Below are 57,671 nucleotides of genomic sequence, written 5' to 3' on the forward strand. Positions count from 1 at the left end.
GTCGCCGAGGGCGTCGAGTCCGCCGCCGACCTCGAGGCCCTCGTCGACCTCGGCGTGCCACGCGTGCAGGGCAACTTCGTCGGCCGGCCCGCGCCCGGCATCCCCGTCCGCGGCGCGCGTCCCGTCCCCCGGCCGGTGGCACGTCCCCGCCCGCTGCGACGACGCACCGGCACCGGTGACGTGGTCCCCCGGCCGCTGCGCGTGGTCGCCGACGACACGGTCGCCCCCGAGCTGCTCTGACCCGACGGGCGCACGACGCCCGCCCCCGACCGCGGCACCTGCCGCACCTCGCGCCGGACGGCGCCGCGCACGGGTCGGTGCGCGACGCGCAGGCGTCCGGCGCAGCACGAGGGGCGCACCACCTCCGGGCGGTGCGCCCCTCGTCGACGTCGCCCCCTCACCCGTCCGGGCGGGGCGCGGCCCGGTCGCTCAGGCCAGCAGCGTCGGCTTCAGCTCCACGATCCGTCCGAGCAGGCCGTTGACGAACGACGGCGAGTCGTCGGTCGACAGCGCACGCGCCAGGTCCACCGCCTCGTCGACGGCGACGGCGTCGGGGACGTCGTCGTTGAACAGGACCTCCCACGTGCCGATCCGCAGCAGCGCCCGGTCGACGGCGGGCATCCGCGCGATCGTCCAGCCGTGCGCGTGCGTGGCCAGGACCTCGTCGATGCGCTCGCGGTGGTCGAGCACGCCCTCGACGAGGTCGACGGCGTACTGCGGCAGCGCCGCCTCGGTGCCCGGCTCGACGATCCGTCGGGCGAGCAGCTCGGCGGGGTCGATGCCGCGCTGGTCGGCCTCGAAGAGCACGTCGAGCGCGCGCTTGCGGGCCTTGCTCCGGGCTCCCACGTCAGTCGTTCACACGGCCCAGGTAGCTGCCGTCACGGGTGTCCACCTTGACCTTGGTACCGGCCTCGAGGAACAGCGGCACCTGGATCTCGTAGCCCGTCTCGAGCGTGGCCGGCTTGGTGCCGCCGGTCGAGCGGTCGCCCTGCAGGCCCGGCTCGGTGTACGTCAGCTCGAGGACGACCGACGGGGGGAGCTCGACGTACAGCGGGACGCCGTCGTTGGTGGCGACGAGCGCGTTCTGGTTCTCGAGCAGGAAGTTGGCGACGTCGCCGACCGTGGCCTCGGGCACGTTGAGCTGGTCGAACGTGTCCGTGTCCATGAACACGTAGTCCGTGCCGTCCTTGTACAGGTACTGCATGTCGCGCTTGTCGACGTTGGCCGTCTCGACCTTGATGCCGGCGTTGAACGTCTTGTCGACGACCTTGCCGGACAGGACGTTCTTGAGCTTGGTGCGCACGAAGGCGCCGCCCTTGCCGGGCTTGACGTGCTGGAACTCCACGACGGTCCACAGCTGGCCGTCGATGCGCAGCACGGTGCCGTTCTTGAGGTCGTTGGTGGTCGCCACGGGCGTCGTTCTCCAAGTCACGGATCGGGTGCGGTGGTCGGGCCTCGGCGCCGGCACGTCGTGCCGGGCGGGCGGGTGAACGGCCGCAGGCCGTCGACCATCCTAGCGCGGCGCACGGTGCGGGCCCGTCCGGGGCACCCGTCCCGGCGCCCACGCACCGCGGGGGCCGGCCCGCTCAGGTGAGCAGGGCGTGCCCCACGAGCCCGACGCCCGCCGACCACGCCAGCGACGCGAGCGTGCCGATGACGAAGCGCTCGGACGCGCCGGGGTTCTCCCGCAGCTCCGGGTAGCGCCCCAGGCCCTTGACCGCCACGACCACCGCGACGCCCTCGGGCTGCCCGGCCAGCAGCGCGCCGGTGACGAGCAGCCGCTCCAGCAGGCCGATCCACGTGCCGCCGCGCAGGACGAGCTGCGCGCCCTCGCCCTCGGGACCGTCGCTCTGCGCGAGGGGCTCGAGCAGCACCGGTCCGCGCGTGCGCGAGCGTCCCCGCCCGGCGTCGGTCGACCGGGACGCGAGCCGCAGCACGAGGAGCACGGCCAGCCATCCCCCGCCCGCGGACACGACGAGTGCTGCCGACCAGACGAGGACCTGCAGCGCCGGGTGCACGGCCCCGACCCTCCCGTCAGCCGGCGGCCTGCGTCAACAGGCGCGCCGCGAGGGGGTGCAGGGCGACCTCCTCGGCGCGCAGCGCGGCGCGCAGCCGCTGGCTGACGGCCTGCTGGCTGATCCCGAAGGTCTGCGCGAGGTCCTCCTGCACGGGGGCGGCGACGGACGGGCGCGGCCGGGCGAGGACGGCGGGCGCGTCGGGCGCCGTGCCGTCGGGCAGGCCGTCGAGCGCGTCGACGACCGCCCACCCGGCCGGGGTCCGGCGGGCACGGACGGCGGCGAGGAGGGTCAGGAGCGCCTCGGCGTCGGCCGCAGCCCCCGGCTCGGCGCCCCGCACGGCGAGGCTGACCGGGCGGGCCCGGGACTTCGCGGCCTCGACGGCCTCGCGGGCGAGGACGAAGGCGGCGCCGGAGCCCGCGCGCGGCGACGCCGGCAGCGGCTCGTCGACGGGTCCGGCGCCGACGCCCACCGACCAGCCGCCGGCGCGCAGCACGCCCAGCACGAGCCGGACGACGTCGTCGGCGTCGTCGAGGACGCCCTGGACCTCGTCACCGACGGTGCGCTCGAACCCGCGCAGGGCGGGCACGGCACGCAGACGGTCGAGCAGGGCGGGGACCTGGTCGGTGCCGCGTCTGCTGCCGCGCTGGTCGAGGTCGACGACGAACATGGCACAAGTGCAGCACCTTGTTCATGGACGCACAAGCCCAGAGGCTTGATCGGTCACACGAACGTCGGCGCGGGCCCCGCCGCCACGCTGATCTCCGCGTAGGCCGCCGCGAGCAGCGTCGGGTCGGGACCCTCGAGCCGCGACGGACGGCCCAGGCCGTCGAGGACCACGAACCGCAGCAGGTCGCCCCGGGTCTTCTTGTCCCGCCGCATCGCGGTGAGCAGCTGCTCCCACCGGTCGCCCCGGTACGTCACCGGCAGGCCCAGGGACGTGAGCACCGACCGGTGCCGGGCGACCACGTCGTCGTCGAGCCGCCCCGCCAGCCGCGCGAGCTCGGCGACGAACACCATGCCGACCGAGACCGCCGCGCCGTGCCGCCACCGGTACCGCTCGACCAGCTCGACGGCGTGCCCGAAGGTGTGCCCGTAGTTGAGGATCTCGCGCAGCCCGGCCTCGCGCAGGTCCTCCCCCACGACCCGGGCCTTGACGCGCACGGCGCGCTCGAGGAGCTCGGCCAGCACCGGCGATCCCGCCGCGGCCGGCGGGTCCGTCAGCAGGTCGGTGTGCGCCTCGACCAGCTCGAGGATCCGGGGGTCGGCGATGAACCCGGCCTTGACGACCTCGGCGAGCCCGGCGACGAAGTCGTGCCGCTGCATCGACCCGAGCGCCGCCACGTCGCACAGCACGCCCGCCGGCGGGTGGAACGCACCGACGAGGTTCTTGCCCTCGGTGGTGTTGATGCCGGTCTTTCCGCCGACGGCCGCGTCGACCATGGCCAGCACGGTGGTGGGCACGTGCACCACGCGGATGCCGCGCAGCCAGGTGGCGGCCACGAACCCGGCCAGGTCCGTGGTCGCGCCCCCGCCCACCGACACGATCGCGTCGGAGCGCGTGAAGTCCGCCTGCCCGAGGACGCCCCACAGGAAGGCCGCGACCTGCGCGGTCTTGGCCTCCTCGGCGTCGGGCACCTGGGCCAGGAACGCCTCGTACCCCTCGGCGACCAGGTCCTCGCGGACGGTCTCGGCGGTCGTGGCGAGCGCCGCCGGGTGCACGACGAGAACGCGGCGCACCCGTTCCCCGAGCATCCCCGGCAGGTGGCCGAGCAGGTGCCGGCCGATGACGACGTCGTACGGCTGCTCGCCGTCGACCCGGACCGTGACCGCGTCGTGCGACGTCGGGCCGGTGGTGCTCACGCGTCCTCCTCGAGGGGCTGCTGATCGGCGGGGTGCTGCTCGGTGGGCTGCTGCTCGGTGGGCTGCTGCTCGGCCGCGCGCCGCTGCGCGAGGGCCTCCTCGATCGCCTCGGCGACCTCCTGCGGCCGACGCCCGTCGGTGCCGACCACGAGCGAGGACACCGCCTCGTAGACCGGGCGCCGGGCGTCCATGAGCTGCTGCCACCGGGCGCGGGGGTTCCCGAGCAGCAGGGGTCGGGCCTGGTTGAGGCCGACGCGGGGCGCGGCGTGCGCGAGCGAGACCTCGAGGTAGACGACGACCCCGCCGGCGCGCACGTAGCGGGCCAGGGCGTCCTGCGTGCCGGCGTCCAGCACGGCGCCGCCGCCCAGCGCGAGGACCCCGTCGTGCCCGTCGAGCGCGGCGAGGACCGCCGCCCGCTCCAGGTCGCGGAAGGCCGGCTCGCCCTCCTCGACGAAGATGTCGGCCACCGACCGGCCCGCGAGCGCCTCGACGTCGGCGTCGGTGTCGCGGACCTGCAGGTGCCAGCGCTCGGCGAGGGCGGCGGCGACGGTGCTCTTGCCGGCGCCCGGCGGGCCGACCAGGACGATGCGGGGGCGCGGGGGCGTCGTCGGGCGGGGCACGGACGGCAGCGTAACGCCGCGGTCGGCGTCCGCGGGTGGGGGTCCACCCGCGGGCGCCGACCGGTGGAGGGTCCCGGCGGTGCCGGGCCGTGGTCCCCGCCCGACGTCAGGCCTGCGGGTCGGTGAGGTCGGGCGGGGTGAGGTCGGTGACGCCGAGGCCGTGGCCGGTGAAGGCGATCAGGTCGGGCATCGTGAAGTCGTCCCCGGTGCCGAGGAAGGGACGCCAGGTGGGGTCGTTGCGCAGCCAGGAGGACGGGTCGGCGGCCAGGAGGCCGAGGAAGACCTCGCCGACGATCCGGCCGCCGACCTGGCCGAGGTGCTCGCCGTCGGCCTGGACCTGGGCCTCGCGCAGGACGTAGTACCACAGGGGTGCCGGGGCGCCGCCGAGGCCGAGCTCGTCGTCGGTGAGGACGCGCGCGCACATGCGGGCGGCGACGGCCTGGCCGGACGGGAGCAGCAGCCGGGCCCCGCGGGTGAGGTTGCGCTGCGCGAGGCTGGGCATGTCGCGGGCGATCTCGGGCGGGAGCTGGGCCAGCGGGTTGGCCAGCAGCGTGTCGATCCTGCGGGCGGGCTGGCGCTGGTCGGCACCGGCGCCGTCGACCTCGAAGAACCGGGCCCACTCGATGGTCCAGAGCTGCGGCAGCGGTCGGAAGCCGCCGAAGTGCCCGAGGGGGTCGGCGTGCACGGACGGTGCGGTGAAGGTCGGCAGCCCGGGAGGGGCTCCGTCGCGCGGTGCGCCGACCAGGGTGTTGAGGCGGTACCGGCCGCGGATCTGGGAGTGCCCGAACCGGTAGGCGGCGACGGAGAACTCCACGGGCATGTACGGGGAGGTCTTGGGGGTGTAGTGCCGCAGCGCCGGGTAGGGGGCGCCGTCGCGCGCGGGCAGCAGCTCGGCGAGCATGTCGGCGCCGATCGTGCGGCGCAGGAAGTCGTGCACGACGACCCACTGGTAGTGCCAGCGCACGATCCGCTGGGCGGTCTCGAAGGGCGTCTCCGAGCCGTGCGCGAGGTGCGGGTCGTCCAGGACGAGGTCCATGACGGCGTTGTGGAACTTGAGCATCGTCAGCTGCAGCTGGCTGACGAAGGTGTTCTCGTCGTTGCGCGGGTCCCCGGTCAGCGCGATGCCCTGGGCGTTGCGCGGCAGGTCGTCGTCGCGGCCGTTGGTGCCGACCAGGAGCTTGGCGGCCCCGGCGACGAGGGAGTCCTGGTCGTACATGAACGGCTCGTCGGCCGGCCCGGACCCGTAGAGGCTGTCCAGGTCGAACCGTGGGGTGCGGAAGTTCGTCAGCGCGTCCGGGTCGTTCTCCCGCGTCAGGCTGGAGACGGGGTCGAACGTCAGGTCGTGGTCGATGAACTGGCCGAGGTAGGTGTAGCCCGACGGGATCGTCGTGCTGTTCAGCGCGGGGTCGCCCCCGGCCGGGCCCTCCTGCATGAGGTCGGCCACGCGCTGGATCTCGGTGTCCGACGGCACGTAGGGCGGCAGCCGGAACATCCGGCCGAACCGCCCCTCGTGCAGCCGCGACAGCGGCAGGTACTGCAGGCCCCGGGTCTCGTACCCGTGCCCGCGCGCGGGCCGGCCCGCGTAGGTCAGCCCGTGCGACGCGGTGGTCACCGCCGCGAGCTGCTCGGTCGGACGTGGCGCGTTGTGCACCCCGCCGCCGTCGTGCGCCTGCTTCGACATGACTCCCCCCCGATCCTGACGGGTCGCTGCGGACGCAGCGGCTCCAGGAGCGAGGAGCGGGTGGAGGGGGCACCGGATACATCCGACTGTGATCTGGATCACATCCAGATCACCGTCGGGTCGGTCAGCGCTGGAGCTCGGGGACCGCCGCCAGGTACGCGTCGAGGTTGCGCCGGACCTCGTCGACCGAGTCGCCGCCGGTCTTCTCCAGCAGCGTCTGCGCCACGACCAGCGCGACCATCGCCTCGGCGACCACCGCCGCGGGCGGCACCGCGCACACGTCGGAGCGCTGGTGCTGGGCCTTGGCCGCCTCGCCCGTCGACGTGTCGACCGTGTCCAGCGCGCGCGGGACCGTCGAGATCGGCTTCATCGCCGCGCGCACCCGCACGACCTCGCCGTTCGACATGCCCCCCTCGATGCCGCCCGCCCGGTTCGTGCGCCGCACGATCCGCCCGTCGGCGTCACGCTCGATCTCGTCGTGCGCCCGCGAGCCGCGGCGGGTGGCCGTGCGGAAGCCGTCGCCGACCTCGACGCCCTTGATCGCCTGGATGCCCATGAGCGCCGCGGCCAGGCGCGCGTCGAGCCGGCCGTCCGCCTGCACGTACGTCCCGACGCCCGACGGCAGCCCGTGCACCAGCACCTCGACGACGCCGCCGAGGGTGTCGCCGTCCTTGTGGCACGCGTCGATCTCGGCGACCATCGCCGCCGACGTCGGCCCGTGGAAGCAGCGCACCGGGTCCGCGTCGAGCGCGGCGACGTCGTCGGGCGTCGGCGCCGTGGCGTCGTCGGGCACCTGCACCGGCCCGATGCCCACCACGTGCGAGACCAGCCGCACCCCGGCGGCCTGCTCGAGGAAGCGCGCCGCCACGGTGCCCAGCGCCACCCGCGTGGCGGTCTCGCGGGCGCTCGCCCGCTCCAGCACCGGGCGGGCGTCGTCGAAGCCGTACTTGCGCATGCCCACCAGGTCCGCGTGGCCCGGCCGCGGGCGCGTCAGCGGGGCGTTGCGCGCCCGGGTCAGGACCGCCGGGTCCTCGACCGGGTCGGCGGACATCACCTCGACCCACTTGGGCCACTCGGTGTTCGCGACCTCGATCGCGAGCGGGCCGCCCTGGGTCAGGCCGTGCCGCACGCCCGCGAGCAGGCGCACCTCGTCCTGCTCGAACTTCATCCGCGCACCGCGCCCGTACCCCAGGCGCCGGCGCGCGAGCGCCTCCTGCACGTCCGCCGTGCGCACCTGCACACCGGCGGGCAGGCCGTCGAGGATGCCGACGAGCGCAGGACCGTGCGACTCGCCCGAGGTCAACCAACGCAGCATGGGCCGATCCTGCCACGAGCGCACCGGTGGCCCGGGCGGGCATCCGCGACGTGGGCGCGGGGTCGGCGTTCACCCACCGTCCGCGCGGCGGTCTCGACCCGGACACCGCCCGGCCCTAGGGTCCGGGCGTGAGCCCCGACGCGCCCGCCGCCCGCCCCGGTGGCACGACCGCCCCGCCCCGCCCCCGCGACGTGGCCTCCTGGGCCTCCTGGGACTGGGGCTCGGCCGCGTTCAACGCGGTCGTCACCACCTTCGTGTTCACCGTGTGGCTCACCTCCGAGGCCTTCGTCGCCCCGGGCGAGGACCCCGTGACCGCCGTCGCACGGCACACGGCGTGGCTCGGCTGGGGCATGACCGCCGCCGGCGTCGTCGTGGCCGTGCTCGCCCCCGCCCTCGGCGCGCTCGCCGACACCCCCGGACGCCGGCGCCGCCAGCTCGCGGTGGCCACCGCGGTCGTCGTCTCCCTCACCGCGGCCATGGCGCTCGTCGACCCGGGCACGCCCGACCCCGGCCGGCAGGTGCTGCTCGGCATCGGGCTGCTCGCCCTGGGCACCGTGGCGTTCGAGATCGCGTCCGTCGCGTACAACGCCCAGCTCCTGGAGGTCTCCACGCCCGGCACCGTCGGGCGCGTCTCCGGCCTCGGCTGGGGCGCGGGGTACCTCGGTGGGATCGTGCTCCTGCTCGCCGTCTACACCGGGCTCATCGCACCCGAGGTGGGCTGGTTCGGCGTCACCTCCGAGGACGGCGCCGACATCCGCGCGACCGTGCTGCTGGCCGCGGCGTGGACGGCCGTGTTCTCCCTGCCGGCGCTCCTGCGCCGACCGCGGTCGACCCTGGTCGCCCCGCCCGAGCTCGCCGCCGCCGACCTCGCCGCCGCCCCGACCCGCCGCACGCTCCTCGAGGCCTACCGCCAGGTCGGGCGCGACGTGCGGGCCCTGTGGCGCACCCGGCGCGCCACCGTGTGGTTCCTGGCCGCCAGCGCCGTCTACCGCGACGGTCTGGCCGGCGTCTTCACCTTCGGCGCCGTGCTGGCCCAGGGCACGTTCGGGTTCGACGCCGCCCAGGTGCTCGTGTTCGCCGTCGCCGCCAACGTCGTCGCCGGAGTCAGCACGCTCGTCGCCGGCTGGTTCGACGACCGGGCCGGTCCCCGCCGGGTCGTCCTCGTCTCGCTCGTCGTGCTCGTCGTCGCCGGGACGGCCCTGCTCGTGCTGCACGACCGCGGGCAGACCGCCTTCTGGGTCTGCGGCCTGCTGCTGACCGCCGGCGTCGGCCCGGCGCAGTCGTCGTCGCGCACCCTGCTCGCCCGGCTCGCCCCGCCCGCCCGCGAGGCCGAGCTGTTCGGCCTCTACGCCACGAGCGGGCGCGCGGCCAGCTTCCTCGCCCCCGCCGCGTTCTCCGTGGCCGTGACTCTCGGCGGCGCCCAGCACTGGGGCGTCCTCGGCATCGTCGCGGTCCTGGCCACCGGCCTCGGGCTGCTGCTGGCGGTGCGCCTGCCCGCGAGCGCCGCCGGCGGAGCCGCGGCCCGGGGTGCCGTGCCCGCGGGAACCGCCTCCGCAGGGCCCGTCTCCCCCGGCGGGACCACGCAGCCGTGACGGCCTGGACCCCGGACGTGCTGCCCGGCTTCGTGCAGCGCACCCTGCCCGCCCCGCCCGCCCCGCCGGCGCCGACGCACCGGACGGTGCCCACCGCACCCGACCCGGTGGTGACGCTGGTGCGCCCGGCCGTCGCGCCGGACCGCGTGCACGGGACCCTGGTGCACCTGCACGGCTACAACGACTACTTCTTCCAGGTGCACCTCGCCGACGCCGCGCACGGGGCCGGGTGGGACCTGCTGGCCGTCGACGCGCGCCGCGCGGGGCGGTCGCTGCGCCCCGGGGACGTGCCGCACCTGCAGCACGACCTGCGCGAGCAGGCGTCCGACCTGGCGCTGGCCGTCGCGCACGCACGGGCCGAGCGCCCGGGGCTGCCCGTGGTGGTGCACGCGCACTCCACGGGTGGCCTGGTCGCGGCCCTGTGGACGCACGCCGCCCGCGCGGGCGGAGGACCGGACGCGCTCGTGCTGGACAGCCCGTGGCTCGACGGGGGCACGCCGCTGCCGCGCCCCCTGGGGGACGCGCTCGTCGCCCGGCTCGGACGCGTCCGGCCGGAGCTGGTCCTCGCGCAGGGGCCGTCGCACTACGCGGCGGCCCAGCACGTGGACGCGGGCGGGCGGTGGGCGTTCGACACCACGCTCAAGCGCCCCGAGGGGGTACCCGTGCGGGCCGCGTGGCTGCGGGCCGTCCTCGCCGGGCAGCGTCGCGTGGCGGTCGGCCTGCAGATCGCGTGCGACGTCCACGTGCTGCACTCCGCCCGGTCGGGCCCGGACCGACCGGGCCACCCGGACCTGGACCGCACCGACACCGTGCTCGACGTGCGGGCCATCGCCCGGCGCGCCCCCGGGCTGGGCGAGCGCGTGCACGTGCACGCGGTCGAGGGCGGCGTGCACGACCTGCTGCTGTCGGCGCGGGGGCCGCGCGAGGAGTACCTGGCGCACGTCGTCGAGGTGCTAGACCGGGCGGCCGTGCGCGACGGGGTCGTCCGCGGCTGAGGGCCCGCGCGCACGCCCGCTGACGTGCGGCCGACCGGGTGACCGTGGCAAGCACCGGGGCGGTTCGTCTCACCTCGCGCGGATCGCGTGCCGATGACCGACGCGGACCGGTCTCGTCATCACTCTGGAGGCACCCGTGCGGCTGCGTCGCACCCTCGCCCTGCTCACCGCGTCGTTCGTGTCGACGGCGCTCGTCGTGGGCGGCGCCGCACCCGCGCTCGCCGATCTCGCCCCGCCGGAGGTCGGGACGGTGGAGGACGTCGACGGCGCACCGCTGCTGACCTGGCCGCCCGTGGACGGCGCCGGCGGCTACGCCGTGCAGGTCGCCGTCGAGCCGTCGGACGCCGCGTCGGGCGTCGTGGCGCAGGGCACGACCGCGGTCCCGGCGTGGGTGCCGACGACCGCCACGGCGACGGCCGACGGCGCGGCCCTGTACTGGCGCGTGGCCGCCCAGTCGGGGCCGACCGGGACGACGGGCCGCGGCGCGTGGTCGGACTGGCAGACGCTCGAGCGCCCCGCGCTCGCGACGCCCGTGCCGGTCGCCCCCGCCGACGGCGCCGAGGTCCGGTACCCCGAGCCGGCGACCTTCCGGTGGGAGCCCGTGCCCGGTGCGGTGTCGTACACCCTGGAGCACTCCTCGGACGGCACGTTCCCGGCCGGGAGCCTGACGACGAGCACCACGACCACCGCGACCGCGTTCACACCGTCGGCGCCCCTGGCGCGCGAGGCCGGCGGTGCGCCCATCACGTGGTCGTGGCGGGTCCGTGCGAACTTCGCGCCGGCGTCCGGCACCACGACCCGGCCCGGCCCGTGGGGCGTGGCCCGCTCCTTCCAGGTGACGTGGTCCGCCGAACGGTCGGCGCCGACGCCGCTGCGCCCCCTCGGCGGGCGCCTGCACTCCGACCTGCTGTTCGAGTGGTCCCCGGTCGACGGTGCGTCCGCGTACCGCCTGGTCGTGGGCAAGTCCGCGCCCGGCGGCGTGGTCGTCGCCGACGTCGTCGACGTGACGACCACCGCCACGGCGTACGTGCCGACGGGCACGCTGCCCGACACCGGGTACTACTGGCAGGTCACCGCCCTCGACATCGCCGGTGTGCCCGGTGCCCCGTCCGAGGTCGTCGCGTTCACCAAGCAGTGGAACGCGACCAGCGAGGCGTCCGCGACGGGCGTCGCCAAGGCCTACCCGGTGCCCCTGACGGGCAGCGCCGACGTCGGCGCCCCCGAGGAGGTCAGCCTGTCCGACCTCGAGCTGGCGTGGGAGCCCGTCGCCCGGGCGACGCTCTACGCCGTCGAGCTGTACGCGCTCGACGGGGCCCCGGTGCTGACGTGCCGCACGGCGAGCACCTCGGTGACCGTGGTCGGCCGGGTCGGCAGCGGCCGCACCGACCCCGACCGGCTCAAGGCCTCCTCGACCTGCTTGTGGAGCTCGTCCGCCGACCGCCGGGTCCGTGCGGGCGTCGACTACCGGTGGCGCGTGCAGGCCGTCGACTACGCGGGCGAGCAGACCACGGCGCTCAACGCCGCGAACCCCGTCGGCACGCTCGTGTCGCAGTGGTCCGACGACGTCGTCGGGCCGCGCTACCTGCGCGTGACCGCGCCCCGGACGTCGACCGCCGGGTCGGTGGACGTCGACGTCGCCGCGTGGGAGGCCGAATGGGCCACCCAGGCGACCGCCCCGCCGGCGCCCGTGATGGCGTGGGAGCCGATGGACGGCGTCAACGCCTACGAGGTCGAGGTGTACACCGACGTCAGCATGACCACGCACGTCGCGACGCTCTACACCCCGTCGACGCGGCTCCGGCCGACCGGCGTGTTCGGCGACTCGACGTCCGACGCCTACTACTGGCGCGTGCGCGGCATCGTGTTCGACGACGGCTGGTCGACGTACACCTTCCCCGAGCCGCAGCCCTGGTCCCCCGTCGCGACGTGGCGCAAGACGTCGACCCCGGTCGACTTCGACGTCGCGACGCCCGTGCGGACCACCGCCGACGGCACCGTCGTGCTGTCGTGGCGGCCGCAGTCGGCGTCCGCGCCCCTCGACGGCGGGTCCCGCGGCTACCAGGTCACGGTCGTCAGCAGCAGCGGGACGACCGTGGGCACCCAGAAGGTCGAGCACCCGTTCTTCGTCGCGCACGTCCCCTCGGCGACGCCCACGTCCCGCAAGCCGCTCGGCCCCGGGTCCTACACCGCGACCGTCGCCGCGCTCGACGCCAACGGCAACCCCGGCACGCGCTCGACCCCGCTGGCGTTCACCGTCGCGACGCCCGCGCCCGACGGTCTGACCGCCGCCCCGGCGTCCGGGTCGGTCCGGCTGTCCTGGGACGCCGGGGCAGCCGCCGCCCGGTACGTCGTGCGGTACTGGAGCACGGCGACACCGGGCACCGTCAAGGTCGTCCCCGCCACGGGGACCCTGCGCGAGCGGGAGGTCGTCGTCCCCGACCTCGCCCCCGGCACCTACGCGTGGCAGGTCGAGTCCCTCGACACGAACGCGAACCGCTCCGCCACGCAGAGCCCCGCACCGACGTTCACGGTCGCTGCGGGCGTGCCGGCGCTGACCACCGCGACGGGGGCGGTGCTCGCGGGCGCGAGCACCGCGCTGCGGTGGGAGGCCGTCCCCGGGGCGTCGCGCTACTCCGTGCGGGTCGCGACCACGTCGGCCGGTCTGACGGCGACGTCCGCGGCGACCGAGACCGTCGCCACCGCGCACGTCCCCACCGGTGCCCTCGTCTACGGGCAGACGTACTCCTGGCAGGTCGTCGCCTACGGCGAGCTCGCCTCCGGCGCGACCCGCCTGACCCTCGGCACCAGCCCCGTGCGCACCTTCACGGTCACGACGGCCCCGTCGGGCGCCACGCTGACCAGCGCGAAGGCGACGGGGACGTCGGTCGCGCTGACGTGGCCGGACCTGTCCGTGACACCGTCGAAGCGCGGCTCCGCCGAGGCGCCCCGGTACACCGTGCAGTACGGCGTCGCGGGCACCACGGGCCAGGTCGACGCGTGGGGACCCGCCGTCGACGTCAGCCCCGGGGTGCTGTCGACGACCGTGGCCGGGCTCGAGCACTCGACCACCTACGGGTTCCGGGTCCGCGCGTGGAACTCCGTCGGGACGAGCGCCTGGTCGCCCGTCAAGACCGCGGCGACCGCGACGGTCCCCGGCGTCGTGCGCTCGCTGCGAGCCACGCAGGGTGCGTCCTCCCTGGCGATGTCCTGGTCGGCCCCGTCGAGCGACGGCGGCTCCCCCGTCACGTCGTACACCGTGCGCTGGCGCGTCGGGAGCGGGAGCTGGTCGGCACGGAGAGTCACCACGACGTCGACGACGTTGACGGGACTGACGCCGCTGGCGACCTACGAGGTCCAGGTCCAGGCCGTGAACGCCATCGGCACCGGTGCCGCCGCGTCCGTCACCAGCTCGGTCGTCGCCACGCCCGCCGCCCCGACGTCGGTCACCGCCACTCGCGGCGACCGGTCGGCCAAGGTCACGTGGGCGGGGGTGCCGGCCAGCAAGAACGGCGGCAGCGCCGTCACCGGCTACGTGGTCCAGACCCGCGCGTACTCCGCGACGACGAAGACCTGGTCCACGTGGGCCACGAAGGCCACCCTCACGGCGACCGCGCGGTCCGCGACCGTGACGGGCATGACCAACGGCACGCTCTACGAGGTGCGCGTGGCGGCCAAGAACGCGATCGGCACCGGCACCACCAGCACCGCGGTGCGGGTCACGCCCGCCACGAAGCCCTCCGCCCCGAGATCCGTGCGGGCGGCGAGCACCACGGGCAGGACGACCGTCACGTGGGCCCGGCCGACGACCAACGGCGCGACGATCACCGGATACGTCGTGCAGTACTCCTCGAACCGCACGACCTGGACCACGATGTCCAAGCGCACCGCGTCGAGCACCTCGGCGACGTGGACCGGCGGCAGCAAGGGCCGCACGTACTACTTCCGCGTGTACGCCACCAGCACGCTGGGCAACAGCCCCGTCAGCTCGACGGTCGCCGCCGTACGGCGCTGACCCGCACGCCCGGCCCGAGGGCCCGGGCGGGGACGACCTGGTGGTCGCCCCCGCCCGGGCCCTCTGCGTCCCCCGGCGGCGTCCGCGCGGCAGGATGCGCAGCGCCGGTGCCCGGGTCTGGGCGACGGGCGGGCGGGCACGGCCCCCCGAACAGAACCGCGGGTGCGCAGCCCGAGCCGTGCGGAGGCAGGACGCCGCGGCCCGGATCCCGTCGGGGCGCCGAGCCGCGGCGGGCGACGCCCGTCCACGACCGACCCGACGCGGGTGCCCGGCACGCACGGACCGTGCGTCCCCGTGCGACGCCTCTCCCGGCCCGACCTCGCCCGGGCCCCGGCTGCCGACCTTCCGGGCCGCCGGCGCGCCCGGCTCCCCCGGCACCGGGCGCCGGGCACGACGACGCCGGGGGCGGGCCGCTGCCGCGGCCCGCCCCCGGCGGTCGGTGCTGGTGCTGCGCGGGCGGTCAGCCCACGGGAACGATCGGGTTCTTGCCGTCGACCGCACCGGGCAGCGCCGGCTCCTCGGCCTCCTCGTCGGTCGGCGTCGCGGCACCGTCCTCGGGCAGCACGTACAGGTACCCGGAGATCGTCGCCTCCAGGTCGCCGACCGAGGTGGCGGGCTTGCCGCCCGACGCCTCCGCGTCGTCCTGGCCGGTCCCCGTGAACGACGTGACGAGCAGCAGCCGGTCCGTGCCGTGCTGCAACGTGTCGATGAACGCCACGACCTGGGCGTACGGGCCGACGACCGTGAGCTGGACGGGGACGTCCACCATGCCGGCCGGCACCCCGGTGTCGACGGCCGCCGGTGCGACGTCGGCCGGGGCCGCCGCGTCCGTGGAGCCCTCCTCCGTGGCTGCCTCGGCCGCCGCGGCCGCGGCCGCCGCCTGGGCGGCCTGGGCCGCGTACGGCAGGAACTCCTCGGGCGTGCCCGGCACGACGCTGGTGACCGTCAGGCCCCGGGCCTCGGCCGCCCGCTGCACGTCGCGCAGGTAGTCGGCGACGTCGGCGGTCGCGGGCACCGAGACCCGCAGCTCCTGGAGCTCGGACCGGTACGTCTCGATCTCCTCGAACTGCGCGCTGAGCACCGCGATGCGGTCCCGCATCACGTCGTTCGTGGCGCGCACGCCCTCGGCCTGCTCGCGCGTCTGGGCGGCCGCGGTCAGCACGGGCCCGATCAGGAGGAACCAGGCGGCGGTCACGACCAGCAGCGCGACGACGACGGCGCCGCCGATCCACGTGGACGACTTCGAGCGTCCCATGTCAGCCCTCCCCCTCGGTGGCGGCCGCGTCGGCCGCGTCCTCGTCCGTCGCCTCGTCCGGGACGTCCTCGAACCGGCCCGAGAGCGTGCTCTCGGTCAGCTGGACGGTCGCCGACACGGCGTAGAACGTCGAGCCCTCCTCCTCGGACGCCGTCACCGACGACACCCACGGGTCCGCCAGGCCGGGCACGCCCGCGAAGGCGTCGAGCATGTCGGACGTGTTCGGCACGGTCTTGCTGCGCATCTCGAAGGAGATGGAGCCGATGCTCGCGCCCTGCAGCGGGTCGAGCGGGTCGGTCGGCGCGGCGAACGGCGACGGGCCCTGCACGGACAGCGAGTCGATGCTCACGTCGGCGGGCAGGACCGCGGCGATCGCGTCGACGTACGGCTTCCACGGGATCTCCGTCGCGGTGCCCACCAGCCGGGCCTCCTCGATGTCGGCGATCTGCCCCAGCACGAGCGGCACCTCGGCGTACTGGCGCTCCTCGGCCTGCAGCTGCATCGTCTGCGCGTCGGCGTCGGCGAGCTCGTTGTCGGCCTGCGCGCGCACCAGCTGGGCGAACGCGTACGCCAGGCCGACGACCACGACGACCGCGAGCAGGGAGATCCCCAGCCAGCGCTTGACGACCGCGAGCGAGCGGGCGGCGCGGACCTCCGGGGGCAGCAGGTTGACCTGCGGCATCGTCGGGACGACCGTGCGCGCGGGCGCCGGGGCCGTCGTCTTCTGCTTGCCGCGGGTCCTGCCGCGGTCCAGGACGGTGCTCATGCCGCGACTCCGTGGGCCAGGCCGACCGGGAGCGCGAGCAGCGACTCGGCACCGGTGAGCGTCGAACGGTCGATCGTCTTGCCGACCCTCAGGCCCGCGAACGCGTCGCCGAGCATCACGGGGATCCGCGACGAGCTCGACAGGTACTGCCCGAGCCCGGGCAGGTGCGCGCCGCCGCCGGTGACGACGAGCGCCTCGACGGGGGTCTCGCGGTGCTGGGAGGACCAGTAGACGAGGGTGTTGCGGATGCCCTCGACGAGGGTGCGGCACGAGGAGGTGATGGCCTCGACGGCCGGTGCGTACTCCGGCGGGGCGGAGAAGCCGACGCCGATGTCCCGCTTGAGGCCCTCGGCCTCCGGCTGGGGCAGCGCCATGGCTGCGGCCACCGCGTCGGTGACGTGCTGACCGCCCTGCGCGAGCAGACGGACCAGGCGGGGCGTCCCGGCGCTGGCGACGACGACGTTGGTGATGCGGGCGCCGACGTCGACGAACGCGACGGTCCGCTCGGCGAGGTCCCCGCGGGCCAGGGCCCGCACGAGCGCGAACGCGTTGAGGTCGACCATGCTGGGGCGCAGCCCGGCACCCTCCGCGGCCAGGACGTTGCCCACGACGACGTCGCGCTGGGCGGCGACGAGCATGCCCTTGACCATGCGGCCGCGGGGCCCGTCGACCTCGTCGACGGGCAGGAAGTCCAGCAGGGCGTCGCCCGAGGCGACGGGCAGCAGCTCCTGCACCTGGTAGGGCAGGGACGCCTTGAGCTCGGCCGGCGGCATCCAGGGCAGCTCGATGTCGCGGACGACGACGCGCTGGTTGCCGACGCCGAGCACGACGTCCTTGCTGGTGAACTTGGCCTGGGCCCAGAGCCGGCGCAGGGCGTCGGAGACGACCGCCGGCTCGTTGACCTCGCCGTCGCGCACGGCGCCGGGTGGCAGGGCCACCTCGCCGACGCGCTGCAGCGTGCCGCCCGCGCGCGGGCCGCCCTTGCCGAAGGCGACCTCGACGGCACGGACGGCGCTCGTCCCGATGTCGAGGCCGATGACGTTCGTGGAGGCCACGGTGGTCCTTTCTCCGAGGAGCTTGCACGTTCCCTATCGGACGGATGACCGGCATCCTTGAGGCGACGGACGGGCGAGGGCCCGGTCAGAGCAGCCCGAGGTACCCGTCCCACAGCGGCTGACCGGCGACGAGGCCGATCCAGGCGCCGGCGAGCATCCACGGACCGAACGCGATCTGGGTGCGGCGACCGGCCCGGCGGCCGGCGATGAGCGCGAGCCCGACGACGCCGCCGACGAGGAACGCGGCGAACGCGCCGACGACCAGCGCACCCCACCCGACCCAGCCGAGGTACAGACCGAGGACGCCGGCGAGCTTGACGTCGCCGAACCCCATGCCCGCCGGGTACGCCACGAGCAGGACGAAGTAGAACGCGAACATCGCGGCGGCACCGATGCCCGCGCGCAGGAGCGCCCCCCAGTCGGCGGTCCCGCCGGGGTCGGCGGACGCGAGCGCGAGCAGGGCCAGCGCCACCGGGTACGAGGGCAGCACGATCGCGTCGGGCAGCCGGTGCACGTCGAGGTCGATCGCGGTCAGGGCGACCGTGATCGCGACGAGGTACAGCAGCGCAGGCGTCCACCAGCCCGGTCCGGACCACCACGCGACGGCCGCGAACGCGACGCCGGTGAGCAGCTCGACGGCCGGGTAGCGGGCCGAGATCGGCGCCGCGCAGTCCCGGCAGCGCCCCCGCAGGACGAGCCACGAGACCACGGGCACGTTGTCGTACGGGCGGATCCGCGCCCCGCACGACGGGCACGCGCTGGGCGGCGCCACGACCGACTCGCCCCGCGGGACCCGCCACACGACGACGTTGAGGAACGAGCCGACCAGCAGCCCGAGCACGCCCGCGAGGGTGACGAGCAGCGGGGTCAGCTCAGCCACCGTACGCCTCGACGTAGTCGCCGACGGACGCCTCGACGTCGAGCGGCGGGGCGTTCCACTTCTGGTCGATGCCGCCCGTGCAGGACGTGACGACGATCTTCGACCACGAGCCGTTGTACTTGTCGCCGAGGCCGATGCAGCGGCCCAGGTGGTCGACGAACGTGTAGCTGGTGCCGTAGTTGCCCGTGTCCTGGTACCGGGTCCACCGCTGGTTGGCCGCGCTCGTCGAGCACGCCGACGTCAGCGTCACGTACTGGCCGCCGGCGCCCGGGGTCTGCAGGCAGTACTTCTGCGACGTCGAGTTGGAGCGCAGGACGTAGATCTGCTGCGGCCCGAGCGAGGGCGAGCCGACGGCGGGCTCGGAGTAGTACCACTTGTGGTTCCAGTCGAGCAGCGTGCCGCCCGAGGGGTCCTGCTTGCAGGGGTACACGATCATGAACGCCTTGCCGACGTCGGTGTCCGTGACGTCGAAGCAGCGCCCGAACTCGAGGTAGTTGACGATCTGGCGCGTCGTGATGCTCGCGGCGCCGGCGCCCACGGCCGGATCGGGGTTGAACGAGCCCCAGGCGGAGTCGCCCGCGCAGCTCGTGCCCACGGAGAGCTTGCGCCCCGCGATGCCCGTGCCCGACGTCGAGCCGGACGACAGGCAGTAGCTCGAGTAGTTGGTGATGGAGGTGTTCTCACCGCGCCAGCGTGCACCGCCCTCCCAGCTGTAGAGCTGGTTCCAGCGCGCCGTGCCGGTCTTGCACGTCTCGAGCGTGACGCGCACGGTCCCGGACGACGTCGACGGCGGACCCGTGATGCACAGGGGCGTGCTGCCCGGCAGCGTGCTGGAGGCGAGCTTGATCATGTAGTCGACGTCGTACAGCCACAGCTCGCGCTCGTCGTCCTCGCCGCAGCTCGCCTTGTCGACGTACGTGACGTTGGACCCGGCGGTGATGCCGTCGGCGCGCAGGCAGAACCCGTCCCCGAAGGTGTAGATGCGCCCGCCGGCGATGTTCGTGTTCGTCGTCTTGAACTGGTACACGGTCGCCAGCGTGCGGTCCCCGAGGGTCGCGTCGAGGCGGGCGAGGTCCTCGGCGTAGCCCTCGGCGACCACGCGCGCGTAGGCGGGCTGCTGGACGGGCCGGCAGGACATGACGTTCGCGGCCAGCCAGGAGTCCGAGCGCCCGGCCGGGTTCTCCTTGTAGTAGCTCACCCGCACGTCGTACCGCAGCTCGCCGCCGGAGTCCGCGACCGTGCCGGTGAGCGTGCACGGCAGCGCCGCGAGGCTGCCGTAGACCGACCCGGTGAAGTCCGGTGCCGCGGCCGCGGAGCGGATCTGCGAGAGCGCGGCCTCGACGCCGGCCTCGGCGGCGAAGATCGTCCGGGTGTTCTTGCGCGCGAACTGCGTGGGCGTCACCTGGGACAGGACGAGCGCGAGGATGATCGTGCTCAGCGCACCCATGAGCAGCACCATGAGGATGGCGCTCATCATGGCCACGCCCTCGTCGCGGTCGCGCCAGACGGCGAGTCGGCGCAGCAGGCCGGTCGTGGGGTCCACGGTGGTCCTCCTCAGGGGCGGCCGGACGCGGCCAGGCAGACGGGGGTGTCGGACGTGCCGTTGCCGTCGGCGTCGACGTTCGACAGCGAGCTCTCGGAGGAGTTCCGTGCGACGAAGGACGTCGCGGAGTCGACCGTGACGTCGGTGGCGCCGATGCTCAGGCGCAGCAGGAGCTGCTGGTGGGGGTGCTCGTCGCCGGCGAGGACGACCTCGAACGGGTAGGGGCGCCCCGAGGTGTCGGAGTCCGGACGCACGTCGGTGACGAGGGTGCTCCACGCCGGGGCCGTGACCCCCGCGGTGTCGTTCCACGAGCGCTGCGCGATCGTGCCCGCCGTCGGGTCCCAGCGCCACTGCGTGCAGGTCGCGACGCCGGTCGAGGACGAGCGCTCCGACGTGCGGAACTCGACGTACCGGGCGCCGCTGGCGCCCGTGCCGGGCAGGTTGACCGACTCGGCGTAGCGGATCTGCCGGTCCAGGCGCTGGAACACCAGGCGCACCGAGTCCCCGGACTGCGCGGTGACGTCGGAGCGGACGGTGCTGTTCGTCATGATGACGACGCCGGCCATGAACACCGAGACGACGATCGTGAAGATCCCGATCGAGACGATGAGCTCGACGAGCGTCATCCCGGCGTCGGGGCGCGTGCCGTGCAGCCGGGCCCGCAGCCGGGCCGCCGGGCTCACCGGCCCACCCGGATCGTCACGGTCGCCGGCGTCGAGACGAGGTTCGTGTGCTGGCCGGTGCCCTGGATGACGTAGGTGAACGTGCAGGTCCGGCTGTTCGTCCCGTTCGGCAGCGTCGGCGCGTTGTACCGGAAGATGCCGTTCTGCAGGTCGGGCTGCGTGGTGGGCAGGCTCCCGCAGTTGGCGGCCAGGGTGCTCGTCGCCGCAGGGCGGAACTGCACGGTGCCGTTGAAGTTGTTCGGCGCGTCGTTCGACCCGACGTTGATCGCGTTGTTGGTCGTGCCCGTCTTCACCTGGACGGAGTCGTTCACGGGCGTCGGCACGAGGATGATCCGCATCGTCTTGATGTCGGAGGACACCGACCCGTCCGGCGTCCAGACGCGGTACTGCACCGTCCAGTAGCCGAGCACGTTGCCCTGCTGCGCGTACGCGAGCTGCGTGCCGCGACGGTTGGTGGTGGCGTTGTAGTCGTTGCCGTTGACCTTGAGCTTGCCCTGGGTGATGTCGCTCGACATCACCTCGATGATGTAGTCGCCGGGGTTGCCCGTCAGGGTGACCCAGTCGATCGGCGCCGTCGTGCCCGCTGCCGTCGCGGCGATGCCCACCGTGAGGTCGACCGCCAGGGGTGCGGCGTACGCGGTCACGGTCAGGCGGACCCGCGCGGTCGTGCTGACCAGCCCCGACCCGTCGGTGAACTGGTACTCGAAGCTCGGCGAGCCCATCTGGCCCTGGGGGTCGAAGACCACGCTCGTGCCCGAGACCGTCACGGTGCCGAACGCCGGCGGGGTGATGATCTGCACGCTCGCGGGGCTGCCCTGGTCGTTGGTGGTCACCGGGATGGTCACGGCGGTCCCACGGTTCGTCGTCGCGGTGTCGTCCACCGCGCGCGGCATCACCGACACCCGCACGGTCGCGGTGTTGGACTCACGCCCCGCGGCGTCCTTGAGCATGTACGTGAACGTCATGATCCCGGAGGCGTTGGTCGGCGCCTGGAACCGCACCTGCCCGTCGGACTGGAGCGTCGCGGTGCCGGTGCCGCCGGTGACCGTGACGTTGCGGACGGGGTTCGACACGACGACGCCGATGACGTCGTTGCGCACCACGTCGACAGTGACGGCCTGGCCGACCTCGACCACGGCGACGTCGTCGACCGCGATCGGGCGCGTGGTGTTGTTCCACTCCAGGTCGGTGTTCGGGTCGATCAGCGAGGTCACCTGGTACGAGCAGGCGGTGTCGCCGCAGGGGCTCTGCACCGAGTCCCAGCTGATGAGGACCATGACCCGCAGCATGCGCGTGTACCCGGCGGGCACGGTCGCCGGGTCCGTGAGGTTGCCCGGGACCGTCGCGCACTCCGCGTTCGTCGACGTGGGGCGGTAGCAGTGGCCGACGAGAGTCAGCACGTCGTAGTCGACGTTGTTCAGCGTCTGCTGGGACGTGATCGGCAGCGTGCCGTTGCCGGTGCCGGCCGGGTCCCACGCGGGGTACGTCAGCGCGATGCCCTCGACGCCCGCGGCGGCGCCGGTGGTCCACGCGGACTGCACCGCGGCCTCGCTGCGCCCGACGAGCAGGCCGCTGACGTCGTCCACGGGCTGCGCGACGACGCCGTACGCGGCCTCCATGGCGTCGTTGGCCACGACGACCGCGTTCTGCGTGCGCTGCTGGTGGGTGATGGTGCGGGTGCCGGAGAGGAAGAAGTACAGCGCCGCGGACGCGACGAGCGACATCAGCGCGAGCGCGACGATCACCTCGACGAGCGTGAACCCGTCGTCGGCGGGGCGGTTCTCGGCACCGGGGCGCATGGGCACTACTTCCTCTTCGTCGGCCGGGAGATGGTCGGGCGCCGGGGGACGCGAGTGCGTCCCCCGGCGCCCGGGTGCAGCGTCAGATCACTGCAGACCACCCTCGTCGGACAGGTAGACGAACTCGGTGTCGGTACCCGCCGCGGTGTTGCGGCCCGTGATCTGGTAGGTGCCGTCGTTGTTGTTCGTGTAGACGATCACCGTGTCGTCGTGCGAGAGCGCGACGGCCTCGCCGTTGATCGTGATCTCGCCGTCGCCCGCAGCGCTGCTGGCGCTGGCCGGGTACTCCTGGTCGTTGATGAACGCCGTCTCGACCGTGGTCGCGATGGTGCGCAGGTCGGACTTGATGCCCGCGTCCACGGCGCCCTGACGCTGGTTCAGGAAGACCGGGATGGCGATCGCGGCGAGGATGCCGATGATGATGACGACGACGAGGAGCTCGACGAGCGTGAAGCCCTGCTCCTTCTCGTCCATGGCCTTACGGATGCGAGCGATCATGCTCGGCCTCACTTCGGTGTCGGTGAAAGTGGTGTCAGCGGTCGGCCCCAGGGAGCCGCTCCACCCGGTCCGTCGTCCAGAACCGCCGCCCACTTGAGGGGACCGGGCCCGCTCCACCCGCCAATCACCCGACCGGCCCACACCGTGCCCCGAACGCCGACACGGACGGGCGGCGGGCGTCCGTGGGGCACGCACCACGACGCCCCGTGGAGGTGCTCCACGGGGCGTCGGTGGTCGATGCGCGCGAGGGCCGTCGCCCCCTGTCGGGGTCGACGGCGCCGATGTCAGGGCAGCGTGAGGACAGCCGCTCCCCCGCACTCGCCGCCGCCCTGGGGGCGCAGCCCGTCGGCGTCGAGCACGTACGTGCGCCCGCCGCGGTCGCTCGCACCACGCAGGCAGTACACGCCCGCCTCCACGACCACGTCGAGGCTGTTGCCGGGCGTGACGCGCACGTCGGCCCGCACCTGGTCGGCGTCCATCGCGGCGTCGCCCTCGCGCGCCGCCGTGACAGCGACGAGGAGGTTGCGCAGGTCGGACTGCACGGACGCCTCGATCGCCGAGGTCCGCTGCGCGATGAGCACGGGCACGGCGATCGCCGCGAGCACGCCGATGATGATCACGACGACGAGCAGCTCGGTCAGGGTGAAACCGCGCTCGCGCGCGGCCCCGCCGGCGGCGGGGTGGTCAGTAGTCACCGGGGCCTACTGGATGTACTCGAAGATGGTGAAGATCGGCAGGTACATCGCGATGATCATGCCGCCGATGACCGAGCCGAGGACCACGATCATGAGCGGCTCGATGAGGCTGGTGAGCTGCTCGGTCGTCGCCTCGACCTCCTGGTCGTAGAAGTCCGCGACCTTGGACAGCATCGTGTCCAGCGCCCCGGTGTCCTCGCCGACGGCCATCATCTGCACCACCATCGGCGGGAAGATCGGGTGGTCGGACAGCGGTCCGGACAGCGAGTTGCCGGACCGCACGGACTCCTGCACCTGGCGGGTGGCGCGCTCGATGACGATGTTGCCGCTGGTCTCCCCCACGATCTCCAGGGCCTGCAGCAGCGGGACACCGGCGTGGATCATCGACCCGAAGTTGCGGGTGAACCGCGAGATGGCGATCTTCTGGAAGAGCTTGCCGAACACCGGCACCTTGAGCTTGACCGGGTCGACCTTCTCGCGCACGGCACGGTCGTTCTTGTGCTTGCCCCACCAGACCGCGAAGACCGCGAGCGCCACGGCGGTCGGGATCGCCGTCCACTTGACGACTCCCGAGAGCCACACGAGGAACGCCGTCGCCGGGGGCAGCTCGCCGCCGAGGGACGCGAACATCTCCGAGAAGATCGGCACGATGAACAGCAGCATGCCGACGACCGCGAGGATCGCGATGACGAACACCACGACCGGGTAGGTCATCGCGGACTTCACCTTGCCGCGCAGCTTGACCTCGGCCTCGAAGTTCGCGGCGACGGAGATCAGCACCTCGTCGAGGAACCCGCCGACCTCGCCCGCCTTGACCATGTTGATCATCAGCGGCGGGAACTCCTGGTGGTGCTTGGCCAGCGCCGCGGAGAACGCCTGCCCCGTCTCGACGTCGTTGCGCACCTGCGCCACGACCTTCGCCAGGGGCTTGGACTCCGTCTGCTCGGCGAGGATCGCCAGGGCGCGGATCAGCGAGAGGCCCGAGCTGATCATCGTCGCGAGCTGGCGCGACAGGATCGCGAGGTCCTTGATCGTGACCCGGTCGCTGATGCCCGGGATGGAGATCTCGGTGTTCAGCCCCGACGTGCTGACCTGGTTGATCGAGACCGCCGCGAGGCCCATCTCGCGCAACCGGTTCGCGACGGCCGCCTCGTTGGGGGCCTCGACGCGCCCCTTGACGATCTTGCCGTTGCGGTCCCGGACCGCGTACTCGAACGTCTTCGTCGCCGCCATCAGTACCCCGGTCCTCCGTAGCCGCCGGCCCCACCCTGCGGGGCGGAGCCCGAGCGCCCGGTGAGCCGGTTGTAGTCCTCGACGTGGTGGCACTTCTCCAGGCCGACCTCGTAGCTCACGCGGCCGGACTTCACGAGCTCGGCCAGGTGCTGGTCGAGGGTGTGCATGCCCTGCTGGGCACCGGCCTGCATGGCCGAGTAGATCTGGTGGGTCTTGCCCTCGCGGATGAGGTTGCGGATGCCCGGCGTCGCCACCAGCACCTCGGTCGCGACCGCACGGCCCGGCGAGTCCGCGCGCTTGCACAGCGTCTGGGACACCACGCCCTGCAGGGCACCGGCGAGCTGGGTGCGCACCTGGGCCTGCTGCGACGGCGGGAACACGTCGATGATGCGGTCGATGGTCTGCGCGGCGTCCTGCGTGTGCAGGGTCGCGAACACCAGGTGCCCGGTCTCGGCGGCGGTCAGCGCGACCGAGATCGTCTCCAGGTCGCGCATCTCGCCGACGAGGATGATGTCGGGGTCCTGGCGCAGCACGTGCTTGAGCGCGTTGGCGAACGAGTGGGTGTCCTGCCCGATCTCCCGCTGGTTGACCAGGCACTTCTTGTGGTTGTGGAGGAACTCGATGGGGTCCTCGACGGTCATGATGTGGTCCTCGCGGGTGCGGTTCGCGAGGTCGATCACCGCCGCCAGCGTCGTCGACTTGCCGGAGCCGGTGGGCCCGGTGACGAGCACCAGGCCGCGCGGCAGGTTGGCGAAGGACCCGACGACCGGCGGGACGCCCAGCTCCTCGAGCGGCTTGATCTCGTAGGGGATGACACGGAACGCGGCGCCGATCGCCTCGCGCTGCTGGTAGAGGTTCACGCGGAACCGGGCCAGGTTGCGCACCGAGTACGACAGGTCGAGCTCGAGGTGCTCCTCGAACCGCTCCCGCTGCTTCTGCGACAGGATCGCGTAGAGCGAGCGGCGCAGCGCGTCGCCCTCGACGACGGCGAACCCGTCGAGCGCCTTGAGCGACCCGCTGACCCGGGCCATCGGCACCGAGCCCGTGGTCAGGTGCGCGTCCGAGCCGCCGAGGCGGACGAGCTCGCGCAGCACCTGGTCGACGTCGATGTCGTCATCGCGCCGGTCCTGCCCCACGCCCGCGCGGGCGGCGGCACGGCCGGCGGCCCGGGTCTGCGGTGCCGGCGCACCCGGCGGCGGTGCGGCGACGCGCATCGACGCGGGCACGGGCACGGACGTGTGCGCGGGCGGCGGAACCTGCCCGGCGGGCACCGCGGCCGGCGGCACGTACGGCGGCAGCCCCTCGGGCGGGGCGGGCGGTACGGAGGTCGGCACACCGGGGGTCATCGAGCCCCACGCGCCCTGCGCGGGCACGGGTGCACCGCCCTGCGCGTGCACGGGTGCTGGACCCTGCGTGTGGCCCGGGGCCGTCGCGTAGGCGGGTACGGGTGCCGGCACGGCGTGCAGGGGTGCCGACGGGGCACCCCCCTGCGACGGGATGGGCGCGTACACCGCCTGCGGCGCGGGGCCCGCCTGGGGCCCCGCGGGCCGGTACGGCGGCAGCGGCCGCCTCGGCTCCCCGCTCGGGTAGGAGTCGGTCACGTCGTCCCTCCACGTCGTCGTCCCGGCGGTCGGCACCGGGCTGCGGGCCGACCCCTGCCGGGGCTCGTCATCTCATCGGCCGCACCGGCCCGGTACTTGAGCGGGTGTCCGGGTGCGACCGTGCCGTCGGGCGCGTCGTCAGGCGACGACGCGCAGGATCTCCTCGATCGACGTGTCCCCCGCGGCGACCTTGTACCAGCCGTCCTCGCGGAGCGTGATCATGCCCTGCTTGACGGCGGTGGCGCTGATGTCCGCGGCCGAGGAGTGCGCGACGGCGTGCCGCTCGATCTCCTCGGTGACCCGCATGACCTCGTGCAGCGCGAGCCGCCCGCGGTAGCCGGTCCGCGAGCACGTGGCGCAGCCCGCGGGGCGGAACAGCTCGGGCACGGGCTCGCCGGGCATCCACGGGAACCGGGCGGCCTCGAGCTCGTGCGGGGTCGGGGTGTACGGCTCCTTGCACTTGCCGCACAGGCGCCGCGCGAGCCGCTGGGCGACCACCGCGTCGAGGGCCGAGCCGACGAGGAACGGCTCGATGCCCATCTCCGTCAGACGGGTCACGGCCGACGGGGCGTCGTTGGTGTGCAGCGTGGAGAGCACGAGGTGACCGGTCAGGGCCGCCTCGACGGCGATCTGCGCGGTCTCGTGGTCACGGATCTCACCGAGCAGCACCACGTCGGGGTCGGACCGCAGGATGGAGCGCAGCGCCCCGGCGAACGTCAGGCCCGCCTTGGGGTTGACCTGCACCTGGTTGATCCCGGGCAGCCGGTACTCGACCGGGTCCTCGACGGTGATGACGTTGATCTCGGGCTTGGACACGGCGTTCAGCGTCGCGTACAGCGTCGTGGACTTGCCCGAACCCGTGGGGCCGGTGACGAGGATCATCCCGTAGGGCTTGGTGTACGCCTCGCGGTACGTCGTGTAGTTGTGGTCGAGGAACGACAGGTCCCGCAGGTCCAGGCTCGCGGTGGAGTTGTCGAGGATGCGCATGACGATCTTCTCGCCCCACACCGTCGGCAGGGTCGCCACGCGCAGGTCGATCTTGCGACCGTTGTGCACCACGGACATGCGGCCGTCCTGCGGCTTGCGCTTCTCCGCGATGTCGATGTCGCTCATGATCTTCACGCGGCTGATCACGCCGCCCTGGATGTTCTTGGGCGAGCGCTGCGTCTCGTGCAGCACCCCGTCGATCCGGTACCGCACCCGCAGGTCGTGCTCGGTCGGCTCGATGTGGATGTCCGACGCCCGGTCGGTGATCGCCTGCGTCACCAGCAGGTTCACGTACCGCACGATGGGCGCGTCGTCGTCGACGAACTCCCCCAGGCGCGACAGGTCCGCCTCGGGCTCGGTCTGCTCGTCCTCGAACGCCGACGAGAGGTCCTCCATCTCGCCGTCCGCGCGCACGTACCGGTCGATGGCCCGCAGCAGGTTGTCGTACGCCGCGATCACGGGCACGACGGCCCGGCCCGAGATGGACCGCACGTCGTCGACCGCGACGACGTTGCCCGGGTCGGCCGTGGCCAGCAGGATCGCGCCGTCGGAGAACCCGACGGGCAGGACCGTGTACCGCCGGCACAGCGCCCCCGGCACCATGGCCACCGCGGCGCGCTCCACGGGGTAGTCGTCGAGGTCGACGAACTGCATGCCGACCTGCTGCGCGAGCGCCTGGACCAGCTGGCCCTCCGACAGGACGCCCAGCTCGACGAGCGTGCGCCCCAGGGAGCTGCCCCGCGTCAACTGCTCGTCCATCGCAGCCAGCAGCTGCGACTCCGTCACGAACCCCTCGTCGAGCAGGATCTCCCCGAGCTGCTTCACCGTGCGCGCCTCCCCGTCCTCGCCGGGCGCGCGAGTGTCCACGCTCCCGTTCGAGGCCATCGGCACGGTGGCAGGCGCCCATGAGGACACCTGACCAGGTCCACCCGTGGTGACGACCACACGGGTGACACGTCCACCGGTCGGCGCACCCGGTTCGTCCGCCTCGCCCGCGCCGTCCCGGTTCCGCCGTCCCCCTGGGACCGAGCACGGAGGTGAGCCGGTCCGTCGCCCTGGAGAACCGTGTCAGGAGGTGCGCGACAGCAGGTCAGGCCGCGCTGACGAGCGCGTCCTCGAGGGCCCGCCCCATCCGCTCCACCGGTGCGGGGTGCCCGGTCATCAGGCGGACCTGCTCGACGGCCTGGTGCAGCAGCATCCGCTCCCCGCCGACCACCGTGCCGCCCGCGGCGGCCCACGCCTGCGACAGGGCGGTGGGGCGCGGGTCGTAGACGACGTCGAGGAGCACGCCCGCCACCGAGCCGCCGAGTGCGGCCGCGAGACCGTCGGCGGCGTGCGCGGGCAACGTCGAGACCACCGCACCCGCCGACCGGAGCGCCGCCGGCGCCTCGTCGAGGGGGCGCAGCACCGGGCTCACGCCCATGCGGTGCGCGGCACGCAGGAGGCCGGCGGCCCGCGCGACGGAGCGCACGTGCACCGTCGGGGTGGTGCAGCCGAGCTGGGCGAGCGCGGCGAGGGTCGAGGCGGCGGTGGCGCCGGCGCCGAGCACCGCCGCGCTGCGCAGCCCTCCGGTGACGCCGCCCTCGCCGAGGGCCGCGACGAGCCCGTGCACATCGGTGTTCGCGCCCGTGAGGACGCGTCCCGCGCCGGAGCCCTGGATCAGCACCGTGTTGACCGCGCCGACCACGTCGGCCAGAGGCTCGACGTGGTGCAGCAGGGGGCGGACCGCCTGCTTGAGCGGCATGGTGACGCTCAGCCCCGCCCACGTCCCGTCGAGCCCGGCGACGAACCCCGGCAGCTGCCCCTCTGTGACGTCGGCGGCGTCATACCGCCAGACGTCGTCGATACCCAGGGCGGCGTACGCGGCCCGGTGCAGCACGGGCGACAACGAGTGCGCCACCGGGTGACCGATGACCGCAGCGCGCATCAGGACGCGCGTCACGAGTTCTCGGCTACCCACTGCCGGTACAGGGCCCGATTCTCTTCGTGTTCGTCGTTGGTCGTGGCGAAGCGGGTCTCGCCGGTGTCGAGGTTGACCGTCATCCAGAACAGCCACGAACCGTCAGCGGGGTTGAGCACCGCGTCGATCGACTTCTCGCCAGGCGAAGCGATGGGGGTGGGCGGCAGCCCGACACGGAGGTTGAGGTTGTAAGGGCTGTCGGACGTGTCGAGCATGTCCGTGGTCAACTCCGTCCCCGAGATCCCCAGCCCGTACGCGAGCGACGCGTCGATCTGGAGCCGCATGTCCTGGTCGATCCGGTTCTGGATCGCCCGCGCCATCTTGGGGCGGTCCTCGTCGTGGCGTGCCTCGCGCTCGATGAGCGAGGCCTTGATCAGCACCGTCTGCCACTGGTCCTGGGCGATGCCCTTGGCGGTGAGGAGCTCGACCGTCTTCGTCGTCATCTGCTTCAGCACGCTGGCCGCGCTGGCGTCGGGCTCGACGGGGTAGGTCGAGGGGAACAACCACCCCTCGGGGTTGCCGCCCGCCTCCGCGGGCAGGCCGATCGCCGCGGGGTCGGCGGCGGCGGCCTTGAGGTCCTCGACCGAGATGAGGGTGACCTCGTTGATGCGCTGGTAGATCTGCTCGGCGGTGTAGCCCTCGGGGATCGTCACGTTCATCGTCGCCCGGCTCTTCGGGTCGAGGAGCGCCACCACCGCCTCGCTGGCCTTCATCTCCAGCAGCAGCTTGTACGTGCCGGGCTGGATGGACGCAGCGTCGGGGTTCGCCTCGAACGCGTCGAGGAACGCGCCCTCGCTGGCCACGACGCCCGCGTCGACGAGGGCCGTGGCCATGTCCGCGCCGGTCGCACCGGCGGGGATCACGACGGGCTCGCCGCCCGGCCGGCCGGGACCGGTGTAGTCGGTCACCGCGGCAGCCGAGCTGGAACCACCGCCGAAGAGGCCGCCGAGCGCGCCGCCGAACAGGGAGAACACCACGTAGCCGGCACCGGCGACCATGACGAGCGCGACCGCGAGGATGGCGTAGGAGCGGCGGCGACGCTGCTTCTTGACCTTCTCCTGGCGCCGGCGCGACGAGGCGCGCGAGCGGCGTCGGGGCTCCTCCGGGGGCGCGCCCGCGGGCGTGCGGTCGCCGAAGAGGTCGGCGGCGCCGCCCTCGGCCTGAGCCGGGGCCCACCATTCCGTGTGGTTGCTCACCTGGTCGTCACTCCACGGTCGTCGTGCCGTCGCCTGCAGCCTCCCCCGACGCCGGGCTCCGTGGGTCCAGGTCCACGTCGACCCGTTCCCCGGGGCGACGGCCTGTCGCCCGCTCGGCGTCCAGCGCGTACTGCAGGATCACCACCGCGGCCGCCTGGTCGACGACCTCACGGTGGCGGCGTCCGGATCGGCCGGACGCCTGGAGCGCGTGATGCGCGGACACGGTGCTCATCCGCTCATCGACCAGACGGACCCCCGTGGGGGCCGCGGCCTGCGCCAGGGCGACAGCGTACGCGCGCGCAGCGCCCGCCGACGAGCCTTCGGCACCTGAGAGGTGTCGGGGAAGTCCGACATACACGACCTGCGCACCACGCTCACGCACCTCGTCCGCGATCCGGACGACGTCCGGAGACGTCGCGTGGACCGTCCCCGCGGCGCGTCGGACCGTCGCGACCGGCGTGGCGAGCATCCCGTCGGGGTCGCTCGCCGCGACACCGACGCGGACGCTGCCGACGTCGACCGCGAGGCGGGCGCCCCGGGTCACGGGTGCGTCGTCGGAGCGGCGTGCCACGTCAGCCGCGCACCGCCGCCACGACCGCGGACAACGCGTCGGCCAGGCGCGCGGGGTCCTGCCCGCCGCCCTGCGCCACGTCGTCCTTGCCGCCACCGCCACCGCCGAGCACGCCCGACGCGGTGCGCACGAGAGCACCGGCCCGCAGGCCCGCCTCACGGGCCGGCGCGTTCGTCGCGACGACGACGAGCGGGCGGCCCTTGGAGGTCCCACCCACGGCCACGACGGACGGTGCACCGTCCCCGAGGCGCCCGCGCACGTCCAGCGCGAGGGTGCGCAGGTCGTCGGCGCCCGCCACGTCCCCGGCGTCGTGCGCGACGACGAGCGTGGCCCCCACCTGCTCCGGCGACGCCGCGAGCCGGCCCGCCGCGGCGAGCACCTGCCCCTGACGCAGCTGGGCCAGCTCCTTCTCCGACTCACGCAGCCGCTGCATCAGCGAGGACACGCGCTCGGCGAGGTCGTCCGGACGCGCGCCGAGCAGCCCCGAGAGCTGCCCGACGAGCGCGCGCTCCTTGGCCTGGTACCCGTACGCACCCGCACCGACGAGCGCGTCGACGCGGCGCACGCCCGACCCGATCGACGACTCCCCCAGCAGCGTGACGAGCCCGAGCTCGCCCGAGCGCCGCACGTGCGTGCCCGCGCACAGCTCGCGCGACCAGTCGCCGCCGATCGACACCACGCGGACCTCGTTGCCGTACTTCTCGCCGAACAGCGCCATCGCGCCGAGCGCGCGCGCCTCGTCGATCGGCATGACGGCCTCGGTCACGTCGAGGTCGTCCTGCAGTCGCTCGTTGACGCGCCCCTCGATCTGCGCGAGCGATCCCGCGGGGACGGCCGCGCCGGAGCGGAAGTCGAACCGCAGCCGGCTCGGCGCGTTCTCCGAGCCCGCCTGCGTCGCGGTCGAGCCGATCTCCTCGTGCAGCGCCTTGTGCACCATGTGCGTCGCGGTGTGCGCGCGGGCGATCGCCCGGCGGCGCTGCACGTCGATCTGCGCGGTGCCCGCGTCACCCAGGGTGATCGTGCCGTCCACCAGGCGCCCGTGGTGCACGGACAGCCCCTTGATCGGCGCCTGCACGTCGTCGACCTGGACGAGGCCGCCCGCGTCGAGCGAGATCGTGCCCTCGTCGGCGAGCTGACCGCCCGCCTCCGCGTAGAACGGCGTGACGTCGAGCACGACCTGCACGTCGGCCGGAGCCGTCGCCGCGGGCTGCGGCACGCCGTCGACGAGCAGGCCGACGACCCGGCTGCGCGTGGTGGCGTCGGTGTAGCCGGCGAACCTCACCGGCGCGCCCTGCTCCGCGCTGAGCGCCTGGTGCAGCTGCTGGTACGCGGACGTGTCCGCGTGGCCGGTCTTCTTGGCCAGCGCGTCGGCGCGCGCCCGGTCGCGCTGCGCCTGCATGAGCGTGCGGAACGCCTGCTCGTCGACGTCGACCCCGTGCTCCGACGCCATCTCGAGCGTCAGGTCGATCGGGAAGCCGTACGTGTCGTGCAGCGCGAACGCCTGCTCGCCGGTCAGCACGGGCGCCGGCGTGGCCTTCGCCTTCGCCACCGCGCCCTCGAAGATCGTCGTGCCGGCGGTCAGGGTCCGCAGGAACGCCTCCTCCTCGCCGTACGCGACCTGGGCGATGCGCTCGAAGTCGCGCGCGACCTCGGGGTACGACACCGCCATCGCGTCACGGCTCACGGGCAGCAGGTGCGGCATCACCGGCTCCTCGACGCCCAGCAGGCGCATGGAGCGGACCGTGCGGCGCACGAGGCGGCGCAGCACGTAGCCGCGCCCCTCGTTCGACGGCGTCACACCGTCGCCGATGAGCATGAGGCTGGAACGCACGTGGTCGCCCACGACGCGCAGGCGCACGTCGTCCTCGGCGACGGCGCCGTAGCGGCGGCCCGTGATCTCCTGCGCCTGGGCGATGACGGGGAAGACCTCGTCCGTCTCGTACAGGTTGTTCTTGCCCTGCAGCAGGTACGCGATGCGCTCGAGGCCCGCGCCGGTGTCGATGGCCTTCTGCTCGAGCTCGCCCAGCAGCGGGTAGTCCTTGCCCCGGCCCTCGCCGCGCACGAACTGGTCGAACACGAGGTTCCAGATCTCCAGGTACCGGTCGCCGCCGGGGTCGACCGTGCCGCCCTCGGCCTCGGGCCCGAACTCCGGGCCCCGGTCGTAGTGCCACTCCGCGCAGGGGCCCGCGGGGCCGGGCTGGCCGGTGTCCCAGAAGTTCTCCTGCCGGGGCAGCCGCACGACGTGCCGACGGTCCACGCCGACCCGCAGCAGGGCGTCGAGCGCCTCCGCGTCCTGGTCCCACGTCGTCACCCAGAGGCGGTCGGGGTCGAGCCCGAAGCCGCCCGCGTCCTGGGGGGACGTGAGCAGCTCCCACGCCAGCTCGATCGCCCCCTCCTTGAAGTAGTCCCCGAAGGAGAAGTTGCCCATCATCTGGAAGAACGTGCCGTGCCGGGTCGTGCGACCCACGTTCTCGATGTCGTTCGTGCGGATGCACTTCTGCACGTTCGCGGCCCGCGGCCAGGGCGCGTCCTGCGTCCCGAGGATGTACGGGATGAAGGGCACCATGCCGGCGATCGTGAACAGGATCGACGGGTCCGGCGAGATCAGCGGCACGGACGGCACGATCTCGTGGTCCTTGGTCGCGAAGTAGTCGAGCCAGCGCTGGCGGATCTCGGCGGTACGCATGTCGTCCTCGTGGTTCTCGTCGCCGCGGGCGGCGGTGCTCGGTTCTGGGGGCGCCGGCGCGCGGTGCGCGTCGGGCGGGCCGCGGTGCGGCCGGTCGGGCTCAGAAGAACGGTGCCCGGTCGTCGTCGTCGGGGTCCTGCGTGGGGGCGTCGCGCCAGCCGCGGGCGGCCAGGTCGGCGGCGAGGTCGTCCTCGCCCGCACGGGCACCGCCGAAGGTCGCGCGCAGCTCGTCGCGGCGGCGTGGGGCCTGGGCCCGCAGCTCGTCGACGTCGACGTCGCCGACGAGCGCGGCCAGCAGCTCGGCCTCGCGCTCGGCGACGCCCTGCCGGAAGTCCGTGCGGGCGGCGTCTGCGGCCCGGGCCAGCCGGACGGCACCGGTGACGGCCTCGGTCGCCCCGGGCGGTGCGTACGTCTCGACGAGCCGGCGGCCCTGCCGCACGACCACGACCGTCAGGGCGACGCCGACGCCGATCCAGAAGACCCGCCTCACGGCCGGCTGCCCCGGCGCAGGCCGTCGACGGCCCGCCGCACGCCGTAGGAGAAGGCCGCGACCTTGATGAGGGGGCCGCCGACCGTGGCGGTCACCAGCGAGGTGAGCGCCGAGACGTTCTCGCCGACCTGCGCCGCCGCCGTGGTCAGCGTGTCGACCTTCTCGAGCTGGCCGGCCGAGGAGGCCACCAGCTGGGCGGTCTCGTCGAGCACCGGCACCGAGTGGTCCGTCAGCGCCTTGACCGACGCGCGCGCCTCGTCCAGCACGCCGCCGAGCTTGAGCAGCGGCACCGCGAGCAGCCCCACGAGCAGCACGAACGCGATCGCCGCGATGAGTCCCGCGACGTCTCCCACCGACATCCCGGCTCCTTCCCCCGCTCGACTCGTGCGCAGCCGCGCTGCGCCCCGGCAACCCTACCCGCGCGCGCGGACCGGGTGCGGCGGCGCACCGCGCGCACCGTGCCCTGCCTCGCGCGCCCCGTGGCTGCCCCGGGACGACGACGCCCCGCCGTGCGCGGGGCACGGCGGGGCGTCGAGGAGGGGTGCGTCAGCGGGCGTAGTACTCGACGACCAGCTGGACCTCGCACGTCACCGGGACCTCGGCACGCTTCGGGCGGCGCACGAGGGTGGCGCTCAGCTTCTCGAGCTGCACGTCCAGGTAGCCCGGGAGCGTGGGCAGCACGTCGCGGTGCGCACCGGCAGCGGCGACCTGGAAGGGCACCGTCGTCTGGCTCTTCGGCTTGATCTGGAGCGTCTGGCCCTCCGACACGCGGAAGGACGGACGGTCCACGATCTTGCCGTCGACGAGCACGTGACGGTGCACGACGACCTGGCGGGCCTGCAGGATCGTGCGGGCGAAGCCGGCGCGGAGCACCAGGGCGTCCAGACGCGTCTCGAGGTCCTCGACGAGGGCCTCACCGGTCAGGCCCGGGGCCTTGCGGGCGTTCTCGTACGCCTTCGCGAGCTGCTTCTCGCGCAGCGCGTACTGGGCGCGCAGACGCTGCTTCTCGCGCAGACGGACGGCGTAGTCCGACTCGGTGCGACGACGGGCGCGGCCGTGCTCGCCGGGCGGGTAGGGGCGCTTCTCGAAGTGCTTGACGGCCTTGGGCGTCAGGGCCAGGCCGAGGGCGCGGCTCAGGCGGACCTGGCGGCGCGAACGGGTCACACTGCTCACAGCGGTACTTCCTGTCGTGTCTCGTGACGATCACACCCGCGCACCGGACGAGGTCCGGACGGAAAGAGGTTCCGGCAGGCGTGGGGCCGACCATGGTGCACCCGGCACGGAACACGGGTACGGGCTGAGGCCCCAGGGGTGACGCCGGCGCGCGAGCACCGGCAACCCTGCGATGCTACCCGGCCGCCCGCACGAGCGGAAATCCGGGGCGCGCAGGTCAGGCCTCGTCGAGGATCGCGCGGATCCGGTGGAGTCGCTCGCCGACCGAACGCTCGTACCCGCGGTCCGTCGGCTCGTAGTAGCGCGTGCCCGCCAGCTCGTCCGGCAGGTGCTGCTGCGGGGCGACGCCGTGCGGCTCGTCGTGCGCGTACCGGTAGCCGGCCCCGTGGCCGAGCTGCTTCGCCCCCGCGTAGTGCGCGTCGCGCAGGTGCGCGGGCACCGGGCCCAGGCGCCCGGCCCGCACGTCCGCGAGCGCGCGGTCGATGCCGAGGTAGGCGGCGTTGGACTTCGGCGCGGTCGCCAGGTGGACGACGGCCTCGGCGAGGATGATCCGCGCCTCGGGCATGCCGATGAGCGCGACCGCCTGCGCCGCGGCGACCGCGGTCTGCAGGGCGCTCGGGTCGGCCATCCCCACGTCCTCGGCCGCGGAGATGACGATGCGGCGGGCGATGAACCGGGGGTCCTCCCCCGCCGCGACCATCCGCGCCAGGTAGTGCAGCGCGGCGTCGACGTCGGAGCCGCGGACCGACTTGATGAAGGCGCTGACGACGTCGTAGTGCTGGTCGCCGTCCCGGTCGTAGCGGACGGCGGCGACGTCCACGGCCCGTTCGACCGTCGGCAGGTCGACGACCGCGGGCGCCGGGTCGGCCGGGGCGTCGCCGACGGCGACCTGTCGGTCCCCCAGCGCGGCGCCGGCCGCGGCCTCGAGGATCGTCAGGGACTTGCGGGCGTCGCCGCCCGCCAGGCGCAGCAGGTGGTCGGTCGCGTCCTCGGTGAGCACCACGGACCCGGCCAGGCCGCGCTCGTCGGCCACCGCCCGCTGCACGAGGGTGCGCACGTCGTCGGTCGTCAGCGGCTGGAGCGTCAGCAGCAGGGAGCGGGACAGCAGCGGGGAGTTCACGGAGAACGAGGGGTTCTCCGTGGTGGCCGCCACGAGGGTGACCCACCGGTTCTCCACCGAGGGCAGCAGCGCGTCCTGCTGCGCCTTGGTGAAGCGGTGCACCTCGTCGACGAAGAGCACGGTCTCGGTGCCGTCGCCCGCGAGCCGGCGGCGGGCGTCGTCGATGACGGCACGCACGTCCTTGACCCCTGCCGTCACGGCCGACAGCTCGACGAACCGGCGCCCGGACGTGCTCGCCACCAGGTACGCCAGGGTCGTCTTCCCCGTGCCCGGCGGGCCCCACAGCACGACCGAGGACGGCGCCGCCCGGCGCGTGGCGTCGTCGGTCGGCTCGACGAGCCGGCGCAGCGGCGAGCCGGGCACGAGCAGGTGCCCCTGCCCCGCGACCTCCGCGAGCGTGCGGGGGCGCATGCGGACCGCGAGCGGGGCGCCGGCGCCCGGTGCGGGGACGCCGTGCGCGGAGGTGCTCACCGCGTCGAACAGGTCCATGGCGGCGAGCCTACGCGCGCCGTGCGACGGTCCCCGGCCCCGGGCGGCGACGACCGGGCGGGCCGGGACGCCACGCCGCGCCGGCTGCACCGACGGGTGCAGATGTGCGCGCACGCCCGGCGACCTGCGACGATGGCGCGCGTGTTCGCACGCCTGGGCCGCACCGTGGCCCTCCACCCGCGCATCGTCGTCGTCGCGTGGCTCGTCCTGGCCGTCCTGGGGGTCGCGCTGGCGGGGGGCGTCGTCGGCGACGGTGTCCTCGGCCGGGTGACGACGGCCACGCCCGTCGCGCCGGGCTCGCAGTCCGCGCAGGGTGCGCAGGTCCTGGCGGACGCGCGCACGTCGGGACCGAGCGTCACGCTCGTGGTGCAGGGCGTCGACCCGACCGTCGAGGGGCTCGACGACGCGCTCGACCCGGCCCGGACGGCGCTGGCCGCGATCGACGGGGTCGTCGGCGTGTACGACCCGCTCGGGCTGCCCGACGGCATCGCGAACCCGGCCGCCGCACCGCTCCTGGCCCTCGACGGGCAGGGGTTCCTCGTGGTCGTCGAGCTCGCGCCCGACCTCGGCGAGGGCGCCCAGGAGGCGGCGCTGGACGCCGTCACGGCCCGGCTGACGTCGCTGCCCCAGGACCTCGCGGCCGTCGCGCCGGGCGCCACCGGGATCGTGGGCGCCGACCACCTCGTCCAGGAGGAGCTGACGGTCGGGGTCGCACGCGACCTGAGCACCGGGGCCCTGCTCACCCTGCCCGTCGCCGCCGTGCTGGTGCTGCTCGTGGTCGGCGGCGTGCTCGCGGCGGCGGTCCCGTTCGCGGCCGCGGCGGTCACGCTGGCGGTGGGCCTCGCGGCCCTGTGGGTGGTCGCCGCGGTCACGGACGTCGACGCGTCCGTCGTGAACGTGGCCGCGGTGCTCGCGCTCGGGCTCGGGCTCGGCTACGGCCTGCTGGTCGTGCACCGGTTCCTCGACGAGCTGCACGACCTGGTCGACGAGGACGACGGCGCGGGGGCGCGGCGACGCCGGGGGGACGGGGCGGTCGCCGAGGCCGTCGAGCGGACCACCGCCACCGCCGGGTGGACCGTCGCGTGCTCGGCGGCCGTGCTCGCTGCCGCGGTGGGCGGCCTGCTCCTGCTCGGCCCGCAGGTGCTGGCCGCGGCCGGCGCCGTGCTCGTGCTCGTGGTGGTCGTCGCGGCCGTCGCCGCCCTGACGCTGGTCCCCGCCGTGCTGGCCATGGTGGGTCGCCGCCTGGTGCAGCCCGGCCTGCTCGGCCCGTTGCCCGGGGTGCGCACGCTGCGTGCGCGCGCCGTGCAGCGTGCCCGCGACCCGCGGGTGACCGCCGTCCGGTCGCAGGTGCGCGGCCGACCGTGGTGGGTGGTGGCGGCCTGCATGCTCCTGCTGGGCGTGCTGGTGGCGCCGGCCTCCCGGGTGGACCTGCGCGTGTCCGGCACCGAGCTGCTGCCGGCCGCCGCCGCGCAGCGGGCATTCCTCGAGGCCCTCGCCGCGGGCTACCCCGCGGCGTCGTCGCCCGCGGTGGCCGTGGTCGCCGAGACGGACCTCGAGCAGGCGCAGGCCTGGGCCGAGCAGGTCGCCGCGCTCGACGCGGTGGCCTCCGTGGACGCCCCCACCACGATGGGCTCCTACGTGGTCGTCGGGGTCAGGCCGGCCGCGACCGACCCCGGCGGTGCCGTCGCCCAACGGGTGGTCCGCGACGTCCGGGCGCTCGACGCGCCGTTCGAGATCTGGGTGGTCGGGCAGGCCGCCGAGCAGACCGACGTGACCGCGCAGCTGAAGGCACGAGCGCCGCTGGCCGCGGTGGCGGTCGTCGTCGTCACGCTCGCGCTGCTGCTGCTCGCCACGGGCTCGGTCGCGCTGTCGGTGGCCGCCCTGACCACCAGCGCGCTGGTCGCGCTCGTCGGCGCCGGCGCGCTCGTCGTCGTCTTCCAGACGGGTCGCCTCGACGCGCTGCTCGGCCCGGCGGCCACCGGGGGCGTCGAGACCTCGGCGCTCGCGATCGCCGTGCCGGTGGCGTTCGGGCTCTCGGCGGGCGGCAGCACGGCCCTGCTCGCCCGGGTCGCCGAGCTGCACGAGGCGGGCCGGCGGACCGATGTCGCGGTCCGCGTGGCCCGCCGCCGGTCGTGGGTGCTGCTCACCGCGCTGTCCGGGGTGCTGGTCGCGCTCCTGGGCGGCCTCGTGCTCGCCGACCTGGTGGTCCTGCAGGAGATCGGCGTGGCGCTCGCCGCCGCCGTGCTCCTGGACGCGATCGTGGTCCGCCTCCTCCTGCTGCCGGGCGTGACGACCGTCCTGGCCGGGCAGAGCTGGTGGGGCGCGGCCTGGCTGGCACGCCTGCGCGACCCGCTCGTCCGCCTGCGCTGACCCCGGGCGGACGGGCCGGGGCCGGCCGGTACGGTCAGGTGGCCCGCGGTGCCGCCACGTGCGTGGGCACCTGCGTGACGCCGTGCGGCGCCCACGACGCGTTCCGCGCGTCCGTGACCAGCCCGAGGCGTTCGTACAGGCGCCGGGCGGTGGCGTTGTCGGCGTACATGCCGAGCGACACCCAGTCCGCACCGGCTCCGAGCGCGTCCCGCACGGCGCGGGCGGTGAGCGCCGCCCCGAGACCGCGACCGCGCTCGGTGGGCAGCACGCCGAGACCGTGCAGGTGCCACGACCCGCGCCCGCCCGGTGCGCCGGGCCGGTGCGCCGCACCGACGACGCCCACGAGACGTCCGTCGCGACGCACGCCCCACCACGCGGCGTCGTCGGCGCCGCCGGGCCGTGCGCTCGTGCCGGGGTTCGCCACGGCGAGGCACGCGACGACGTCGCCGTGGGCGTCCGCCCCGAGCGCGACCACGTCGTCCTCGCCGGGGACGACCGGCGGCGCGGACGACGTGGACAAGCGGTCCCAGGTCGAGAACGGTGCGACGCCGAGGGCGTCGGCCCACGGGTCGAGGTCGGTGCCCCGCGGGACGGTCACCCACCCGACGCCCGACCGTACGGCGGACCGCACGCCCGCGAGCGCGACCTCGCCACCGACCGCCGTGCCGGGACCAGGGGTGCCCGGCAGGCAGGTGCCGACGAGGAGGCCGACGCGGGCGGGGTCCCCGCGACCGGTCAGCGTCGTGCCGCGCGGGCCGGTGCCCACGACCAGCAGGGCGTCGTCGTCACCGAGCACGTACGCGTCCGGCCACCGGTCACGGTCGTCGAGGAGCCACCGGTCCGTGCGCCACCGCTGCGGCAGCCGCGCGAGGAGGTCGCCGCCGCGCCGGACCAGCCGGTCCGACGCGGCGGCGGGGGTCGTGCCCGTGCTCACCGGTCCGCGTCGGCACCCTGGTCGGGCGCCGGCGCCGCGGCTGCGGCTGCGGTCTTGGGGCGGGCGTCGACGCCGGTCTCGCGGCGCTGCTCCACGGAGATCGGGGCGGGCGCACCCGTGAGCGGGTCGTAGCCGCCGCCCGACTTCGGGAAGGCGATGACCTCGCGGATCGACTCCGAACGGGTGAGCAGCGCGACGATCCGGTCCCAGCCGAACGCGATCCCGCCGTGCGGCGGGGCGCCGAACGCGAAGGCGTCGAGGAGGAAGCCGAACTTCTCCTGGGCCTCCTCCGCGCCGATGCCCATGACCTCGAAGACGCGCTGCTGCACGTCGCGGCGGTGGATACGGATCGAGCCGCCGCCGATCTCGTTGCCGTTGCAGACGATGTCGTACGCGTACGCCAGGGCCTCGCCGGGGCTCTCCTCGAACCGGTCGACCCACTCGGGCGTGGGCGACGTGAACGCGTGGTGCACGGCGGTCCAGGCGCCGCCGCCGACGGCGACGTCGTCGTCCTCCCCGGTGGGCTTGAACAGGGGGGCGTCGACCACCCACACGAACGACCACGCGTCCTCGTCGACGAGCCCGCCCCGCCGGCCGATCTCCAGGCGGGCGGCGCCGAGCAGCGCACGCGCCTCCGACGGCTTGCCCGCGGCGAAGAAGATCGCGTCGCCGGGCGAGGCACCGGTGGCGGCCGCGAGCCCGGCCCGCTCGTCCTCGGTGATGTTCTTCGCGACGGGACCGCCGAGCTCGCCGTCCTCGCCGACCGTCACGTACGCCAGGCCCTTGGCGCCGCGCTGCTTGGCCCACTCCTGCCAGGCGTCGAACCCGCGCCGCGGGGTCGCCGCGCCGCCCGGCTGGACGACCGCGCCGACGTACGGCGCCTGGAACACGCGGAACGGCGTGCTCGCGAAGTACGCGGTCAGGTCGGTCAGCTCGAGGCCGAAGCGCAGGTCGGGCTTGTCGGTGCCGAAGCGCTCCATGGCGTCGGCGTACGTCATCCGCGGCACCGGCGTCGGCACGGTGTACCCGATGAGGTCCCACAGCGCGACGAGCACCTCCTCCGCGAGCGCGATGACGTCGTCCTGGTCGACGAAGCTGGCCTCGACGTCGAGCTGGGTGAACTCGGGCTGGCGGTCGGCGCGGAAGTCCTCGTCGCGGTAGCAGCGGGCGATCTGGTAGTACCGCTCGAGGCCGCCGACCATGAGCAGCTGCTTGAACAGCTGCGGGGACTGCGGCAGCGCGTACCAGCTGCCCGGGGCCAGGCGCGCGGGGACGACGAAGTCGCGGGCGCCCTCGGGCGTCGAGCGCGTCAGCGTCGGGGTCTCGACCTCGACGAAGCCCTGCGCGTCGAGCACGCGGCGGGCGGCCTGGTTCGCCTTGGCCCGCAGCCGCAGCGCGTGCGAGGGCGCGGGCCGGCGCAGGTCGAGGTAGCGGTGGCGCAGGCGCGCCTCCTCGCCGACCTGCTCGTCGAGCGACGTCGAGACGGGGAACGGCAGCGGCGCGGACTCGTTGAGCACGACGACCTCGTGCGCGACGACCTCGACCTCGCCGGTCGCGAGGTTCGTGTTCTCGTTGCCGTCGGGGCGTCGGCCGACCTCGCCGGTGACCTGGAGCACGTACTCGGCGCGCAGCCCGTGCGCGACCGCCTCGTCACGGATGACGACCTGGGCGATGCCCGACGCGTCCCGCAGGTCGACGAACGCCACCCCGCCGTGATCGCGGCGCCGGTCCACCCAGCCCGTGAGGGTGACGGTGGTGCCGATGTGCTCGGCTCGCAGCGAGCCGGCGGTGTGGGTGCGGAGCACGGGACGCGGTCCTTCGGTCGGGCGGTCGGCGCCCGGTCGGACGCCCGGTCGATCCTAGTGGGCGTCGCCCGTGCCGGTCGCGCTCCCCCGCACCGCCCGCCGCCCGGCCCGCACCGGTGCCAGCGTCGTCGTCACGCGGGTCACCGACGGACGTGGCGGGGCCGAGGAGAAGCCGAACCGCACGGGCGGCTCCACGTCGGCCAGCGGGCCGAGGGGCTCGCCGTCCCACCGGGCGTCGACGTCCACCACGGTGTGCTGGTCGCTCGCGCCGTACCACTCGCGCAGACCGCCGCCCGCGGTGCCGTGCGTCCGCACGCCGGGCAGCAGCACGCGGGCGACCGGGTCCGCGACGGTGGCGAGCAGGGTGGACGCGGCGAGCGGCCGGGGCAGCAGGCCGAGCAGGTGCCCGGTGGCCGTGCGGGGTCCGACGACGAGGGTGACCGCGAGCGGCCCCGCCAGCACGGTCCACGTGCGCGCCCGCCGGTCGGCGTGCACGTGGACCGGCACGACCCGCACGTCGTCGAACCGGTACGCGCGTCCCACCACGGCGGCGACGTCGTCGCGCGGCGCGAGCAGGAGCCGGGTCCCGTCGCCGCGCTCGACCATGACGTCGGCGAACGCGCCGAGCGGCGAGGACGCCCACCGTCCGACGACCAGCCGGGTGCCCGACGCCGTGCCGACCCCCGCGATGTGGCCGACGTACCGCCCCGCCGCGGGGTCGGGCGGTCCGGGCAGGTGGGGCGTGGTCCGCGTCACGTGGCCACCGTAGGCGCCCGGTTGCCGGTCCGCCGCCCGCGGCGCAGGGTCGGGGCATGACGACCACCGCCGGAACCGCCGCCGACGCCCGCCCCGCCCCGCCCCGCGGGGCCTGCTCCGCGCTCGTGCTCACGACGCTCGTCGTCGCGTGCCTCGCCGTGGGTGCCGTGGGCGGTCTGTCCACGCAGGACGCCGTCGACGGGTGGTACGTCGACGCGCAGAAGGTCCCGTGGAACCCGCCGAACTGGGTGTTCGGGCCCGCCTGGACGGTGCTCTACGTGCTGATGGCCGTCGCGGCGTGGCGCGTGTGGCGCATCGGCGGCTTCGCGCACGCGCGCCCGGCCCTGCTGCTGTGGGTCGCCCAGCTCAGCCTGAACGCGGCGTGGACGCCGATCTTCTTCTCCGGGCGCCTGGTGTGGGTCGCGCTGGTCGTGATCGTCGCGCTCGAGGCGGTCCTCGTGGCGACCGCCGTGGCGTTCTGGCGCCACGACCGGCTCGCGTCGTGGCTCCTGGGCCCGTACATGACGTGGGTCGCTTTCGCGACCAGCCTCAACGTGGGGATCGGCGTGCTCAACTGAACCTCGCACCAGCCCCGCACGAGCCGCGCAGCGGTCGCGGCGCCGGCCCGGGTGGCACCGGTCGCGAGCGCCGTCAGCCCGGCAGCCAGGGGTTGGTCGCGAGCTCGGTGCGCACGTCGGTGGCCGGCCCGTGGCCGGGCAGCACCGGCGCGTCGGGCGGCAGCACGGCCACGACCTGCGCCAGCGTCCGCGCCATCGTCGCGGCGTCGCCGCCCGGCAGGTCGGTGCGGCCGACGCCGCCGGCGAACAGGACGTCGCCGGACAGCACGACGGGCGCCCCGGCTGCCGCAGGCACGCCGTCGAGCAGGTAGAGCGTCGACCCCTCGGTGTGCCCCGGGGCGTGCCGGGCGCGCAGCCGCACCCCGCCGAGGTCGAGGTCGACGTCCGCCGTGCGCCCCGACGGCTCGTCGCCGCCGAACGGCTCGACGCGCGCGGGCACGGTCCACGACCCGACGTCGGCACCGGCCGCAGCCAGGGCCGCCGTGAGCGGGCCCGTCGGGTCGCGGGGGTCCAGGACGCCCAGCGTGCCGAACGGGTCGTCGAGGCGGTACGCGTCCCGGGCGTGCAGCACGAGCGGCACGCCCCACGCGTCGCACAACGCGGCCGCGTCCCACACGTGGTCGGCGTGGCCGTGCGTGGCCAGCACGGCCTGCGGGCGCCACGCGTGCTCCTCGACCAGCAGCAGGACGGGGCCGGCCGCTCCGGCACCGGCGTCGACGACCACGCACGCACCGTCGGGCGCGACCAGCACGCTGCACCGGGTGGCGAAGACGGGGGCGACGACGGTGTGGATCTGCACCCGACGCACGGTACGCGGGCCGCCCGGGCACCCGCACCGGGCCCGGGCCCGCCGCGCCAGGGACGACGCGCCGCCCCTCCCGCGGCGGGCGTGTGGTCGGCGGCACCTCCGCCCTGCCTAGACTGTCGCAGGCACGCGGGGCGTGCCCTGGGTCGACCATGCGAGGAGAACGGTGTCCAGCAAGCGCGATCGTGAGTACGAGCGCCGGCGTCACGAGAAGTGGGTGGCGCGCCAGGCCGCGGCGCGGACGCAGCGTCGGCGCCAGCAGGTCGTCGCCGGCGTCGTGGTCGGCGCCCTCGTGCTCGGCACCGGCGTGGTCGCGGCCGTGGCGCTGACCCGGGACGACGGGGCCGACGACGCCGCCACGCCCGCCGCCACCTCCACGCCGGCGCCCTCGACGACGGCGTTGCCGGCGCGCACCGGCAACGGCGGCGTCCTGCCCGAGGCCGCGCTCGCCGAGGACCGCACCTGGTCGGGCACGCTGACGACCACGGCCGGGGACGTCGAGGTCGAGCTCGACGGCGCCGCCGCCCCGCAGGCGGTCGCGAACTTCGTCACGCTCGCGCAGGAGGGGTACTTCGACGGCACGCAGTGCCACCGCCTCGTGACGAGCGGCATCTACGTGCTGCAGTGCGGCGACCCGACGGCCACCGGGAGCGGCGGGCCGGGGTACGCGTGGGGCCCGATCGAGAACGCCCCCGCGGACGACGTCTACCCCGCCGGCACCATCGCCATGGCCCGGGTGGGCGGCGACGGCGAGTCGATGGGCAGCCAGTTCTTCCTCGTCTACGAGGAGTCGCAGATCCCGTCCGACGCGGCGGGGGGGTACACCGTGTTCGGCCGCATCACGTCCGGCCTGGACGTGGTGCAGGCCATCGCTGACGCGGGGACCGGGGCGGACGGCGTCCGCCCGGTCACCGACGTCATCATCGAGGGAGTGGAGATCCAGTGACCGAGCAGACCCCGACGCCGTCGAGCGACGACGCCGTGCCGTCCGGCGGCCTTCCTCCCGAGGTCGCGTCCGACGCGCCGACGGCTGACGACGCCGCCGGCCAGGACGCACCCGCGGCGGGTGCCGACGCCGACGTGCAGGAGGCGGCGCCCGAGACGCCGGACGAGACCGAGCCCGCGGACACCACCGGGACCGCGGCCGGCACCGAGACCGAGGCCGGCACCGAGGCCACGGCCGCGGGGGTCGCCGACGACGACTCCCCCGCGTCCGAGGACGTCGTGCCGACCGACGGTGCCGCGGAGCCGGAGACCGCTGCCGAGCCCGAGGCCGAGGTCACCGTTGACGGTGCCGACGAGGCTCCGGCCGCCCCCGCGGTGCCCGGGCCGCGGCCGACGCCTTCCACCGTGCGTCCGGTGCCTCGCCCGCTCCCCCGGCCGGCGGCCCACGCCCCGGCCCCGGCCGCCGCACCCGTGGCACCGGTCGCACCCCCCGTCGACGCCGCCGAGGCCGCGCACGCGGCCACGTTCGGCCGGGTCGACGAGGACGGCACCGTGCACGTGCGCGAGGCCGCGGGCGAGCGCGTCGTCGGGCAGTTCCCCGGGGCGAGCGCCGAGGAGGCCGTGGGCCTGTACGTGCGCCGCTTCCTCGACCTGCAGGCCAAGGTCGTGCTCTTCGAGGCCCGGCTCCAGGCCACCGACCTCGCGGTCAAGGAGATCGACCAGACCCTGACCCGGCTCACCGAGGAGCTCGAGGCCCCGGCGGCCGTGGGCGACCTCGACGCGCTGCGCGCCCGGCTCGACGGCCTGCGCGAGCGGGCCGCGGAGCGGCGCGCCCAGGCCGAGGCCGAGCGCGCCGCCGCACGGGCGGCCGCGGTCGAGGCCCGCACCCAGATCGTGGAGCAGGCGGAGAAGATCGCCGGCACCGACCCGGGGCGCATCCAGTGGCGGCCGGCGGGCGAGCAGCTGCGCCAGCTCCTCGAGCAGTGGAAGGACGCGCAGCGCTCCGGCCCGCGCATCGACCGCCCCACCGAGGAGTCGCTGTGGAAGCGGTTCAGCCACGCGCGGACGACCTTCGACCGTGAGCGCCGGCACTTCTTCGCCGAGCTGGAGACCCGCAACGCCGAGGCCAAGCAGGTCAAGGAGGACCTCGTCGCGCAGGCGGAGCGGCTCGTCGACAGCACCGACTGGGGTGCGACGTCCGGCGTGTTCCGCGACCTCATGGCGCAGTGGAAGAACGCCGGGCGCGCCAGCCGGCAGGTCGACGACGCGCTGTGGGCCCGCTTCCGGGCGGCGCAGGACGCGTTCTTCGCCGCCCGTGACGCCGCCAACGCGGCCGTCGACGTCGAGTACCGCGCGAACCTCGAGGTCAAGGAGGCGCTGCTCGCCGAGGCCGAGGCGCTGCTGCCCGTGACGGACCTCAACGCGGCCAAGCGTGCCCTGCGCACGCTGCAGGACCGCTGGGAGGCCGCCGGTCGCGTGCCGCGCGGCGACCTGCAGCGCGTCGAGGCGCGCCTGCGTGCGGTCGAGGCGGCCGTCCGTGACGCCGACACCGCGCAGTGGCGCCGCACCAACCCGGAGACCCGGGCCCGTGCCGAGGGTGCTGCCGCCCAGCTCGAGCAGGCCATCGCCGGGCTCGAGGCGGACCTCGCGGCCGCGGAGGCGAAGGGCGACCAGCGGCGGATCACCGAGGCGCGCGCCGCGCTCGACGCCCGTCGGGCGTGGCTGGAGCAGGTCCAGCGCGCCGCGCAGGACGCCCGCGGCTGATCACCACCCCGGGCACGGCACGGTCGCTGCACCCCCTCCGCGGAGGAGGTGCAGCGACCGTCGTCGTCTGCGGCCCGCGCTGCTCCTGAGTACCTCAGCGGGCGGTCGCCCGGTGAGCGGCGTCGTCCACAGGGCCGCCCGCACCCGTGCCCCGCGTGCGTCATGCTCGGCGGATGCACGCGACGCCCGCAGCCACGCGGCACGGCACGACCCCGACGCGACCGCCCCCGCCCGCCGACCGTCCGGGGCCGGTGGCCGCGATGCGCGCGCTGCGCCCCGTGCCCGTCGTCCTGCCCGACGTCGTCCACCGGGACGCCCTGTCGTCGCTCGCCTGGGCGGGCCTGCACCTCGACGGTCTGCTGGCACCGCTGTGGGGCGACGCGTCCGCGACGGCCGGGGCCCCGTCGGACGCCGAGCGTCGGGCCCTCGCCCTCGCCCCGCTGGTCCCGGCCCGCGGCACCGTCGGACGCCTCGCCGCCGCCTGGGTGCACACCGGCCTGCACCCGCCAGACCACGTCGACGTGCTCGTCCCGTCCGGCGGGCGCCGGACGGACCCGCACCGGCGCCGCCGGGCCGCCGAAGCCGTGCTCGACGACCGCGACGTCCTCGTGGTCGGCGGCGTGCGGGTGACCACGGTCCTGCGCACGGGCGTCGACGTGGCCCGCTGGGTGCCGGACGCCACGGCCGTGCCGGCCCTGCGGGCGCTCGTCGACGCCGGCCTGGACGCGGACGCGGCGCTGGCCGAGCTCGGCAGGTTCGGCGGGCACCGCGGGGTCGTCCGCGCGGCGCGGCTCCTGACGGGCCTGCGACCGACCCGGCAGGGCTGCGGTCGTCAGGCGCGGATGACGGGCTCCTCCGACGCCTTCGCCCCCGTGATGCGGTAGACGTCGAAGACGCCCTCGACCTTGCGCGCGGCGGCCAGCACGGACGCCAGGTGCGACGGCTCGGCCATCTCGAACACGAACCGTGACAGCGCCACCCGGTCGCGGGACGTCGACACGGACGCCGACAGGATGTTCACGTGGTGGTCGGACAGCACGCGGGTCACGTCCGACAGCAGACGCGCCCGGTCGAGCGCCTCGACCTGGATCTGCACGAGGAACATCTGCGAGCTCGTGTGGGACCACTCGACGTCGACGAGGCGCTCGGGCTCGCGGCGCAGCTGCTCGACGTTGATGCAGTCCGACCGGTGCACCGAGACGCCGGCGCCGCGGGTGACGAACCCGACGATGTCGTCGCCGGGCACCGGGGTGCAGCACTTGGCGAGCTTGACCCACACGTCGTCGACGCCCTTGACGACGACACCGGGGTCGCCGGTGCGCACACGCCGGGTCGAGGTCCCCGGGCGGGTGGTCTCGGCGATGTCCTCCTCGGCCGCGGGCTCCCCGCCGAGGGAGTGCACGAGCCGCTGCACGACGTTCGCCGCGGAGACCTGACCCTCGCCGACGGCCGCGTACAGGGCGGACACGTCGGCGTAGCGCATCTCGTGCGCGAGGGCGATGAGCGCCTCGTGGGACATGAGCCGCTGGATCGGCAGGTTCTGCTTGCGCATCGCCTTGGCGATGGCGTCCTTGCCGTGCTCGACGGCCTCCTCGCGGCGCTCCTTGGAGAACCACTGGCGGATCTTGTTGCGGGCGCGGGGGCTCGTGACGAACCCGAGCCAGTCGCGGCTGGGGCCGGCGGTCTCGGAGCGCGAGGTGAACACCTCGACGACGTCGCCGTTCTCGAGCCGGGAGTCCAGCGGCACGAGCCGCCCGTTGACCCGGGCGCCCATGGTGCGGTGGCCGACCTCGGTGTGGACGGCGTACGCGAAGTCCACCGGGGTCGAGCCCGACGGCAGCGCCATGACGTCGCCCTTGGGGGTGAACACGTACACCTCGGACCCGGCGATCTCGAACCGCAGGGAGTCGAGGAACTCGGTCGGGTCGGCGGTCTCGCGCTGCCAGTCGACGAGCTGACGCAGCCACGTCATGTCGTTGCCGGCGGCGTCGGGCGTGCCGTCCTTCGCGCTCTCCTTGTACTTCCAGTGCGCGGCGACGCCGTACTCGGCGCGGCGGTGCATGTCGTGCGTGCGGATCTGGATCTCGACGGGCTTGCCGCCCGGGCCGATCACGGTCGTGTGCAACGACTGGTAGAGGTTGAACTTCGGCATCGCGATGTAGTCCTTGAACCGGCCGGGGACCGGGTTCCACCGCGCGTGCAGCGCGCCGAGCGCCGCGTAGCAGTCGCGCACCGTGTCGACCAGGACGCGCACGCCCACGAGGTCGTAGATGTCCGCGAAGTCGCGGCCGCGCACGATCATCTTCTGGTAGATCGAGTAGTAGTGCTTGGGCCGGCCGGTGACGGTGGCACGGATCTTGGCGGTCCGCAGGTCCGTGCCGACCTGGTCGCGCACGGTCGCCAGGTACTCCTCGCGGGCGGGGGCCCGCTCGGCCACCAGGTGCACGATCTCGTCGTAGACCTTGGGGTACAGCGTCGCGAACGACAGGTCCTCGAGCTCCCACTTGATCGTGTTCATGCCCAGGCGGTGCGCGAGCGGGGCGTAGATCTCGAGGGTCTCGCGGGCCTTCTTCTCCGCCGAGGACGCGGCGACGAACTTCCAGGTCCGGGCGTTGTGGAGCCGGTCGGCGAGCTTGATGACGAGCACGCGGATGTCGCGTGACATCGCCACGACCATCTTGCGGACGGTCTCGGCCTGGGCGGCGTCCCCGTACGTCACCTTGTCGAGCTTGGTGACGCCGTCGACGAGCATCGCGACCTCGGGCCCGAACTCCTTGCGCAGCTGCTCGAGGGAGTAGTCGGTGTCCTCGACCGTGTCGTGCAGGAGCGCGGCGACGAGGGTCGACGGGGTCATCCCGAGCTCGGCGAGGATCGTCGCGACGGCGACGGGGTGGGTGATGTACGGGTCGCCGCTCTTGCGCAGCTGGCCGCGGTGCGCCTTCTCGGCGACGACGTACGCCTGCTCGATCGGGCCGAGCTCGGCCTTCGGGTGGTTCGTGCGCACCGCCTGCAGCACCGGCTCGAGCGCCGGGTACGCCGGTGCCGACCGGCCGGAGAGACGCGCGAGACGCGCACGGACCCGCCCCGTGGAGCCGGTCGCGGGGTCGACCGCCGCGTCGGTGCTCTCGCCGAGGGCGGCAGGCGCTCCCGTGGCCTGCACGTCGTCGCTCATGCCGCCCCCTCCCGGTGGGTCCTGCCACGCGCGAGGGGCGGTCCGTGCGCCCGCCGTCGGTCGCCCGGTCCTCCGCGTGGACCTGGTCGACCGAGTCTACGTCCGGTGCGACCGCACCCGGGCGCAGGTCCGGCCCGGCGCGCGGGGCGCACCGGACCGGATCCGTCCTGCGGGCTCAGCCGAGCGCGAGCAGCGCGTCGACCGAGCGACCGTCGAGCAGCGAGCGGCCGTCGAGGGCCGAGAGCTCCACGAGGAAGCTCAGTCCCACGACCTGCGCGCCGCAGCGCTCGAGGAGGTCGACCGTCGCGGCAGCCGTCCCGCCGGTGGCGAGCACGTCGTCGATGACGAGGACGCGCGCGCCGGGCCGGATCGTGAAGGGCTGCACCTCGACCGAGGCCTCGCCGTACTCGAGGGCGTAGCTGACCTGCTCGACCGGTCCGGGCAGCTTGCCGGACTTGCGCACGGGCACGAGCCCGGCACCGAGCGTCGTCGCCACCGGGGCGGCGAGGAGGAAGCCCCGCGCCTCCATGCCGGCCACGAGGTCGATGCCCCCGTGCTCCTCGCGGGCGGCCTGCGCCAGGTGGGCGACGACCTCGGCGAACGCGGCGGCGTCCGCGAGGAGCGGCATGATGTCGCGGAACTGGATCCCCGGGCTGGGGAAGTCCGGCACCGTGCGCAGCAGGTCGTCGACCCGCCGGGCCAGCGCCTCGCGCCCGGCGGTGCCCACGGCGCTCACCGCCGCTTCCGGCGCGGCTGCGCGTCGTGCCCCAGGTGCGTCCCCGGCCGCTGGGCTCCGACCGCCGGGGCCCCGGCCACCACGGGCTCGGCCGTGCCGTCCTGGGACCGGGCCGCCCGGCCCGCCAGGACCTTGGCGGTGTGCTCCTTGATCGCCGTCTCCCGCTCCCGCAGCGCCACCTCGAAGGGCGTCGCGAGGAAGATCGAGGAGAACGTGCCGACGAGCATGCCGACGAACAGCGCGAGCGCGATGTCCCGCAGCGTGCCGGCACCCAGGATGAACGCCCCGATGACCAGGATCGACGCCACCGGCAGCAGCGCGACGACCGACGTGTTGATGGAGCGCACCAGCGTCTGGTTGACCGCGAGGTTCGCCTGCTCGGAGTAGGTGAACCGCGTCTGGTCGAGCGTCCCGGCGGTGTTCTCGCGGACCTTGTCGAACACGACGACCGTGTCGTACAGCGAGTAGCCGAGGATCGTCAGGAACCCGATCACCGTGGCGGGCGTGACCTCCCAGCCGATCCCGGCGTACAGCCCGACGGTGATGACGAGGTCGTGGAAGAGCGCGAGCAGGGCCGCCGCGGCCATCCGCCAGTTGCGGAAGTACAGCGTCATGACCACGGTCACGAGCAGGAGGAAGACCACGAGGCCGGTCAGGGCCTTCTGCGACACGTCCTGGCCCCAGGTGGGGCCGATGTACGTGCTGGTCACCTGGTCGGCCGGGACCGCGAACGCCTCGGCGAGCGCCTCGGAGACCGCGTCGACCTCGGCGTTGGTGAGCTCGGCGGTCTGCACGCGCAGCGACGACTGGCCGAGCGAGGTGACGCGGGGCGTCTCCTCGGCGCTGACCGACGTGACCGTCTCCGTCGCGAGCTCCTGGTCGAGCTCGGCGACGCCCGACACGACGAACTCCGAGCCACCGCGGAACTCGATGCCGGGGTTCAGGCCCGGCTTCCACAGCAGCACGAGGGAGACCAGCACCATGGCGGTCGAGATCGTGAACCAGACGCGTCGGCGCCCGACCATCTCGTACGAGCGCCGACCGGTGTACAGGTCGTTGCCCCACTGGGCGAATCCGGTGGCCATCAGTGCTCGCTCCCCTCGGGGCGCCCCGTGGTGGGTGCGTCGGTCGGCGCCGGCGGCTGCGCGGCGCGCTCGGCGGCCCGCCGCTCGGCGATGGTCAGACCCGCGGTGCCGGCTGCGACCGGCTCGGGGCGGCGGCCCGTGCGGGCGGCCTTCTCGCCGGGGGCGACGACGCGCCCGCGTCCGACGTACCGGGCGGAGTCGACGCCGAGGCGCCGGGGGTCCAGCCCGGACGCCGGGTGCCCGTCGCCGAAGAACCGGGTCTTGGCGAGCAGCACCATCACCGGGTGCGTGAACAGCAGCACGACCAGCAGGTCGATGACCGTCGTCAGGCCGAGGGTGAACGCGAACCCGCGCACGCCGCCGACCGCGAGGAAGTACAGGACCACGGCGGCGAGGAAGTTGATCGCGTCCGAGGCGATGATCGTCCGTCGCGCACGCACCCAGGCCCGCTCGACGGCCGCGGGCAGGGTCCGCCCGTCGCGCAGCTCGTCACGGATGCGCTCGAAGTACACGATGAACGAGTCGGCGGTGATGCCGACCGCGACGATGAGTCCGGCGACACCGGGCAGCGAGAGCCGGTACCCCTGCGTCCAGGACAGCAGGGTGATGACCCCGTACGTGACGACGGCGGCGACGACGAGCGAGGCGATCGTCACCAGGCCGAGCGCCCGGTACTGGAAGAGCGAGTACAGCGCGACCAGCGCGAGGCCGATGAGGCCGGCGATGAGGCCGTTGCGCAGCTGCTCCGAGCCGAGCGTCGCGGAGATCTGCTGCTCGGACTGGACGTCGAAGCTGATCGGCAGCGAGCCGAAGTTCAGCTGGTTGGCCAGAGCGGCCGCCGAGTCCTGCGTGAAGCTGCCGGAGATCTCGGCCTGCCCGTTGGGGATGACCTCGTTCACCGACGGCGCCGAGATGACCAGCCCGTCGAGCACGGCCGCGAACTGGTTCAGCGGTGCGGTCGCGGCGGCGAGCCGCGTGGTGACCTCGGTGAACTTCGGCGTGCCGGCGGACGTGAACTCGAGGTTGACGACCCACTCGTTCGACGTGCCGCCGCTCGCGAGCTGGCGCAGGCCGGAGCTCGCGCTGGCGATGTCGGTGCCCTCGATCTCGACGGGGCCGAGCAGGAACTTCGTCGTGCCCGTCTGGTCGCAGGTGACGACGGCCTCGTCCGCCGCACCCGGCGTGCCGCCTGTGAGGTTCTCCGGGAGCGTGCAGTCGAACGCGTCGAGCTCGGCCTGCACCGCGGGCGTCAGGTAGTACTCGAGATCGCTGGCGTTGTCGGGCGCGTCCTTGGTGGGCTCGTCGGAGAGCTCCTCCTCGGCCGCCGCGTCCTCGGTGGCAGCCTCGTCCGTCGCGGCCGGGTCGGCCTCCGCCGTGGCGTCGTCCGCGGGTGCCGCGGCCTCCTCCGTCGCCTCCGGGGCGGCGGTCGCGTCGTCCGTGGGCTGCTCGGTGGACTCGTCGGTGACGACCGGCGTCGGTGCGGCGACGGCGAGGACGGGCCGGAGCTCCATCTGCGCCGACGTCCGCACCAGCTCGAGCGTCTCCTCCGAGGGCGTCCCCGGCAGCGCGACCACGATGTTCTGGCCGCCCTGGCTGGAGATCTCCGCCTCCGCGACGCCCGAGGCGTCCACGCGCTGGCGGATCACGTCGATCGCCTGCGCGATGGTGTCCTCGGTGACGTTCCCCTCGGCCTCGGGGACGGGCCGCAGGATGATCTGCGTGCCGCCCTCGAGGTCGAGCGCGAGGTTCGGGGTGAAGGACGCGTCGCCCCAGCGGGTCCCGGCCGCGATCGAGGCGAAGATCGCCACGACCACCAGCAGCAGGGTCACCAGGGTGCGGACCGGCCGTTCACGACGGCGGGGAGGTGGGGCCAACGGAGTCTTCTCTCGTGCGCGCACCGCCGGGAGGGCGGTGGGGATCGAGGTCCGGCGAGCCGGACCGCTGCTACTTCGTGCCGGGGTCCTGGGGCTTGCTGCCGGGCTCGTCGTCCCGTGGCGCCGCGGGCGGCTCCGGGGGCAGCGACGACAGGTCGTCGGGGACCTGGACGTCGTCGACGTCCGCGTCCTTCGGACCGACCTCGTCGTCGGTCGCGTCGTCGACGACGACGGGCTCGACCTTGCGCGCGATGGCCGCGCGCAGCCAGCGGGTCGAGCTCCCGGGCGTGGACTCGAGGGTGATGACGTCGCCCTCGACGTCCGTGACGGTGCCGTACATGCCGGAGCTGGTCATGACCTCGTCACCGGCCTGGAGGTTGTCGCGGAACTCCATGGCCGCGCGCTGCTGCTTGCGGCTGCGGCTCGACATGAACCACAGCAGCGCGAACGCGGCAGCGACGAAAAGAAAGAGCGTGTAGTCGCCCGTCATGAGGGATGTGTCTCCGGATTCGTCAGGAACGTCCGCCGCAGTCTAGGCGCCGCGGCCCGCCGCTCCAACGTCCCGGGCTCGGGGCGGGTTCCCGATCGCGCAGGTCGGGCGGCCGCAGACGTGCCGCACCGGAGCGTCCGACCCCGGCGGACGCCCCCGCGCACCGCGCGACGCGTCAGGTGAACAGCGTCCCGCCGGCCGACGGCGGCACGAGCCCGAGGTGCTCCCACGCCGCCGGCAGCGCCACCCGACCCCGCGGCGTGCGCCCCACGAGGCCCTCGCGGACGAGGAACGGCTCGGCGACGGTCTCGACGGTCTCGGGCTCCTCCCCCACGGCGACGGCGAGCGTCGTCAGGCCCACGGGCCCGCCGCCGAACCGCCGGCACAGGGCGTCGAGCACGGACCGGTCGAGCCGGTCCAGACCGCGCGCGTCGACCTCGTACACCTCCAGCGCGGCGCGGGCCGCGTCGAGCGACATCCGGCCGTCGCCGCGCACCTGCGCCCAGTCCCGCACGCGGCGCAGCAGCCGGTTGGCGATGCGGGGCGTCCCGCGCGAGCGCGACGCGATCTCCGCCGCCGCGGCCGCCTCCAGCGGCGCGCCGAGCAGCCCGGCGGAACGCACGAGCACCCGCTCGAGCTCGTCGTCGGAGTAGAAGTCGAGGTGCCCGGTGAAGCCGAAGCGGTCGCGCAGGGGCGCGGGCAGCAACCCTGCCCGGGTGGTGGCCCCGACGACCGTGAACGGGGGCAGCGACAGCGGGATCGCGCTGGCGCCGGCCCCCTTGCCGACGACGACGTCGACGCGGAAGTCCTCCATCGCCACGTACAGCAGCTCCTCGGCCGGGCGCGCGAGGCGGTGGATCTCGTCGAGGAAGAGCACCTCGCCCTCCTCCAGGGAGGACAGCACCGCCGCGAGATCCCCCGCGTGCTGGATGGCCGGGCCGCTCGTGACCCGCAGCGACGCCCCGAGCTCGGCGGCGATGATCATGGCGAGCGTCGTCTTGCCCAGCCCGGGCGGGCCCGACAGCAGCACGTGGTCGGGCGCCCGCCCGCGGCCCAGCGCCGCCTCCAGGACGAGCGAGAGCTGGTCGCGCACGACGCGCTGCCCGACGAACTCGTCCAGCCGTCGCGGCCGCAGCGCGGCCTCCGCGGCGCGCTCGAGGTCGTCGGCCCCGGGGCGCACGAGCGAGACGTCGACGTCCGTGCCGTCCTCGCCGGCTTGCTCAGCCACGGGCACCGCCGAGCGCGCGCAGCGCCGCCCGCAGGACACCGGGGACGTCCTGCGCGCCCAGGGGGCCGGCGGTCTCCGCGGCGCCGGAGAGCACGCCCTCGACGGCGTCCTGCGCGGCGCGCTGCTGCCAGCCCAGGCCGACGAGCGCCTCGACGACGTCCGCGCGGTGGTCGGGCGCCGGGGCGGCCGGGCCGGACCCGACGGCGACGCCTTCGGGGGGGCCGAGCCGGTCGCCCAGCTCCAGCACGATGCGCTGGGCGCCCTTGCGCCCGATGCCCGGCACGCGCACCAGCGCCGCGAGGTCCTCGTCGGCGACCGCACGGCGCAGCCCGTCCGGGGTGTGCACCGCGAGCATCGCCAGGGCCAGGCGGGGGCCGACGCCGGAGACGGTCTGCACGGTCTCGAAGACGTCGCGCTCGTCGGTGTCCGCGAACCCGAACAGCGTCAGCGCGTCCTCCCGGACGACGAGCGACGTGTGCAGCCGCCCGGGCTGCCCCACCCGCAGGCCGGCGAGCGTCGTGGGCGTGGCGTGCACGAGCATGCCGACCCCGCCGACCTCGACGACCGCGCAGTCCAGCCGCACCGTCAGGACCGTCCCGTGCACGGACGCGATCACCGCACCGCCCCTCCCGTCACCGTCGGCCCGCCGGTGCGGGCGCGGCGACCACTGTGCCACACGCGGGCGAACACGTGTACGAAGGACACGCGCTCAGCGCCGCGCGCGCGCCGCCTGCTCGGCGCCCGCCCAGGCCTGCTGGGCCGGAGTCAGCGCACCGGGCGGCCGCTGCGGCGCTCCGACCGAGCCCGCGGGCCGCCACAGGTGGCAGATCGCCAGCGCCAGGGCGTCGGCGGCGTCGGCGGGGCGCGGGAGCTCGTCGAGCGCCAGCAGCCGCTGCACCATGGTCTGCACCTGGGCCTTGCCGGCGCGGCCGCTGCCGGTGACCGCGGCCTTGACCTCGCTCGGCGTGTGCATGGCGACGGGGATCCGGCGCCGCGCGGCCGCGACCATCGCCAGGCCGGCGACCTGCGCGGTGCCCATGACGGTGCTGACGTTGTGCTGGGCGAACACCCGCTCGACCGCGAGCGCGTCGGGGGCGTGCTCCTCGAGGTACTCCTCGATGCCCCGCTCGATGCGCAGCAGCCGCTGGTCCACGTCGAGGGACGGCTCGGAGGTCGCCACCCCGACGGCGACGATGCGCAGGCGGCGGCCCGGGAGGCCGTCGACGACCCCCAGGCCGCAACGGGTCAGGCCGGGGTCGACTCCGAGGACGCGCACGGACCCATCGTCGCAGGCCCCGCGGCCGGGCCGGTGCGCCGCGCCGGTGCGCGACGGGCGGTCCGGGACGCAGCACGGGCGCCCGGGTGCAGGACCCGGGCGCCCGTGCGCGGCGTGCGTGCCGGCTCAGTCCTCGTCGAGCTCGGCCATGACCTCGTCGGAGGCGTCGAAGTTCGCGTAGACGTTCTGCACGTCGTCCGAGTCCTCGAGCGCGTCGATCAGCCGGAGGATCTTGCGGGCGCCGTCGGCGTCCACCTCGATCTGCGTGGACGGCCACCACACGACGTCGGCGGAGTCGTAGTCGATGCCGGCGTCCTGCAGGGAGGTGCGCACGGGCACGAGGTCGGTCGCCTCGGAGAGGACCTCGAACTGCTCGCCGAGGTCGTTGACCTCCTCGCCGCCGGCCTCGAGGACGGCCTCCATGACGGCGTCCTCGTCGGTGCCCTCCTTGGGGACGACGACGACACCCTTGCGGCTGAAGATGTACGCGACCGAGCCGGGGTCGGCCATCTGGCCGCCGTTGCGCGTGAACGCGACGCGCACGTCCGACGCGGCACGGTTGCGGTTGTCGGTGAGGCACTCGACGAGCACCGCGACGCCGCCGGGGCCGTAGCCCTCGTAGGTGATCGACTGGTAGTCCGCACCGCCGGCCTCGGCGCCGGAGCCGCGCTTGACGGCGCGGTCGATGTTGTCGTTGGGCACCGACGACTTCTTGGCCTTCTGGATGGCGTCGAACAGCGTCGGGTTGCCCGCGGGGTCACCGCCGCCCGTGCGGGCCGCGACCTCGATGTTCTTGATCAGCTTGGCGAAGAGCTTGCCGCGCTTCGCGTCGATGACGGCCTTCTTGTGCTTCGTGGTGGCCCACTTGGAGTGACCCGACATGCCTCGATACCCCTTCGCCTGACGCGGACGGACCCTGCAGCGCGCTCCCCGCGTGCCCGGCTCGGCGTCGACGCGGACCGGGCGGCGGGGTGCCGCGACCTCACAGGGTGTCGCGGACGATCTGCACGAACAGTCGGTGCACCCGCGTGTCGCCGGTCACCTCCGGGTGGAAGGACGTGACGAGCGACGCCCCCTGGC

Annotated in this window: 51 protein-coding genes (2 of these 51 running past the window's edge); 9 read left to right on the forward strand and 42 right to left on the reverse strand. The window is 74.6% G+C overall.

Going from position 1 to position 57,671, the window contains the following annotated elements:
- Positions 1-240, forward strand: partial view of a bifunctional diguanylate cyclase/phosphodiesterase gene (locus FBY24_RS16430; RefSeq protein ID WP_142162219.1) — the 3' portion only. Its footprint begins 2,061 nt before the window's first position; 240 of the gene's 2,301 nt are visible here — the last part of the coding sequence; its start codon lies beyond the left edge, outside the window; it ends in the stop codon at positions 238-240.
- Between the two features lie 189 nt (positions 241-429).
- Here the strand turns inward: FBY24_RS16430 and nusB are convergent, their stop codons facing one another.
- From nusB to aroC, 8 genes are all read right to left on the reverse strand, one after another.
- Positions 430-846: a transcription antitermination factor NusB gene (nusB, locus tag FBY24_RS16435; RefSeq protein ID WP_142162221.1), complete on the reverse strand. Its 417-nt coding sequence runs from the start codon at positions 844-846 to the stop codon at positions 430-432.
- A gap of 1 nt (position 847) precedes the next feature.
- Complete coding sequence (gene efp, locus FBY24_RS16440) at positions 848-1,411, reverse strand: elongation factor P (RefSeq protein ID WP_142162223.1); 564 nt, start codon at positions 1,409-1,411, stop codon at positions 848-850.
- Between the two features lie 175 nt (positions 1,412-1,586).
- The gene (locus tag FBY24_RS16445; protein ID WP_142162225.1) at positions 1,587-2,018 is read right to left on the reverse strand and encodes a hypothetical protein; all 432 of its coding nucleotides are present in this window, start codon (positions 2,016-2,018) and stop codon (positions 1,587-1,589) included.
- Between the two features lie 16 nt (positions 2,019-2,034).
- A complete protein-coding gene (locus FBY24_RS16450; protein ID WP_142162227.1) occupies positions 2,035-2,685 on the reverse strand; it encodes a hypothetical protein in 651 nt (216 codons plus the stop codon).
- A gap of 53 nt (positions 2,686-2,738) precedes the next feature.
- Positions 2,739-3,878, reverse strand: coding sequence for a 3-dehydroquinate synthase (aroB, locus tag FBY24_RS16460; RefSeq protein WP_142162229.1), 1,140 nt, complete (start codon positions 3,876-3,878; stop codon positions 2,739-2,741).
- Positions 3,875-4,498, reverse strand: a complete 624-nt coding sequence (locus tag FBY24_RS16465) for a shikimate kinase (RefSeq protein WP_142162231.1) — start codon at positions 4,496-4,498, stop codon at positions 3,875-3,877. Before FBY24_RS16465 ends, aroB begins: the two co-directional genes overlap by 4 nt.
- A gap of 106 nt (positions 4,499-4,604) precedes the next feature.
- Positions 4,605-6,179: a heme peroxidase family protein gene (locus FBY24_RS16470; RefSeq protein ID WP_142162233.1), complete on the reverse strand. Its 1,575-nt coding sequence runs from the start codon at positions 6,177-6,179 to the stop codon at positions 4,605-4,607.
- 124 nt (positions 6,180-6,303) lie between these two features.
- On the reverse strand, positions 6,304-7,494 hold the full coding sequence (gene aroC / locus FBY24_RS16475) for a chorismate synthase (protein WP_142162235.1): 1,191 nt from the start codon (positions 7,492-7,494) through the stop codon (positions 6,304-6,306).
- 128 nt (positions 7,495-7,622) lie between these two features.
- Between aroC and FBY24_RS16480 the strand changes: the two genes are divergently transcribed.
- The 3 genes from FBY24_RS16480 to FBY24_RS16490 all read left to right on the forward strand — a co-directional run bounded on the left by FBY24_RS16480 (position 7,623) and on the right by FBY24_RS16490 (position 14,093).
- Complete coding sequence (locus tag FBY24_RS16480; RefSeq protein ID WP_142162236.1) at positions 7,623-9,086, forward strand: MFS transporter; 1,464 nt, start codon at positions 7,623-7,625, stop codon at positions 9,084-9,086.
- Entirely contained in the window at positions 9,083-10,081 is a 999-nt protein-coding gene (locus tag FBY24_RS19065; RefSeq protein WP_160158530.1) for a serine aminopeptidase domain-containing protein, read from the forward strand. The genes FBY24_RS16480 and FBY24_RS19065 overlap by 4 nt, the downstream gene beginning before the upstream one ends.
- Positions 10,082-10,217: 136 nt before the next feature.
- Positions 10,218-14,093, forward strand: coding sequence for a fibronectin type III domain-containing protein (locus tag FBY24_RS16490; RefSeq protein WP_142162238.1), 3,876 nt, complete (start codon positions 10,218-10,220; stop codon positions 14,091-14,093).
- Between the two features lie 460 nt (positions 14,094-14,553).
- On the opposite strand, the gene FBY24_RS16495 is transcribed toward FBY24_RS16490, so the two are convergent.
- From FBY24_RS16495 to FBY24_RS16590, 20 genes are all read right to left on the reverse strand, one after another.
- Positions 14,554-15,348: a hypothetical protein gene (locus tag FBY24_RS16495; protein WP_142162240.1), complete on the reverse strand. Its 795-nt coding sequence runs from the start codon at positions 15,346-15,348 to the stop codon at positions 14,554-14,556.
- A 1-nt stretch (position 15,349) separates the two neighbouring features.
- Complete coding sequence (locus FBY24_RS16500) at positions 15,350-16,114, reverse strand: PilN domain-containing protein (protein ID WP_186343265.1); 765 nt, start codon at positions 16,112-16,114, stop codon at positions 15,350-15,352.
- A complete protein-coding gene (pilM, locus tag FBY24_RS16505; RefSeq protein ID WP_142162242.1) occupies positions 16,111-17,169 on the reverse strand; it encodes a type IV pilus assembly protein PilM in 1,059 nt (352 codons plus the stop codon). Before pilM ends, FBY24_RS16500 begins: the two co-directional genes overlap by 4 nt.
- 85 nt (positions 17,170-17,254) lie before the next feature.
- On the reverse strand, positions 17,255-18,040 hold the full coding sequence (locus tag FBY24_RS16510; RefSeq protein ID WP_142163658.1) for an A24 family peptidase: 786 nt from the start codon (positions 18,038-18,040) through the stop codon (positions 17,255-17,257).
- Position 18,041: 1 nt separating this feature from the next.
- On the reverse strand, positions 18,042-19,592 hold the full coding sequence (locus FBY24_RS16515) for a ricin-type beta-trefoil lectin domain protein (RefSeq protein ID WP_142162244.1): 1,551 nt from the start codon (positions 19,590-19,592) through the stop codon (positions 18,042-18,044).
- Positions 19,593-19,603: 11 nt separating this feature from the next.
- Positions 19,604-20,275 carry a type II secretion system protein J gene (locus FBY24_RS16520; RefSeq protein WP_142162247.1) on the reverse strand — a complete coding sequence of 224 codons (672 nt, stop codon included), beginning with the start codon at positions 20,273-20,275 and terminating at the stop codon, positions 19,604-19,606.
- Positions 20,272-22,074 carry an Ig-like domain-containing protein gene (locus FBY24_RS16525; protein WP_142162249.1) on the reverse strand — a complete coding sequence of 601 codons (1,803 nt, stop codon included), beginning with the start codon at positions 22,072-22,074 and terminating at the stop codon, positions 20,272-20,274. Before FBY24_RS16525 ends, FBY24_RS16520 begins: the two co-directional genes overlap by 4 nt.
- Before the next feature lie 87 nt (positions 22,075-22,161).
- Positions 22,162-22,572 carry a type IV pilin protein gene (locus tag FBY24_RS19820; RefSeq protein ID WP_142162251.1) on the reverse strand — a complete coding sequence of 137 codons (411 nt, stop codon included), beginning with the start codon at positions 22,570-22,572 and terminating at the stop codon, positions 22,162-22,164.
- 284 nt (positions 22,573-22,856) lie between these two features.
- Entirely contained in the window at positions 22,857-23,267 is a 411-nt protein-coding gene (locus FBY24_RS16535) for a type IV pilin protein (RefSeq protein WP_142162253.1), read from the reverse strand.
- Between the two features lie 6 nt (positions 23,268-23,273).
- Complete coding sequence (locus FBY24_RS16540) at positions 23,274-24,500, reverse strand: type II secretion system F family protein (protein ID WP_142162255.1); 1,227 nt, start codon at positions 24,498-24,500, stop codon at positions 23,274-23,276.
- Positions 24,500-25,897: a type IV pilus twitching motility protein PilT gene (locus FBY24_RS16545; protein ID WP_304515645.1), complete on the reverse strand. Its 1,398-nt coding sequence runs from the start codon at positions 25,895-25,897 to the stop codon at positions 24,500-24,502. The genes FBY24_RS16540 and FBY24_RS16545 overlap by 1 nt, the downstream gene beginning before the upstream one ends.
- 342 nt (positions 25,898-26,239) lie before the next feature.
- Positions 26,240-27,913 (reverse strand): GspE/PulE family protein, encoded by a 1,674-nt coding sequence (locus FBY24_RS16550; RefSeq protein ID WP_142163662.1) that lies wholly within the window; start codon positions 27,911-27,913, stop codon positions 26,240-26,242.
- 265 nt (positions 27,914-28,178) lie between these two features.
- Complete coding sequence (locus FBY24_RS16555) at positions 28,179-29,015, reverse strand: shikimate dehydrogenase (RefSeq protein ID WP_142163664.1); 837 nt, start codon at positions 29,013-29,015, stop codon at positions 28,179-28,181.
- Positions 29,016-29,026: 11 nt separating this feature from the next.
- The gene (mltG, locus tag FBY24_RS16560; RefSeq protein ID WP_142162257.1) at positions 29,027-30,244 is read right to left on the reverse strand and encodes an endolytic transglycosylase MltG; all 1,218 of its coding nucleotides are present in this window, start codon (positions 30,242-30,244) and stop codon (positions 29,027-29,029) included.
- Between the two features lie 7 nt (positions 30,245-30,251).
- Positions 30,252-30,713 carry a Holliday junction resolvase RuvX gene (gene ruvX / locus FBY24_RS16565; protein WP_370511033.1) on the reverse strand — a complete coding sequence of 154 codons (462 nt, stop codon included), beginning with the start codon at positions 30,711-30,713 and terminating at the stop codon, positions 30,252-30,254.
- A gap of 103 nt (positions 30,714-30,816) precedes the next feature.
- Positions 30,817-33,501 carry an alanine--tRNA ligase gene (alaS, locus tag FBY24_RS16570; RefSeq protein WP_142162261.1) on the reverse strand — a complete coding sequence of 895 codons (2,685 nt, stop codon included), beginning with the start codon at positions 33,499-33,501 and terminating at the stop codon, positions 30,817-30,819.
- Positions 33,502-33,601: 100 nt separating this feature from the next.
- A complete protein-coding gene (locus FBY24_RS16575) occupies positions 33,602-33,991 on the reverse strand; it encodes a hypothetical protein (RefSeq protein WP_142162263.1) in 390 nt (129 codons plus the stop codon).
- On the reverse strand, positions 33,988-34,350 hold the full coding sequence (locus FBY24_RS16580) for a DUF948 domain-containing protein (RefSeq protein WP_142162265.1): 363 nt from the start codon (positions 34,348-34,350) through the stop codon (positions 33,988-33,990). The genes FBY24_RS16575 and FBY24_RS16580 overlap by 4 nt, the downstream gene beginning before the upstream one ends.
- Positions 34,351-34,537: 187 nt before the next feature.
- Positions 34,538-35,164, reverse strand: a complete 627-nt coding sequence (gene rpsD / locus FBY24_RS16585; protein ID WP_140459006.1) for a 30S ribosomal protein S4 — start codon at positions 35,162-35,164, stop codon at positions 34,538-34,540.
- 217 nt (positions 35,165-35,381) lie between these two features.
- On the reverse strand, positions 35,382-36,773 hold the full coding sequence (locus tag FBY24_RS16590; protein WP_142162267.1) for a replication-associated recombination protein A: 1,392 nt from the start codon (positions 36,771-36,773) through the stop codon (positions 35,382-35,384).
- A 132-nt stretch (positions 36,774-36,905) separates the two neighbouring features.
- Here FBY24_RS16590 and FBY24_RS16595 point away from each other — a divergent pair, with 132 nt between their 5' ends.
- Positions 36,906-39,143, forward strand: a complete 2,238-nt coding sequence (locus FBY24_RS16595) for an MMPL family transporter (RefSeq protein ID WP_142162269.1) — start codon at positions 36,906-36,908, stop codon at positions 39,141-39,143.
- Between the two features lie 34 nt (positions 39,144-39,177).
- Here the strand turns inward: FBY24_RS16595 and FBY24_RS16600 are convergent, their stop codons facing one another.
- The 3 genes from FBY24_RS16600 to FBY24_RS16610 are packed head-to-tail and all read right to left on the reverse strand — an operon-like array spanning position 39,178 to position 42,638.
- The gene (locus FBY24_RS16600; RefSeq protein WP_222117260.1) at positions 39,178-40,077 is read right to left on the reverse strand and encodes a GNAT family N-acetyltransferase; all 900 of its coding nucleotides are present in this window, start codon (positions 40,075-40,077) and stop codon (positions 39,178-39,180) included.
- Positions 40,074-41,882, reverse strand: coding sequence for an aspartate--tRNA ligase (gene aspS / locus FBY24_RS16605; RefSeq protein WP_142162271.1), 1,809 nt, complete (start codon positions 41,880-41,882; stop codon positions 40,074-40,076). The genes FBY24_RS16600 and aspS overlap by 4 nt, the downstream gene beginning before the upstream one ends.
- 54 nt (positions 41,883-41,936) lie before the next feature.
- Complete coding sequence (locus FBY24_RS16610) at positions 41,937-42,638, reverse strand: hypothetical protein (protein ID WP_255432450.1); 702 nt, start codon at positions 42,636-42,638, stop codon at positions 41,937-41,939.
- Positions 42,639-42,694: 56 nt separating this feature from the next.
- Between FBY24_RS16610 and FBY24_RS16615 the strand changes: the two genes are divergently transcribed.
- Entirely contained in the window at positions 42,695-43,216 is a 522-nt protein-coding gene (locus FBY24_RS16615; protein WP_142162273.1) for a TspO/MBR family protein, read from the forward strand.
- A gap of 73 nt (positions 43,217-43,289) precedes the next feature.
- Here the strand turns inward: FBY24_RS16615 and FBY24_RS16620 are convergent, their stop codons facing one another.
- On the reverse strand, positions 43,290-44,015 hold the full coding sequence (locus FBY24_RS16620; RefSeq protein ID WP_142162275.1) for an MBL fold metallo-hydrolase: 726 nt from the start codon (positions 44,013-44,015) through the stop codon (positions 43,290-43,292).
- A 172-nt stretch (positions 44,016-44,187) separates the two neighbouring features.
- On the opposite strand from FBY24_RS16620, the gene FBY24_RS16625 reads away from it, so the two are divergent.
- From FBY24_RS16625 to FBY24_RS16635, 3 genes are all read left to right on the forward strand, one after another.
- A complete protein-coding gene (locus FBY24_RS16625) occupies positions 44,188-44,967 on the forward strand; it encodes a peptidylprolyl isomerase (protein ID WP_142162276.1) in 780 nt (259 codons plus the stop codon).
- A complete protein-coding gene (locus FBY24_RS16630; protein ID WP_255432451.1) occupies positions 44,964-46,730 on the forward strand; it encodes a DUF349 domain-containing protein in 1,767 nt (588 codons plus the stop codon). The genes FBY24_RS16625 and FBY24_RS16630 overlap by 4 nt, the downstream gene beginning before the upstream one ends.
- 173 nt (positions 46,731-46,903) lie before the next feature.
- Positions 46,904-47,614, forward strand: coding sequence for a hypothetical protein (locus tag FBY24_RS16635; RefSeq protein WP_142162278.1), 711 nt, complete (start codon positions 46,904-46,906; stop codon positions 47,612-47,614).
- Here the strand turns inward: FBY24_RS16635 and FBY24_RS16640 are convergent.
- From FBY24_RS16640 to pdxT, 10 genes are all read right to left on the reverse strand, one after another.
- Positions 47,563-49,902 (reverse strand): bifunctional (p)ppGpp synthetase/guanosine-3',5'-bis(diphosphate) 3'-pyrophosphohydrolase, encoded by a 2,340-nt coding sequence (locus tag FBY24_RS16640; RefSeq protein ID WP_142162280.1) that lies wholly within the window; start codon positions 49,900-49,902, stop codon positions 47,563-47,565. The genes FBY24_RS16635 and FBY24_RS16640 overlap by 52 nt on opposite strands.
- 175 nt (positions 49,903-50,077) lie before the next feature.
- The gene (locus FBY24_RS16645; protein WP_142162282.1) at positions 50,078-50,638 is read right to left on the reverse strand and encodes an adenine phosphoribosyltransferase; all 561 of its coding nucleotides are present in this window, start codon (positions 50,636-50,638) and stop codon (positions 50,078-50,080) included.
- Positions 50,635-51,723: a protein translocase subunit SecF gene (gene secF, locus FBY24_RS16650; RefSeq protein ID WP_142162285.1), complete on the reverse strand. Its 1,089-nt coding sequence runs from the start codon at positions 51,721-51,723 to the stop codon at positions 50,635-50,637. The genes FBY24_RS16645 and secF overlap by 4 nt, the downstream gene beginning before the upstream one ends.
- A complete protein-coding gene (secD, locus tag FBY24_RS16655) occupies positions 51,723-53,552 on the reverse strand; it encodes a protein translocase subunit SecD (protein ID WP_255432452.1) in 1,830 nt (609 codons plus the stop codon). Before secD ends, secF begins: the two co-directional genes overlap by 1 nt.
- A gap of 115 nt (positions 53,553-53,667) precedes the next feature.
- The gene (gene yajC / locus FBY24_RS16660; protein ID WP_142162287.1) at positions 53,668-54,087 is read right to left on the reverse strand and encodes a preprotein translocase subunit YajC; all 420 of its coding nucleotides are present in this window, start codon (positions 54,085-54,087) and stop codon (positions 53,668-53,670) included.
- A gap of 175 nt (positions 54,088-54,262) precedes the next feature.
- Positions 54,263-55,315 (reverse strand): Holliday junction branch migration DNA helicase RuvB, encoded by a 1,053-nt coding sequence (gene ruvB / locus FBY24_RS16665; RefSeq protein WP_142162289.1) that lies wholly within the window; start codon positions 55,313-55,315, stop codon positions 54,263-54,265.
- Complete coding sequence (gene ruvA / locus FBY24_RS16670; protein ID WP_142162291.1) at positions 55,308-55,931, reverse strand: Holliday junction branch migration protein RuvA; 624 nt, start codon at positions 55,929-55,931, stop codon at positions 55,308-55,310. Before ruvA ends, ruvB begins: the two co-directional genes overlap by 8 nt.
- Positions 55,932-56,024: 93 nt before the next feature.
- Entirely contained in the window at positions 56,025-56,591 is a 567-nt protein-coding gene (gene ruvC, locus FBY24_RS16675) for a crossover junction endodeoxyribonuclease RuvC (RefSeq protein ID WP_142162293.1), read from the reverse strand.
- 126 nt (positions 56,592-56,717) lie between these two features.
- Complete coding sequence (locus tag FBY24_RS16680; RefSeq protein ID WP_142162295.1) at positions 56,718-57,473, reverse strand: YebC/PmpR family DNA-binding transcriptional regulator; 756 nt, start codon at positions 57,471-57,473, stop codon at positions 56,718-56,720.
- A 100-nt stretch (positions 57,474-57,573) separates the two neighbouring features.
- Positions 57,574-57,671, reverse strand: the final stretch of a protein-coding gene (pdxT, locus tag FBY24_RS16685; protein ID WP_142162297.1) for a pyridoxal 5'-phosphate synthase glutaminase subunit PdxT. Its footprint extends 508 nt past the window's final position; only the last 98 of its 606 coding nucleotides appear in the window; its start codon lies off the right edge, out of view — the gene reads right to left on this strand; its stop codon occupies positions 57,574-57,576.

The organism is Cellulomonas sp. SLBN-39 (assembly GCF_006715865.1).
Classification (GTDB): domain Bacteria; phylum Actinomycetota; class Actinomycetes; order Actinomycetales; family Cellulomonadaceae; genus Cellulomonas.

Bases quoted from the DNA above. Each gene is read 5' to 3' on its own strand.
- FBY24_RS16450 (WP_142162227.1), bottom strand. From the start codon at position 2,685: ATGTTCGTCGTCGACCTCGACCAGCGCGGCAGCAGACGCGGCACCGAC.
- FBY24_RS16595 (WP_142162269.1), top strand. From the start codon at position 36,906: ATGGCGCGCGTGTTCGCACGCCTGGGCCGCACCGTGGCCCTCCACCCG.
- FBY24_RS16470 (WP_142162233.1), bottom strand. From the start codon at position 6,179: ATGTCGAAGCAGGCGCACGACGGCGGCGGGGTGCACAACGCGCCACGT.
- FBY24_RS16590 (WP_142162267.1), bottom strand. From the start codon at position 36,773: ATGGACCTGTTCGACGCGGTGAGCACCTCCGCGCACGGCGTCCCCGCA.
- FBY24_RS16495 (WP_142162240.1), bottom strand. From the start codon at position 15,348: ATGGGACGCTCGAAGTCGTCCACGTGGATCGGCGGCGCCGTCGTCGTC.
- FBY24_RS19820 (WP_142162251.1), bottom strand. From the start codon at position 22,572: ATGATCGCTCGCATCCGTAAGGCCATGGACGAGAAGGAGCAGGGCTTC.
- FBY24_RS16500 (WP_186343265.1), bottom strand. From the start codon at position 16,114: ATGAGCACCGTCCTGGACCGCGGCAGGACCCGCGGCAAGCAGAAGACG.
- FBY24_RS16635 (WP_142162278.1), top strand. From the start codon at position 46,904: ATGCACGCGACGCCCGCAGCCACGCGGCACGGCACGACCCCGACGCGA.
- aroC (WP_142162235.1), bottom strand. From the start codon at position 7,494: ATGCTGCGTTGGTTGACCTCGGGCGAGTCGCACGGTCCTGCGCTCGTC.
- alaS (WP_142162261.1), bottom strand. From the start codon at position 33,501: ATGCGTACCGCCGAGATCCGCCAGCGCTGGCTCGACTACTTCGCGACC.
- FBY24_RS16555 (WP_142163664.1), bottom strand. From the start codon at position 29,015: ATGCGCGCTGCGGTCATCGGTCACCCGGTGGCGCACTCGTTGTCGCCC.
- FBY24_RS16615 (WP_142162273.1), top strand. From the start codon at position 42,695: ATGACGACCACCGCCGGAACCGCCGCCGACGCCCGCCCCGCCCCGCCC.
- secF (WP_142162285.1), bottom strand. From the start codon at position 51,723: ATGGCCACCGGATTCGCCCAGTGGGGCAACGACCTGTACACCGGTCGG.
- ruvX (WP_370511033.1), bottom strand. From the start codon at position 30,713: ATGCTCGCCACGCCGGTCGCGACGGTCCGACGCGCCGCGGGGACGGTC.
- FBY24_RS16540 (WP_142162255.1), bottom strand. From the start codon at position 24,500: ATGGCGGCGACGAAGACGTTCGAGTACGCGGTCCGGGACCGCAACGGC.
- FBY24_RS16525 (WP_142162249.1), bottom strand. From the start codon at position 22,074: ATGCGCCCCGGTGCCGAGAACCGCCCCGCCGACGACGGGTTCACGCTC.
- FBY24_RS16680 (WP_142162295.1), bottom strand. From the start codon at position 57,473: ATGTCGGGTCACTCCAAGTGGGCCACCACGAAGCACAAGAAGGCCGTC.
- FBY24_RS16640 (WP_142162280.1), bottom strand. From the start codon at position 49,902: ATGAGCGACGACGTGCAGGCCACGGGAGCGCCTGCCGCCCTCGGCGAG.
- FBY24_RS16580 (WP_142162265.1), bottom strand. From the start codon at position 34,350: ATGTCGGTGGGAGACGTCGCGGGACTCATCGCGGCGATCGCGTTCGTG.
- yajC (WP_142162287.1), bottom strand. From the start codon at position 54,087: ATGACGGGCGACTACACGCTCTTTCTTTTCGTCGCTGCCGCGTTCGCG.